We start from the raw sequence: 55,441 nt of genomic DNA on the forward strand, positions 1-55,441 counted from the left end.
TGAGGTAGAGAAGGGTGGCCCCGAAGGCCCACCCGAGGGCATAAGCGCCCATGAGGGTGCCGACGATCTGCGTGGCGCTCATCGTTGACCCCCCTTTATCGCGCCGAGCCCGAAACAGATAACGAGCGCGGCGCAATAACCGAGGAGCCACAGACTGTCGAACTGGCTAGTGTCCATGGCTCGGTATCCTGGTTACGCGGTTTTGGCATCGGCCTTGGCGGGAGACCCGCTGTGGCCGGTGGCTGACGGTTTGCGAACGGCGAGGGCGTGCATGGTCATCTTGCCGCCGGTGGTGCGCATCTCGGCGTCGATCTCGAGGTTGCAGGGCATGTGCGGGGCGTGGGCCCGCAGCTGGTCGAGAATCTCGTAGGGGGCCGAGATGGTCATGACCTCGAAGCCGACGCGGTTCTCGTTGTTGGGGTCGGCCTCGTTCATGAGCGTGAGCTTGGCGCCCTTGGTGCCGTTGTCGATTTCGTAGCGCATGGCGCCGAGAACGCGGGCCTGAATGGTGTTGATCATGGTGTGGTCCTTCCTTTCATGGCGTGGGCTTTGGTGAGCTGTTCGCAGTGCTCAGCGAGAGCCGCTAGCTCGGTGGTATCCGGGGACGGACCTTCCGTCTCCAGGGTGAGGTATTCGGCCAGGCGGTAGAGCAGCGCGGCCCGACCGTAGTCGCGCCCGTGGTGGCAGCGGGAAGCCCGCTCCCTCAAGGCTCTAGGCTCCGGGCAGGGGATCCCCTGCACCGCCCCCGTGCCCGCCGGTCGATCTGCACGGCAGTCGCCTCCGACCACCCCGTCAACCGTCGCTGCGCGAGGTGTGACGGGGTGGCCGTCGCCGACTCGGGGAGCCGTGCGACCGACGGGCGACGGGTGACGGGCAGGGGAAAACATGATCAGGAGCCAGAACCTTGAGACGCGGGCTCTTCGGTGCAGAGGCCCAGGGCCGCGTAGTCGCCGCGCTGCAGTCGTTTCAGGCCGTCCTGCATGAGCATTTCGCCCATGACGGAAGGGGTGACCTGGTGCGTGCCGGCCTGGATGAGCAGGGTCGAGTAGTCCTGACCGTCCAGGAACACGCGAACGGGGCGCTTCTTGCCGTTGGCGGTGGTCATTGGGTGTTCCTCTTGAACAGGTGGGGCGTGACAGCGGTGCCGTAAAAAGCAGCCCGGTAGGCCGTCCCGATGGGAGCGGGGACAGGAGAAGGAACGACGTTCCGGGCTGAAGGGGCAGGGACGCTACGGGGTGAAACGGTGATGGCGTCGACGGGCTCGGGCTGAGGGGCGTCGATGCCGTAAAGGCTGCGCAGGAAGGCGAGGGCTTCCACGCGGGTGGCGAAGGTGTAGAAGCGCAGGCCTTCGCGGGTGGTCAGGTGGTTGTGGTCGGCGAAGCGAGCCAGGGGAGCACGGTCGACCAGATCGCAGGGCGGCACCTTGACGGTGCAGCAGTGCGGGCGGCCGTCATGGCCTTCCGGGGCGAGGGAGGCAGAGGCGAGGCCGCGCCGGAGGTGACCATCGACCAGGACGTTGACGAGGTCGTGCTCGCCTTCAGAGGCACCAGAACCGCGACCGATACGGGCGATGTTGAGGCTGTAGCGGCTCATGACCAGTCCTCCCCTTGGAGGCACTGCGCCTGGAGCATGGCGATGTTGATGAGCCGGTACTTGCCCAGCTTGACGGAAGGCAGGTAGCCGCGACGGATGTGGCCGTAGATCACGCCTTCCTCGAGGCCGGAGAGCTCCGAGAAACGCTCGAGGGTCATCAGTGGCACATGGGCCGGGACCTGGGGCGCTTTGTTCTCTTCCATGTCGTCACCTGCCTTTCTTCGCCTGTGCTAGGCTTTGCTAATGGAATCGCTGTTGTCTGATCGCATGTATGCTGATCTAACAACAGTTGTTAGATCTGACTATAGGCTAATCAGGCAACATGTCAAGTGACTTAGGCAAAAAAGTGCGTGAGATTCGTGAGGCTGAGAGCTTGGGGCGTCAGGCTTTCAGCGATTTGACGGGCATACCAAAGCAAACGCTAATAAACATTGAGAATGGTCGAAGCGGACCATCTGGAAAGCTATTGGCTCAAGTCAGTACGGCATTCAGCAAATACACACTGTGGCTAATGACCGGCGAGGTGAATGAAGCTGGTGGGCAGGTAAGCCCCGAGATAGAGAAGGCGCGGAAGACGCTCAAGCAGACAGGGACGGATACCGACTAGCCAGGAAGGCAGGGGCAAGGTGGTTCCAGGGCGGCAGGCTCCAGGGATAGGAGGTCGGCCTTGAGCAGCAATATACATAAGGAAGAAGGAGTACAGGGATGCGTAGTTTTGAATATTACATGAATCAATGGTTGTTTTTCGAAGCTATAGGGGCGGTGATCGGACTGGTCATCGTCATTTTTTTTATGTGGTGTTTTTATATTTATGTGACATCGCGGAGGGAATGGTTCGAAGAAGATGTAAAAATTCGAAGAGCTGAAGTTTCCTATAACTTAGCCAGAGCAGAACAGATTAGGCTTGAGTCTTTGGCTTTGAAAGATAGGCTAGAGAAAAGCGGGATAAATACTAAGCAAAGCTTCATGTAGAAAAGTAGAAGTAGGAATGGAAATATTTTGATTAGCTGGAAGAACACTGGCAACATGGTTCCAAGTAGGCAAGGCTCAAGGGATATGAGGTCGGCCTTGAGTGATTTAAACTAATAGTGGTGATGTTTTTATGGGAAGTGATATGCATGATATCCATGAGCGGGCTTCGCTTATTGGGTATGTCTGTTTTCAATACTCGTATCTAGATTATCTGGTATCCAATATAATCTGGGGTGTTCTTAATATTGATAAGGAAGCAGGTAAAATTGTCACGGGGAGCTTGGATATTAGGCCTAGGCTCGACATGGCAGTTGAGCTTCTAAAACATTATGATACACACCATGAGCTAAAAGAATTCGTCAATACGATGAAAAATCGTATTGAGGGGAAGAATGGAATAATAAACAAGAGGAATATTGTAGTTCATGGAGTTTTTTCAAGCCGAGAGGGTGATCCTAAGGTTCTGGTAGAATCTCACAGAAGTAAGCGGCATAGAGAAAGGGCTGAAATGACTGTCGATGAAATACGAGAACTACATGATAGACTTTGCGAAGAATCAAAGTCTCTGGTTAATATTATGGAAGCACATGGGTTTAATGTTCACTGATAAATATTTTTTGTGGTCAAGAAGTTATGAGAGGGTAGTTTTTTTTGGAATTTTATAAAATGGGGTTGCTCCAATGGAGTTGGTTAAGTTCTGTTGTGTCGATGAGTGGTTAATACAAAATATTTTCAGGAGCCAAGTTTTTTTGAACCACCCTTTAAACCTTAATGATGCTATGGAGTTTTCTTTTTGTATAAAGTCAAAAGAGTTTTCTGAAAAGGCGTCGGAAGTTGAAAAAGGATTGGAGAAGTACCACAAAGAGGTTTTAGAGACCCCAGAGAAGAGAGATTATTTTTCTTCCGTCTTAAATAATATTTATAGCACAGATAGTGGGTTTAATGCAGATAGAAAACAAGGGTTTGTGAGTGCAATATTTAATTTGATTAAGTATGAGCAAAGTGAGTACAAGGTGTGTTCGTTCTCAGAAGAAAAAGTATTGATCAATCCTCTCATGTGGGGGCATTATGCAGATAAAATGCAGGGAGTATGCTTAAAATATGATATAGATGAAAATTCTTTTCCAATCTACAAGGTCAGATACAATAGTAATGATATGACTCCTATGGTATATCCATGTAGAGTTCTTGATAAGAAAGTTAGGGGAGGGGCAATTAGGAAAACCCTAAGGACAAAGAAGAAGGATTGGTCTTACGAAAGAGAGTGGAGAATGATAGCAAAAGAAAATTTTATAAAGCTTCCGAAAGAGGCACTTAAAGAAGTTTGCTTTGGCTATAATTGCAACCCAGACAAGGCTGAGTTTTTGTATGATATGATAATAAAAGAATATGGAGATAGTGTAAGATTTTCTGTTATAGTGCCTGATGTTGTAAAGTACCAAATGCTAAAAATGAGTTCAGAAAAGCTGTCAATACGAGAGCTTCTAGGAAGTGCAAAGTCGCGTGTAGATTCATATGAGCATTTTATTCAAATCAATGGAATATATAGCACTCATTGGAAAGATAAGGTTTAGATATATTTTTTAAGATTTAAATAAGTATAATAAATAGGTTTGTTTGGATTTCGCCAAGAATAAAATTATAGCAATTTACAGTGCTAATATTAATAATAATCTTTGAGATTAGGATTTTTGTAAGTGAGTTGGCAGAATGACCAGGTTGTGTCCACTGGGTAGGTATAGGTTAGCCACTATTGGCGATTTGGTTGCCATGTAAGACATTGAAAATTAAGGGAGAGGCGTGTATTGGCATGTATTAGGTATGTCTCATAATCCCTTGGTCGCTGACTCGAGCCCCGCTGGCTTGTTATCCTGCCAGACCTCCCCGCTATCATGCTGAGCCGGTGACAAGCCGGCGGCGTCAGGAAATCTTCCCCCAACGCCACAGTGACCCGACGGGCAGGGGCAGGGCGTCTCGGGGTTCGTAAAAAGAAAACCTTCAGCCCTGCTCGAGCGGGCCGCCATTGATGTCCGACAGCGCCTCGTTGGTCTCGAGGATCTGCGCCTCGACGCCGCTGATGCCCATGCCTTCCAGCCGGTCGGTGTGCATCCGACGGTAGGCCTCGGCGTCCTCCCGGGTGGCGAACAGGTAGATGCCGCCGGCGAGCTCACGCTCCGCGTCCTCCGTCCAGATCTTCCACAGCAGGCCCGGTTCTTCGTTGATGGACCTGGCCAGCGGGGTGAGGGCCTTGGCCATCTTGTCGCCGAAGGGGCCGGGGAAGGGGAAGTGCACCTGCAGTATCACGGCCATGGGGCCTCCTTGTCGGTCTGTCGGTCATCCCTTGCGCCTCCGGAGCCTGGGGCGGGGAGGCTGCAATTTCTGGGCAACGGCGGCGGCGTGCGGGCTCGAACCGGGGCGTGAGTTGGTCAGCCGCGGCGTCCCTGCGTCAGTCCTCCTGCATCGTCCGCTCCGTGTCGAGCATCCCGATGCGGTCTTTCCCATTGTGCGGTCGTCTCTGTTCTCAGTCGAGCAGGTCGTTGTTTGGCCTCTTGTTTCACGACGCCGGCGCCCGGGGAAAGGGCGGCATCGGCACGGCATGCGACGTTCGCCGCATAATATGAGGCTATACCTGCATAGCCGTTATGCGCTTCTCAGCTATGGGTCGACCCGCCAGAATGCCCAGGCACCAATACACAACAAATGGGTATCGTATGAGCAATATCGACTGGGTGATGATAGCCCTGTACTTCCTGCTGATGATCGGCATCGGGGTGTACAGCGCTGTCAGGGTAAAGGACAGCGAGGATTTCGCCGTCGCGGGCAACAAGATCATCTGGCCCGTCCTCTTCGCGACGCTTTCTGCCTCCTTCCTGGGCGGCGGCTCCAGCCTGGGCCGTGCCGGGCAGACCTTCAGCGACGGCTACGTCTTCCTCTTCGCCGCCTCCGGCTTCGCCATCCAGACCTTCCTGTCGGGCTGGCTGATCGCGCCGCGGCTGAAGCGCTATCCCGGCGCCCAGACCCTGGGCGACATCATGCAGGCCCACTATGGCAGCGGCGCCCGCCTGATCAGCGCGGTGCTGTCGCTGGTGTTCTGCGTGGGCATCCTGGGGGCCCAGGCGCTGGCCATCGGCACCATCTTCCAGGCGATCCTCGGCACCAGCATCACCACCGGCATCCTGCTCGGCATGGTCATCGTCATGGTCTACTCGGTGGCCGGCGGCATGTGGGCGGTCATCCAGACGGACGTCGTGCAGTTCCTGCTGCTCGGCGTCTTCCTGCCCGTCACGCTGATCATCGGCCTGCAGCAGGTCGGCGGCCCGGCCGAGCTCGTCGCGGGCCTGCCGGACGGCCATTTCAGCGTCATGGGCAGCTACGAGATCACCACCTTCGTGACCATCTTCATCGCCTTCATGCTCGGCGAGGCGCTGGTGCAGCCCTATGCCCAGCGGGCCTTCTGCGCGCCGAACCCCAAGCATGCCCAGAAGGGCTACATGCTCGCCGGGGTGTTCGGCCTGATGTTCTTCACCGTCACGGCGACGCTGGGGGTCCTGGCCGTGGTCATGTTCCCGGACATCTCCCCGGACCAGGCCCTGCCCACGCTGGTCAAGAACATCCTGCCGGTGGGCATCACGGGGCTCGTGCTGGCGGCGCTGCTGGCCGTGGTCATGTCGACCGCCGACTCCTACCTGAACTCGACGGCCGTGGTCTTCGTCCGCGACATCTACTCCAGGCACATCAACCGTGAGGCGAGCTCGAAGCAGCACCTGAAGATCGAGCGCTGGGTCAGCCTGCTGGTGGGCGTGGCGGCCACGCTGTTCGCCCTGACGGCCACCTCCATCGTCGATGCGCTGCTGATGAGCTACGCCCTGTGGGCGCCCACCATGATCATCCCGCTGGTCGGTGCCGTGCTGTTCGACGTGATGAGCAAGCGTGCCGCGCTGTCTGCCATCGTGCTGGGCGGGGCCACCACCGCACTGTGGAACTGGGGGCCGTTCCCGCTCCAGGAGCTGACCGGTCTCACTCCGTTGCTCGCCGGCGTGTTCACCAACCTCGCGGTCTTCGTCCTGGTGGCGATCACCGACAAGCAGACCCAGAGCATCCACACCGTCCTGGAGGGCCAGTCATGATTCTCTTTTCCGCCGTCATCTATGGCGTGAGTGCCCTGTGCATCGCCACGTCACTCTACGTCGGTATCGTCAGCCTGAAGTTCTACGCAGACGACGCCAGGAACATGAAATGATCAGGAGCGACGGGGGAGCCATGCTCCCCCGTCGCTCTTTCAGGATGCACGAGTCATGGATCACTCAATCATTGTGGTAGGGGCGGGCGTCGTGGGGCTCAACACCGCGATCGCCCTCGCCAGGAAGGGCCACGACACCTGCCTGGTGGACACCGGCGTGCCCGGCGCCGGCACGTCCTACGGCAATGCCGGCATCATCGCCAACTATGCCGTCATGCCCCTGATCACCCCTAGCCTCAGGAAGAGCCTGGTGCCGATGGTGCTCGACCGGGACAGCCCGATGTCCATCCAGTCGAGCTATGCGCTCCGGCTCTCGAAGTTCGGCCGCTACTTCCTGCGCGCCACGCGGCAGCGGGAGTGGGAGGCCAGCGGCTATTCGATGGGCTCGCTGATGAAGGATGCCTGGCGCTGCTGGGAAGCGGTGCTCGAGGCCTCGGGCAGCACGTCGCTGGTGAAGTCCTCGGGGGTCGTCGTGGCCTTCGAGAAGCCGGCGTCGTTCCAGGAGTTCCTGGACATCGAGGCGCAGTACAAGAAGGCCTTCGACATTCCCTATGAGCCCCTCGACGGCGACGAGGTAAGGGAGAAAGTCGGGGTGCTCAGGAACACGCACAGCGGGGGGGTCTTCTATCCCGACGCCCGCTTTGCCGTCGATCCCTATGCCCTCAGCCGGCACCTGTTCGAGCACTACCTGGCCATCGGCGGCCAGTTCGAGGAGGCCAGCGTCGAGGCGATTCGCTCCATCAACGGGGGACACACCCTCACGCTGAAGGACGGCGAGCTCTCGGCGAGGCAGGTGGTGCTGGCGACCGGCAACGCCACCAAGTCCCTGCTGAAGCGGATTGGCGTTGACCTGCCCATCGCGTCCGAGCGCGGCTATCACGCCATTGTCGATTCACCGCTGGAGATGGCGCGGCCTGTGGGGCTCGCCAACCATGGGGTCTTCGCCACGCCCATGAAGAACGGCATCCGTATCGCCGGGCTCTCGGAGTTCGCGCGGCACGATGCCCCGGCGAGCCGGCGGCGCATCGACCAGCTCGAGCGTATCGCGCGGCATCACTTCGCGGCAGGAATCCGCACGCCGTGGGTGGGGTCGCGCTCTACCACCCCGGACGGCGTGCCCTATGTCGGCGGGTTCCGCCACCACCCCGGGCTCTGGGTCAACACGGGGCATGGCCACCTGGGCCTTACGCTCGCCGCGGTCACTGCCCGGGCGCTTGCCGAGGAGATCGACTCTGGCCTTGCTGCCCAGAATCCCTTCTCGCCCCATCGGCACCTCTAGCCCCTCGAACAACAACGGAAGGAAGCTGCATGAGCCACGCGACCCCCATCCTGGGCGTCTACTTGAGTGATTCGCTCGACCTCGAGGCCCTCTATGGCGACGCGCTGCGCGAGGGTGCCGGCGACGTTGTCCTGCGCCATCCGCACGAGATCGACCATCCCGAGGACGTGCGATTCGCGATCTGCTGGCTGCCCAACGAACGGGCTTTCGAGCCCTATCCCAACCTGGCGCTGGCCATGTCGACCGGCGCCGGCGTCGACGCCCTGCTGGCGCATCCCGGCCTCGATGAATCGGTCCAGATCGCCCGGGTGCGCGACCCGCACCAGGCCGACCTGATGGCCGGCTTTGCCGCGCACGAGGTGCTCCATCGGGAGCGGGATTTCGCCACCCTGGAGCGCAACGCCGCCACGGCGCGCTGGGCGCCGCTGCCCATGCGGGCGCCGGCCTCTGCCACGGTGGCGGTGCTGGGGCATGGCACCATGGGCCGTGCCGTGGTGCAGGCCGTGGCCGCGCTCGGCTTTTCCGTGCGCGTGGCCTGCCGCAACGCGCCGGAGGCGCCGGTCGAGGGCGTGACCTACCTGACGGGCGAGGGCGCCGTGCCGGCCGCGGCGACGGGCGCCGACTACCTGATCAACGTGCTGCCGCTGACGGCCGCGACCGAAGACGTGCTCGGCAGGGCCCTCTTCGCGACGCTCGCCCCGGGGGCCTGGCTGGTGCAGATCGGCCGCGGCGAACACCTGGTCGAGGAGGACCTGGTCGAGGCCCTCGAGCGTGGCCACCTGGCCGGGGCGAGCCTGGACGTGTTCCGCGGCGAGCCGCTGCCCTACGACCATCCCTTCTGGCAGGATGACCGGCTGCGCATCACCCCGCACATCGCCAGCGACACCCTGACGGAGGTGGTGGCGGGGCAGGTGATCGATACCGCCCGTGCCCTGCGCGACGGCCAGCCGCTCGCTACGGGCGTCGACCGGGCCCGTGGCTACTGAAGCGACCCCGGTTCACACGCCACGACGACCCCCTGCCGCTATTTACCTATTTAAAGGAGCGTCCCATGAGCCTGCACCACCCCCGTCGCGCCCCGATGAGCGCCGCCGAGAGAGAGACCCGCATTGCCCTGGCGGCCTGCTACCGCCTGGCGGCGTACTACCGCATGACGGACCTGATCTACACCCACATCACCGCGCGGGTCCCCGGGGAGGAGGGGCGTTTCCTGATCAACCCCTATGGCTGGCGCTGGGAGGAGATCACCGCGTCCTCGCTGGTGAAGATCGACGTCGAGGGCAACAAGGTGGATGACAGCCCGGAAAGGGTGAACCCGGCCGGCTTCACCATCCACTCGGCGATCCATCGGGCGAGCCACGGCGCCGCCTGGGTGATGCACACCCACACCCGCGCCGGGATCACGGTGTGCTCGATGGAGGCGGGGCTCGAGACCCGGCTCAACCAGATCTCGCTGCAGTTCCACGACCGGGTGTCCTACCACGACTACGAAGGCATCGCCCTGAACCTGGAGGAGCGCGAGCGCATCGTGGCGAGCCTCGGCGACAACTCGGTGCTGCTGCTGCGCAACCACGGCCTGTTGACCACCGGGGCCTCGGCCGCCGAGATGTTCAACAACATGTTCTATCTCGAGCGCGCCTGCGAGCTGCAGGTGGCGGCGCAGTCGACCGGCCAGCCGCTGCGGCGGGTGTCGGAGGAGGTCGCCCGTCACGTGGCCCGCCAGTACGCCGCCGCCAACCACGAGGATGGCGATCTCGGGCTCGAGTGGGCGGCGCACCTGCGTACCCTCAAGGCGCTGGATCCGGGCTACAAGGCGTGAGGGCGCTCGGCGGCGAAACCGGATGACCGCCCGGGCGGTTGTCGCCGAGGGGGGAATCTGGCTTTATTGCTGCTGCCCCCTTCACGCCCCATCCACACCCCCGGTTCCCCTGACATGCTGAACCCGCGGCAGCTCTCCCTCTTCCAGTCGATCGCCCTCACGGGCAGCATCAGTGCCGCGGCCAGGCAGCTGGGCATCTCGCAGCCCGCCGCGAGCAACATGCTGGGGCGGCTGGAGGAGGCCGTCGGCTTCGTGCTGTTCAAGCGCATGCAGGGGCAGCTGGAGATCACGCCCGAGGGGTCCGCCCTGCTGATCGAGGCGACGCATGCGCTGGATGTGCTGAAGAACCTGGAGACCCGGGCCGAGCAGCTCGTCAGGCTGGAGCACGGCACGCTCACGGTCGGGGCGCTGGGCTGGGTGTCGACGGGCATCCTGCCCTACGTCGTCGCGGACTTCATGCGCGCCCATCCCGGCCTCAAGGTCTCGCTGCAGACCCATCCCTCGACCAAGGTGATCGATGCCGTCATCGCCGGCCATTTCGACATCGGGGTGGTGGAGACCCCCTCGCCGACGCCGTCGCTGAGGATCTCGCCCTTCCAGGTCGAACTGATCGCCGTGCTGCCGGAGGCGAGCGACCTGATGGAGGCGGACACCCTGACGCCCGAGCAGCTGAACGGGGTGCCGCTGGTCACGCTGGACAGGGCGCACCCGACCACCCAGCGCCTGGTGCAGAACTTCAACCTGGTGGGGGCGGAGTGCCGCATCGTGGCGGAGTCGCACCTCTTCTCGCCGGCCCTGATCATGTGCCAGGAGGGCGTGGGCATCGCCATCGTCGACGAGCACACCGCGAAGCAGCATCATGTCGAGCCCCGGCGGATCAAGCGGCTCTCGCCCTCGATCCCCTTCCCGGTCTCGGTGATCACCGCCCAGTACCGTCCGCGCTCGCGGCTTTCCCACGCCTTCGAGGACCTGCTCATGCAGCATGTGGCGGCCCTCTCGACGCCCGGCGAGACCGGCTGAGCGTCCAGGTTCGCGCCTGCGGCAGGGCGACAAGGCGACGCCCGGCATGCCGCCGTCACGCGCCTGACGCGGTGCTCGGCATCTTCCCCGGGCCGCCATCGATCGGATACGTCTTGGCGTCACCGCTTTCCACCCGGTCGCGTCCTGCGGCCTTGGCGCGGTAGAGGCGCTGGTCCGCGCGACTGTAGAGGTGCTCGAAGCTGTCGTCCTCCCGCGCCTCGGTCACGCCGATGCTGACGGTGAGCCGGTGCGCGTGGGCGCGCCCCGGCAGGCGCATGGCGCGGGTGGCCTCCCGGACCCGCTCGGCCAGCCGATGCGCGGCCTCGCCGTCGGTGTTCGGCAGCAGTACCGCGAACTCCTCGCCGCCCATGCGGGCGACGGTATCGAGGCGGCGCACCTGGTGCAGCAGGATATCGGAAAAGGCGGAGAGCACCTCGTCGCCGACGGGGTGCCCGTAGGTGTCGTTGATCCGCTTGAAGTGGTCCAGGTCGAGGAGCATCAGGCTGAGCGGGGAGGCGTGGCGACGGCGGCGGGCGAACTCCTGTTCGGCCACCTCCTGCAGGCGGCGCCGGTTGAAGAGTCCGGTCAGCTCGTCGGTATGGCTCAGGTGGCGCATCGTGTCCTGCTGGCGCTGCAGGCGCACCAGCATCAGCATCACCGTGCCGACGGCGAGCACGACCATCATCAGCAGCCACACCACGGCCAGGGTCAGCCATCCCATCAGCCGACGCTGGTCGGCCGAGGCCTGGTGGAGCAACTGGCTCAGCTCGCTGTAGTTCCAGGCCAGCCCCTCCTCGATCTCGAGCCCGCGCGTGCGCACCTCCTCGAGCGCCCGGGAGTCGAACTCGTCGCCCTCTGCCGTGGTGACTTGGGTCCGCAGGGCCTCGATGCGCTCCTCGATGTCGGCAAGCTCCTCGAGCAGCGGCGTATAGCCCGCGAGGGGGAGGTCGCTGCGCATCAGCTGCAGCCGTATGCCCTCGATGCGCCTGGGGAGGCGTTGCAGCAGCTTGGCCAGTTCTCCGCCATGGTGCGGGTCCTCGAGGTCGACGTGGCGGTCCAGGGCGGTGCGCAGCTTGTCGGGGTCCTGCTGGGCCCGCACCACGTCCGCGACCATGGCGGTGTAGTCGGCGCCGACGTGCTGTCGTGCCTGGAAGACGTAGAAGGTGATCGCCAGCAGACAGACCGAGGCGATCAGGCCGAAGGCCAGCAGCAGGCGACGGCGCAAGCCCCTGGCCGATATGGCCTTCATCTCGCGCTGACCTCCCGGAGTGCCCAGATCCAGCGGGTCAGCGGTGCCGTGCCTGCCAGCACGGCCTCGGCCTCCTCGGGCACCACCAGCATCAGCGGGCCGAACTGGTCGGGCCCGATGGGCTCGCCGTCCAGCCGCGTCACCATCAGGTAGCGCTTCTCGCGACGCTCCGCCGGCGTGAGGAAGGTGGTGTAGCCGTCATCGGCGATGAACCGCACGCGCCGGGCCTCGTCCAGGCCGTTCGCGGCCAGGAAGTCGTCCAGGTTGACCCCCGAGAAGCGGCCCTCGAGCCCCTCGGGATGGCGCATCTCCACATGGCGAAGGCCGGTCTCCTCGATCTCGCGCAGCGACAGCGTCCGGCTCTCGCCCCCCCGGGTGATCGCCAGTATCGGGGCGTCGGGCGCCCCCTGGCTCTCGGCCCTAGCGGGCGCGGCCAGCGGCCAAAGCAGCGAGGAGAACATCATCGAGAGCATCAACGACAGCATCAGTCGCCGCCATGACGGTCGCCATGAAAGGGGTCGCCAGGCAAGAGGGCGCCAGGACAGGAGCCGCATCGGGGAGCGGCAGGTGCGGGGCAGGGGAGACATCGCGTCGGTGCTTCCGGATCGCTGGTGGGCCGCGTAACGGCCTCCCATCAGGGGCCGGTTACAGAATGTATCTTCATTATGCTTACTATCCCTGAAAACCGGGCGGGCTGTCCATCCCGAGTCATCATTCTGTCTTAATTCTCCCCTTCGGGATCATGCAGCGTGGAACCATATAAAAGCATGAGTCCGCTCATCATCCGACAGGCTCGGGTGGCCGGTCGTCGAGCGGTGGGGGCGACGCAGGAAGGGAGGGGGGCATGAGCGTGGGAGGCCCCGCGTGACGCGAGGCAGCCTCGCCCGGGTGGGCGAGGCCGCGGGCCCGGCGTCAGGCCGACAGGCGCTCGGCCACGGCATCCAGGAAGCCCTGCATGTCGACGATGGTTTCCGAGGCAGGATCGGTGGTCTTGCCCTTCAGGTCGCCGGTGATGATGCCGTCGCCGACGGTATCGATCAGCGCGGCCTTGAGGCGGGTGGCGTAGTCCACCAGGGCCTCGTTGCCCTCGCGCTCGCCCAGGGTCTCCAGGGCGTTGGCCACGGCGAAGATCAGCGCGGAGGAGTTGAAGTGCGCTTCCTTCCCGCCGGTCTCAAGGTACTTCAGGTAGAGGTCGTGGGCGGTGCCGTGGGGCGCCTCGAAGAGCATGGTGCCGTTCTTGCTCTCGATGATGGAGCTGGCGGTGGCCAGGCTGCCGCCCAGCGCCGCGGAGATGTCCGAGAAGATGTCGCCGTCCAGGTTCTGCGCCGGGTAGAGGGCGTTGCGGGGCGGGTCGGTGATCATCTTGATGAGCTGGCTGGAGGGCCGCATGATCATGAACGAGGGCGGCGGCGTGTCGGCCTTCGCCAGCTCGCGGCGGACGTCGGTGATGGCGGTACTGAAGACATCGTCGTACTCCATGTACTCGCGCTTGAGGCCGAAGTAGACCTCCTTGTCCTTGCGCGAGGCGTCGCGGAACACCTGGGTGACCCAGTCCTTGATCGCCTCGTGGTCGTTGGACATCAGCAGGATGGGGTCGCCCTGCTTGACGTGGCGGGCGTGCTTCTCCTCGCCGTCGACGACCACCTTGAGGATGCCGTTCTCAAGGGCCGGGGCGTTGTAGCTGCCGTACTGGTCGCCACCGCCGGCGCTCATCCGCGACAGCGAGACGTGGGCCTTGCGGGTGGGAATGCCGTGCACCTTGAGCTGCTCGACCAGCTTGTAGAGCTTGCGGCCGGTGGTGTTGTCCGGCACGCCCCACAGCGCCCGCTCCGGAGGGTTGGCGACGATGCGGGCGGCCTGGGCGTCGATCAGCTCGTAGTGGTAGGAGAGCCCCAGCGCCTCGACCTGCGCGCGGTAGTCGCTCTCGTAGATGCCCTCGATGGCGGCCCGCATCACGCCGTCGTAGCCGGCGATCACGGTGTCCTTCAGGCCCAGGTAGATGTCACGCTTCTCGTTGATGGCGCGCTGGAAGAAGCGGTGCGCCCAGGCCTTGATCTGGTCGATGTCGTTGGTGGCGAGCAGCCAGGGGTCGCCCTTCTTGACCTCGCGGCGGTGCAGCTCGACCGGGTCGCCGCTGGCGCCGACGAACAGCAGCTTGACGATGCCGGTGGCGCTGGAGAGCTCGTTGAAGCTGTCCTTGCTGCCGCCGGTGGCCATGGTGTCGACCTCGATGTCGCGGCCGATCCACTCGGGCTTCTTGAACTGCAGGTTGCGGAACTGGATGTCCTCGCGGGTGATGTTGCCGCCGATACCCTTGCGGATGGCACCGTTGGGCGACTTGGTGGCCAGCGGATGCAGCGAGGTGCCGTCGAGCTCCGGATGCTTGGCCAGCATCTCGCCCAGCTGGGCGCGGTTCACCGTCATGCCGGCGTTCTTCACCCCCACGCCGTGCTGCTTGAGGGCCTCGATGGCATCGATGACCGCCTGGCCGTTGGTGACCAGGCGGTTCTCAGCGGTCAGGTCGATCTCGACCAGGTCCACGTCCAGGCGGGACGTCACGAAGGTCTCGAGGATGCGCTCGAAGGCCACCTGGGCCATCTCGTCGCCATGCAGGATGACCAGGGGGGCTGACACGTCGATCTTGCTGCTCATCACGCTTCCTTTGGTTGAGGTGATGGAAGGGGTCGGATAAGGGAGTGGTCATAGGGTACGCCTGCCGCCTTTTCTCTGCCAGAGATCAGCCCGCGGGCCGAGGCCCGAGCAGGATGATGCCGGCCCCGAGCAGGCAGAGGCCCGTGCCGAGCAGGTCCCAGCGGTCGGGCAGGCGCTGCTCGACCAGCCAGAGCCAGGCCACCGAGGTGGCGATGTAGACCCCGCCATAGGCGGCGTAGGCCCGCCCGGCGTAGTCCGCCCCGGACAGGCTCAGCAGCCAGGCGAAGAGCGCCAGGCTGGCCAGCCCCGGGATCAGCCAGAGGGCCGGCCTGTCCAGCCGCCACCAGGCCCAGACGCTGAAGCAGCCGGCGATCTCGGCCAGGGCGGCGGCGACATAGATCGCCAGGGTGGCCATCTCAGTGATGGCCCTCGGGGTCGGTGGCCCAGCGCTCGTCCGGATGCACCTCGTTGGCGGGCAGCACCGGGTCGTAGCCCTCGACGCGCAGCGCGGCGATCACCTCGCGGGTGTGGTCGCTGCCCAGGGTCTCCAGGGTGGCCTCCACCTCGGTGGCGCGCAGCGAGAGGTCGGTGAAGGTGCGCTGGTGGGCGATCTGGATGACGTTGGCGCGCTGTGCGGCGAGCAGTTGGGTCAGCTCGGCCAGCGAGCCGGGCACGTCCGGGATGCCCACCCGCACGCGCACGATGCGATTGGAGCGCACCAGGCCGCGCTGGATCACCGAGGAGAGCGCCAGCATGTCGATGTTGCCGCCGCACAGCACCAGCCCCACCTTGCGGCCGCGATAGCGTTCCGGGTCGCTGAGCAGGGCGGCGAGGCCCGCGGCGCCGGCGCCCTCGGCCACGCTCTTCTCGATCTCCAGCAGCATCAGGATGGCGCGCTCGATCTCCGGCTCGTCCACCAGCACGATGTCGCTGACCAGCTCGCGCACGATCTCCCGGGTCAGGGTGCCGGGCTGCTTCACGGCGATGCCCTCGGCCAGGGTGGCCAGGCCGCAGTGGATCTCCTCGCCGGCCAGTGCCTGCTTCATGGCCGGGAAGCGCCGCGTCTGCACGCCGATCACCTCGATGTCGGGCTTCAGGGCCTTGGCCGCCACGGCATTGCCGCTGATCAGTCCGCCGCCGCCGATGGGGATCACCAGGCAGTCCAGGTCGGGCACCGCCTCGAGCATCTCCGGGGCGATGGTGCCCTGGCCGGCGATGACCCGCTCGTCGTCGTAGGGGTGCACGAAGACCAGGTTGCGCTCCTTGGCCAGGCGGTGGGCGTAGGCGCCGGCCTCGTCGACCCCGTTGCCCTCGAGGTGCACCTCGGCCCCGAAGTCGCGGGTGTTGCGCACCTTGAGGTTGGGGGTGTGGCGGGGCATGACGATGGTGGCGTGGATCCCCAGCCGCGCGGCGTGGTAGGCCACCGCCTGGGCGTGGTTGCCGGCGGACATGGCGATCACGCCCCGGGCGCGCTCCTCTGGCGTGAGCGAGAGCAGGTGGTTCAGGGCGCCACGCTCCTTGAAGGAGGCGGTGAACTGGTGGTTCTCGAACTTGATGTAGACCTCGCAGCCGGTGAGCCGGGACAGCGTCGAGGAGTGCAGACAGGCGGTATGCTCCACGCTGCCCTCCAGGCGGGCGGCGGCCTGGCGGATGTCGTCGAGGGTCACGCTCATGGGAGGTTCTTCTCCTTGTTGTCGGGGGCGTGGGGGCGGTCGTCGCCTGCCGGGTGGGGCAGGCGCGCCGCCAGCGCGAACACGTGGGGATCGTCCACGCCGAGTTCGCGCAGGGCCTGGGCCAGGTAGACCAGGTAGTCGCGGTTGGGGCCGCTGGGGCCGTGGGAAGCGGCGATCTGCTCGGCGATGGCGTCGAGCGGGGCGTCGCCCAGGAAGGCGGCGTTGTCCCGGGTGGCGAGATACACCAGGCCGTCGGCGCTGTCCGGCGAGGCACCATCGTCGAAGTGCAGCCGGGTCACCTCGCGGAGGTAGCCGTTCTTCTCGCGCACGTCCAGGGGGCCCAGCACCTCGGGGCTGATGCGATAGGCCATGCCATGGCAGACGGCCCCCGGCTCCCGCACCAGGGTCGCCACCCGGCCCGGGGCCTCGGGGGTGCCGCGGTGATCGTGGGAGCCCTGCCAGAAGCGGCGCACCCAGCCGTGGATGTGGGCCGCGCGGCGCTCCAGCCAGGGGAAGTCGGCCTTCCAGATCAGCGAGCCGTAACCGAACAGCCAGATCTCGTCGTGGCCGTCGAAGTGGGTCATGCGTCGGTTGCGTTCCCGGGTGTCGTTGCTCATGGGCGGTCTGGCCGGTTCATGGAAGAGGGTGGCCCTCCATGATGCGTCGCCGCGAGGCGCTTGTCGAAGCCCCGAGGCCGGCGTCGACGCCGCAACCCGCCGCGGGTATGGTAGCGAGCGTTCGACGGTCAGGGGAGCAGCGGTGGACACGGTATGGATGGCCCTCTCGACGGGCTTCGGCCTCGGGCTCTCGCCCTGGGCCTCGGGAACGGTCGGTTCGCTGCTGGGCCTGCCGCTCGCCTGGTGGCTGCTGGGGCGTACGCGGCGCGTGCAGCTGGGCCTCGTGGCGGTGCTGCTGGTGGCGGCCATGCCGGTCTGCCATCACGCCGCGACCGCACTGGGCTTCAAGGACGACGGGCGCATCGTGCTCGACGAGATCATCGCCTTCCCGGTGTCGGTGGTCGGCCTGGCCGCGGCGCGCCATCCCGCGGCCCTGGCCGCGGCCTTCGTGGTCTACCGGGGGTTCGACATCGCCAAGCCGCCGCCGGTGAGCCAGGCGGAAGGGGTGCCCGGGGGCGTCGGCATCGTGCTCGATGACACCGTGGCCGCGGCCATGACCTGGCTGGTCATGGTCGGCGGCCTGGCCCTGTGGCGCCGGCGATCAGGTTGAGCCGCCGGCGTCCTGGCGGTGCCGGCCGGGCGTCGGCGCAGCGGCGTGATCCCGTGTGCTCTCGGGCAAACAGGTCGGCAGTGCCTTCAGCCGCTCGAGGGGCACGGGGCGAGAGAACAGGAAGCCCTGGAGCAGGTCGCATTCACGCTGCCTGAGGTTGGCATGCTGTTCCACGGTCTCGATGCCCTCGGCCACCACCTTCAGGCCCAGGTGGTGCGCCATGGTGATCACCCCCTGGGTGATGGCGGCATTGTCGCCATTGCGGGTGATGTCGTGGATGAAGCTGCGATCGACCTTCACCTTGCTGATCGGTAGCTGGCGCAGGTAGCGAAGGCTCGAGAAACCGCTGCCGAAGTCGTCGATGGCCACCTGCACCCCGAGGCGGCGCAGGGCGTGCAGCACCTCGATGGCCCGGTCGGTGCCGGACATCAGCACCCCCTCCGTCACCTCGAGCTCCAGCCGGTGGGCCGGCCATCCCGTTGCGTCGAGGACCTGCTCCACCTCCTCGAGAAAGCCCGCCCGCCGGAACTGCAGCGGCGAGATGTTCACGGCCACCTGCAGGTCGGTCGCGTCTTCGGCGAGGAGGGTGGCCATGTCCTGGCAGGCCTGGTGCAGCACCCAGCGACCGATGGCGACGATCTGGCCCGTCTGCTCGGCCAGCGGGATGAAGAGCCCCGGCGAGATCATGCCCTTGTCGGGATGCTGCCAGCGCACGAGGGCCTCGACGCTGCGCACCCGGCCGGTCCGGGTGTCGACGATGGGCTGGTAGTGCAGAAGGAACTGCCCCTCGCGGATCGCCTCCTGCAGTTCGAGACGCATCTCGACGTGCTCGCTCATCGGGCTCGAGACGTCCTCGCCATGCCAGTGCCAGGTGTTGCGCCCCTGCTGCTTGGCCTCCTGCATGGCCTGGTCGGCGTGCTGGATCAGCTCCGCGGCATGGCGTACCGGCTCGAGGCTCGAGGCGATGCCGATGCTGGCGCTGATGTGCACCCGGTGTTCATCGAGCTCGAAGGGCAGTGACAGGGTGGTGAGGATCGTCTCGGCCCGGGCCGGCACGTCACGCTCGTCATGGAGCCCGGTCAGCAGCATGGCGAACTCGTCGCTGCCCAGCCGCGAGAGGATGTCCCCCTTGTCCAGCAGGGCCCCGAGGCGATGAGCCACCTCCACCAGCAGCCGGTCGCCGACATGATGTCCGAGGCCATCATTGACCGGCTTGAAGTCGTCCATGTCGATGTAGAGCAGGGCCAGGAAGCCATCCTGCCGGCGATTTCGCCGGGAGAGCTGGGCCAGGCGCGAGGTGAGCTGCTCACGGTTGGGCAGCCCGGTGAGCGCGTCGTGGCTGGCCTGGTGGGCGAGGCGATCCTCGTACTCCCGGAACCGTGAGACATCCTGCTGGATGCCGACGATGTGGGTGCACCGACCCTCCTCATCGAGGACGGGGCCGAGATACAGGTGGTTCCAGAACGGCGAGCCATCCTTGCGGTAGTTGCGCAGCGTCACCTGGACCTCGCGCTGCTCGGCCAGGGCGAGGCGCAGCCGGGCCACCGCCGCGGGATCGGTCCCCGGCCCCTGGAGGAAGCGGCAGTTGTGGCCCAGCACCTCCTCACGGTCATAGCCGGTGAGGGCCAGGAACGGCTCGTTCACGTAGACCATCGGCAGGTCGGGCAGGGTGGCATCGGCCATCACCACGCCGTTGCGGCTGGCATCGATGCCGCGGGCCAGCAGGCGCAGCTGCTGTTCCTGCTCGCGGCGCCGGGTGATGTCGCGCCCCACGCCGTAGACGCCGACGACCCGTTCGTCGACGACGATGGGCAGGTTGGTGACCTCCAGGGTGTAGGCCCGCCCTTCGGCATTGATGCTGTTGTAGATGTGCTGCTGCGTTTCCCCCGCGCAGACGCGCTGGAAGGCGGCCTCGATGGTGGGCAGCTCCTCCTCGGAGACGTAGCCATGGAAGGGCTGACCCTTCAGCGCCGCCTCGCTGAAGCCGGTGATCTGCGTGGCCGAGGCATTGCAGCTGATGAAGCGTCCGTCGAGGTCGAACTCGAACACCGCATCGGGGTGCTGGGTGAACAGCGAGCGGAAGCGCTGCTCCGCCTCGTCGCGGACCTGGCGGTCGCGTTGGCGTCCGATGGCCAGGGCGACCAGGTTTGCGGCCCGGTGCAGCAGCGCCTTCTCGACCTCGTCGGGGGTCCGGGGCATGCGGTAGTAGATCGCGAAGGTGCCGAGCAGCTCGTCCTCGTCCGAGATGACCGGCATGGACCAGCAGGCGGCCAGCCCCTCCTGGCGCGCCAGCTCATGCCCGCCCTCCCAGTTGGGATCCTGCTGGATGTCCTCGCTGATCACCATCTCCCGCCGGAAGGCGGCCGCCGCGCAGGTGCCGACATCCTGGGCGACCTGCACGTTCTGGGCGAGGTCATGGAAGGTCGGCGAGAAGCTGTCCCCGGCGATCAGGCTGAGCGTCCCCTCGCCGGGGTCGTACCGCATGATCGAGATCAGGGCGTCGGGGAGCTGTCGATCGATCATGCGCGAGATGGCCGAAAGCGTGACTTCCAGCGGCATGTGCCGGGCGATCAGCTCCTGAACGGCCTGCTGATCCTCCAGTAGCGCATTCTCGTCCTGCACCGTTGCCACTCCTTGCTCACGTCGATTCTGCGTCGACGACAGCATCTCAGGGTATGCGTTGATAAGCACCCTGAATTTTCTACTGTCGCGCACGGCCCGCCGGACGAACGCGCGTCACCTCACCCGTGGCTAAGGAGTCGTTCGGATCGGGAAAGGTCACGTCGAAGCCGCGGGCATCGAGCTGGCGGATGTCGCTCGGGCGGCCCTGGTCGTCCAGCTCCACCAGGCCGATGCCGGCGCCGTTCCAGAGCCGCTCGCCGGCGCGGGCGCGGTCCGGGTCGCGGGGGGTGATCACCATGCCCCGGCGCTGGGTGAACCAGTTGAGCGGCGAGCGCGGGGCGTAGAGCCAGCGGTTCAGGCGGTCGAACCAGTCGAGCAGGGTGTCGGGGAAGGCGTTCTTGAGCCCGCTGGAGGTGATCTGCCAGAGCCTCGGCCCCTCGCGGCGATGGCGGATGCGGATGTCATAGGCGAAGGAGTAGTGCACGTCGCCGGAGAGGATCACGTAGTGGCCCGGGGTGCGAGAGTGGCGAAAGATGTTGAGCATCACGCTGGCCGCGCCGCGGTGGGCCATCCAGTTCTCGGCATCCACCAGCAGCGGCCTGCCGGCCAGGGTGAAGAGCCGCTGGATGGCCTCGATCAGCTTGACGCCGAACATCGGGGCCGGCGAGACGATCACCACCGAGGAGGCCCCGAGGATCTGCTGCTGCAGCTCCGTGAGCGCCTCCCAGTCCATCAGGCCCGAGGGACGCCTGGGGCTGCGCTCGCTGCGCCAGCGCCGGGTGCGGGTGTCCAGCACGATCAGCCGCGGCTCCCCGTCGACCTGGACCTCCCAGCCCTGGAAGCGCAGCAGGTGGCCGATGACGGTGTCCTGTTCCCCGGCGGGCAGCCAGCCCTCCCGCTCGGCGGCGCGCTCCAGCAGGCCGGCGGCCTCCTCCAGCGGCGCGGCCAGGCGGTCGGGGTCGTTGCCCCAGCCCTGGCAGAGCAGGTAGGCCAGCAGGGCGTTGCCGATGATCCGCCGCGAGAAGGGATGGCCGTAGGCGGTCCGCTCCCAGTCCGCCGTGAGGTTCCAGTCGTCGGTGATGTCGTGGTCGTCGAAGATCATCAGCGAGGGCAGGTGGGCCATCACCCGGGCGGCGCCCGGAAGCCCCTCGGCAAAGCGCTCGATGACCGCCTTCTCCCGGCGGAACAGCGCGGCGTTCTCGGCGTCCAGCGTGGGCTCTTCCATGCCCACCAGGCGCCAGGGCACCGGCGACCAGGCCAGCAGGTACATGGCGATGACCTCGGCGAAGCTCATCAGGTGGTTGTGGGCGTTGGCCGAGGTGAAGACCGGCTTGCGCACCCCGCCGAAGAAGCCCTTGCGCAGCGCGTCGCTGCTCCTGGCCTCTGGCAGCAGCGCCTCGCGGCGGTAGTAGGTGGCGGGGTCGGCGTAGAGGGCCTGGCTGTCGGCCACGGTGGCCCCCTCCAGGGTCTCGTCGAAGAGCCCCAGGCGGTGGATCAGCCCGTGGATGGCCACGAGCATCGGCCCCGCCACGTCGTCCGCGTAGATCTGGTCGCCGGTCATCAGCAGCCAGGCCGGCCAGGTCTCGGGGGCGTCGCGGCGCTCGGCCAGCCAGGCATCGGCGCGCGCCAGGCCGTCCGGGCCGTCGTGGTGGGGGCGGCGACAGGAGCCGTGAAGCAGCCGTCGATGGCTATCGGCGAGCACGAAGCCGGGGTGCGACGCGCCCTCGTGCAGCAGGTGGGGCGCCCAGTCGGCGATGCCGGTCGTGCCCCCCTCGCCGGGGAGCTTCAGGTCGTAGTCGATGCGCACGCCGCGGGGCAGGGGGGTGTCGAGGGTCACGTCGACCAGGTGCAGCCAGGCGTGGTGTCCCAGCGGCAGGCGCCTGAGGCGCGCCTCGTTGAGGGCCAGGTGGCGCGGTGGGTGGCCCGCCGGGTGCAGCATCAGGCTCGGCGAGAGGGGGCGTGAACCCACCAGCCAGATCACCAGGCGTTCCGTGCTCAGGCGACGCAGCAGGGGGCCCGCGATGACCTCGGGCAGGGCGTCGTGTTCGGTATCGGGAGACGTCATTGTCATCCTGTCGTGTCGCTCCTGGGGCCGGGCGGGCAGGTGGCGGCATCTCGCACCGGCGATGGCCCTCACCCTAAGGGGGGCGCCGGGGCCAGGCAAGCACGCCGCCGGTCCCATCGCTCGCGGCGAGGCCCGCGACCCGATAGGCTACGGGAGACTCGGCACCCCCCCACCCTGATACCACTTCGCTGCGAGGCTTACCCATGACCGTGATGATACTCGGCCTGTTGATCTTTCTCGGTGTGCACTCGGTGCGCATCGTCGCCGACGACTGGCGAACCGCCCAGGTCCAGCGAATGGGCCTGATGCCCTGGAAGGCGGCCTATTCGGTGGCCTCGCTCATCGGCCTGGTCCTGGTGATCTGGGGCTATGGCCAGACGCGCCTGGACCCGGTGTGGGTCTGGCAGCCGCCGGTGGGCCTGCGCCATGCCGTCGCGCTGCTGATGCTGCCCGCCTTCCTGCTGCTGGTGGCGGCCTACGTGCCCCGCAACCATCTCAAGGCGAAGCTCGGCCACCCGATGATCCTGGCGGTGAAGCTCTGGGCCCTCGCCCACCTGCTGGCCAACGGGCGGCTGGGCGACATCGTCCTCTTCGGCGCCTTCCTGGCCTGGGCGGTGTTCGACTTCCGCTCCGCCCGCCGCCGCCCTCGTTCCGCGGTGGCCACCCCCGGCGCGGCCGGCACCGTCGCCACCGTGGTGATCGGCCTGGCGGCCTACGTCGTCTTCGCCTTCTACCTGCACCCCGTGCTCATCGGCGTGCCGGTGATGTGAGCCTGGCAGAGGCGCGGCGCAAACGGGGCGCCGGGCGCCCCGGAGCGGCGACTGGGCCTTTTCGTATATGGTGCTACGCTGATTGAGTCGCCTCTGAACCGTCATCCGAGCGTCATGCCGTCGTCATCCCATTGCGCGATAACGGAGTGCGCCCGAGCCATCATGGAGAGCTAGTCATGTCGATCACACGTCGCCGTTTCCTCAAGGGCAGCCTGGCCGCCGGCGCCGCTGCCAGCGTGCCGTCCTTCTACGTCAACACGGTGCTGGCGCAGGAACAGACCCTGCGCATCTACGCCTGGGCGGGCTACTTCAACGACAGGATGCTTGCGGACTTCACCGAGAAGACTGGCATCCAGGCCACCTTCACGCCCTACGGCACCAACGACGAGCTGATGAACTCCCTGCGGGCCAGCGACGGCAGCGGCTTCGACGTGATCATGCCCACCGTGGACCGCGTCCCCGGCTACCTCGACTACAATCTGGTGCAGCCGCTGGACGAGTCGCGCATCAACTGGAGCGGCGCCCTGGACAGCGCCATCGAGGGCTCCAGGACTGGCGGAGTGGTGGACGGCAAGCGCTATTTCGCGCCCAGCGACTGGGGGACCGAGGCGATCACCTGGAACCGCCGCTTTGCCGACGTCGACCGCGCCAACCTGAGCTATGCCGACCTCTGGAACCCCGAGCATGGGCAGGGCGTCACGGTGCGCGGCCACTCGGCGCTGGTCGGCATCGGCCTGTGGCTCGAGCGCGAGGGTCGCCTGCCATACCCGCTGCTCGACTCCTACAAGAACGAGGAGGCGATGCGCGCCAACTTCGATGTCATCCTCGAGGAGGCGGTCAAGCACAAGCAGATGCTGGTGCAGTTCTGGAACACCGAGAACGAGGCCCAGGCCGCCTTCCGCACCAACGGCGCGATCATCGGCCAGACCTGGGATTCCACCGCCTTCCGCCTGCAGCAGGAGGGCGAGGACATCGCCTACGGCGCACCGAAGGAGGGGGCGCTGGCCTGGATGGAGGGGTTCGTGATCCCCCGCAACGCCCAGAACCCGGACGCCGTCTACGAACTGATCAACTGGTACTACACCCCCGAGGCCGGCGCCATGTTCGTCGAGGCCACCGGCTACAACTCCACCTCCAAGGGCGCCACCGAGCTGCTGCCGGAGGCGACCCGCAACTTCTTCAACGAGTCCTATACCGAGGAGGACCTGGCCAATCTCTGGTGGTGGCCGATCCAGGAGCCCTGGTACGTGGCGCTGCGCAACGAGTACCAGGACCGCTACCTCTCGGCATGATGGGCAACGACTCCACCCCCAACGTGACCGTGGACGGCAGCGTCCGCCTGGACGAGGTGGTGATGCGCTTCGGCGACTTCACCGCCATCGAGAAGACGACGCTCGAGATCGGGTCGGGGGAGTTCTTCAGCTTCCTCGGCCCCTCGGGCTGCGGCAAGACCACCCTGCTCAACATGATCAGTGGCTTTCTGACCCCGACCGAAGGGCGGGTGCTGATCGGCGGCGAGCCCATGGGGGGTGTCCAGGTGAACCGCCGGCCCACGGCGATGATCTTCCAGAACCTGGCGCTCTTCCCGCTGATGACGGTCTTCGAGAACATCGAGTTCGGCCTCGAGGTGCGGGGCGTCGACAAGAAGACGCGCCGCGAGACCTCCGAGCGGCTGCTGGCGCTGGTGGCGCTCGAGGGCAGCGGGCCGAAGATGGTCACCGAGCTCTCCGGTGGCCAGAAGCAGCGGGTGGCCATCGCCCGGGCCCTGGCCGTGGAGCCCCGGGTACTGCTGCTGGATGAGCCGCTCTCGGCGCTGGACCTGAAACTTCGTCAGCACATGCGCGCCGAGCTTAAGGCGATCCAGCGCAAGACCGGCATCACCTTCATCTACATCACCCACGACCAGGGCGAGGCGTTGACCATGTCCGACCGGGTGGCGGTGATGTCGGCGGGGCGCATCCAGCAGGTGGCCGACCCCATGACCCTCTACCGCTCGCCGGCCACCGGCTTCGTGGCGGCCTTTGTCGGCGAGAACAACCGGCTGGAGACGACGGTGATCGATCGCGAGGGGGAGCGGGTGCGCCTGGACGGCGGGCGACTGGGCGAGTTGGCCGGCCGTGTGGCGGCCTCGACGCGGCTGGACAACGGCGACCGGACCGCGCTCTACATCCGCCCCGAGCACCTGCGACCGGTGGACGACCATACGGGCGGCCCGACCTTCGCGGCCACGCTCGAGGCGGTGCACTTCGAGGGCGCCTGGGTGATGCTCGAGGCCAGGCTCGATGCCTCCGGCGAGATGCTCCGAGCGCAGCTCGGCCACGAGCTCTCCCGGCAGTACGTGGACGCCCTGGTGGCCGGACACCGCATGACCTTCGGCTACGATCCCGAGGATGCGGTGGTGCTGCCCGACGACGGTACCCCGAGGGTCGACGAGGCGACCGGCGAGGTGGTGGAGGCCCGGGATGTTTAGCCAGCTGAAGTCGCGGTTCGGCAGCCCCCTGGCCGTGTCGATCCTCGTTCTGCTGGGGATCTGGCTGATCGTCATGGTGACCCTGCCGCAGCTGCAGATGATCGACTACTCGCTGCGCCCCAACCTGTTGCCGGCCCAGCAGGGCGGGCCGGAGGATGGCTGGACGCTGGCCAACTATGCCACCCTGGCCGACAACGACATCCATCGGGCGATCTTCTTCAAGACGCTGTGGTCAAGCGTGCTGGTGACCCTGCTGACCCTGGGGGTGAGCTATCCGCTGGCCTGGTACCTGGCCAAGGTGGCCACCCCGCGCCAGGCGGCACTGTGTATCCTGCTGCTGATCATCCCCTTCTGGATCAACGAGATCCTGCGCACCTATTCCTGGTTCATCATCCTCGCCTTCCGCGGTCCGCTGAACGAGGTGCTGATGATGCTGGGGCTGATCGACCGGCCGATCCGCTTCCTCAGCGGCGACGGAGGGGTCATGGTGGGCATGGTCTATGCCTATATCCTGTTCATGGTCTTTCCCGTCTACAACGCCATCGAGAGCCTCGACGATAACCAGGTGCGGGCGGCCCGGGACCTCGGCGCGGGCACCATCCGCACCCATCGGCGCATCGTCATTCCCCATGCCAAGCCGGGGATCGCCACCGGCTGCATCATGACCTTCATGCTGGCGGCGGGCAGCTACGCGGTGCCGGCCCTGCTCGGCTCGCCCGGCAGCCGCTGGTTCACCCAGATCATCTACAACTGGTTCTTCGAGGGCGGCAACTGGAACCAGGGGGCGGCCTACGCCTTCCTGCTGCTGGTGCTGTGCATTGGCTTCATGTCGCTGGTCATGAAGATCTTCAAGGTGGGCCTGGGGGACATCGCGAAATGAGGGGGGAAAGGGCGTGAGCTCGCAGCGACTGATGGCCCTGGGCCTGCGCTTCTACGTGGTGGTGTTCTTCGCCTACCTCTTCCTGCCGCTGCTGGTGATGGCCGCGGCCACCTTCAACGACAGCCGTTTTCCCACCGTGACCCCCTGGGATGGCACCACCCTCAAGTGGTTCGGCGAGCTCGCCGCCGACGGCGGCATGTGGCAGGCACTGACCAACAGCGCCATCGTGGCGGTCGGCGTGTTGTGCCTGGCGGTGCCCATCGGCATCGCCACGGCGCTGTTCCTCAACACCGTCTCGAGCCGTGCCAAGCCCTTCCTCTACGCGCTGATCCTCTCGCCCTTGTTGACGCCGGGGGTGATCATCGGCATCTCGACGCTGATCTTCTGGCGCCAGCTCGGAGTCGGCGGGGGGATCTTCCTCACCGTGCTCGGCCAGTCCACCTTCATCGCCGCCTACGTGATGCTGATGGTCACGGCGCGGCTGCAGCGCTTCGACCGCACCATGGAACGGGCCGCCCTGGACCTGGGCGCCAGCCAGTGGCAGATGTTCCGGCGCATCCTGTTGCCCTACCTCAAGCCGGCAATCCTCTCGGCGGCGGTGATCGCCTTCCTGCAGTCCTTCGAGAACTACAACACTTCGCTGTTCGTGGTGGGCTACGACACTACCCTGACGGTCTATATCGCCTCCAAGGTACGCACGGGCCTCACGCCGGCGGTCAACGCCCTGGGCCTGATCCTGATCCTCGTTACCGTGGTGCTGGCCGTGGCCTACGAGGTCAAGCGGCGTCGCGAGGCGGCGCGTACGGTGAGGGGAGTCTAGCGCCCGCCTCCTGCGTTATGCTGGTCCCGACCGACAGGGAGGGCCCATGTCTCACGACCATCATCACCACTCACATCACCACGCTCCTCACACGGGGCAGGACAGCCAGCGCCGGCTCCTCTGGGCGATCCTGCTCACCGGCGGCTTCATGGTCGCCGAGGTGGTGGGAGGCATCCTCTCCGGGTCGCTGGCCCTGCTGGCCGACGCCGGCCACATGCTCACCGACACCGCGGCGCTGACGCTGGCCTGGTTCGCCGCCCGCATCAGCCGCCGCCCGGCCGACGACAAGCGCAGCTTCGGCTACCACCGGGTACAGATCCTGGCCGCCTTCGTCAACGGCCTGACGCTGATCGCCATCGTGGCGTGGATCCTCATCGAGGCGATCCGCCGGCTGCTCTCGCCGATGGAGGTCATGGGTAGCACCATGCTGGCGATCGCCGGCCTGGGGCTTCTGGTCAACGTGGCGGTGTTTGCCATCCTGCACTTCGGCGATCGCGACAACCTCAACATCCGCGGGGCGGCGCTGCACGTGCTGGGGGACCTGCTGGGCTCGGTGGCGGCCATCGTCGCCGCCCTGGTGATCCTGGCGACCGGCTGGATGCCCATCGACCCGCTGCTCTCGGTGCTGGTGGCGATGCTGATCCTGCGCAGCGCCTGGAGGCTGACCCGGGAATCCGGCCATATCCTGCTGGAGGGCGCCCCGGACGACCTGGACGCCGCGACGCTGCGCCGCGAGATTCCCGAGCAGCTCGAGGCGGTCTGCAACGTGCATCATGTGCATGTCTGGTCGCTGACGCCGGGACGCCACCTTGTCTCGCTGCATGCGGCCATCGACGAGGGCGAGGATCGACAGGCCACGCTGGTGGCGATCCGCTCGCTGCTGGTGGAACGCTACGGCCTGCATCACGCCACCATCCAGCTGGAGAGCCGGCACCACTGTGCCGACGAACCCGTCAGCGGGGAGACGCACGACGACGCGCCTCCCCGACCCTGACGCGCGGGCCGCTAGACCAGCTTGCTGTGACGCCGCCTGGCCACCGCGTCGGGCGGATCGAAACGGTCGGGGTCGGCGAGGTCCCAGTAGTCGCGGAACACGGCGTGGCGGGAGGCGCCGCCCTGCAGCAGTTCGTCCGGGGAGAGGATGTCGTAGAGCTCGTCGAAGCTCTTCACCTCATGGGCGGAGAGCCGATGACTCACGTGCTCGGGGCCGAGCTCCCGCGGGTGGGAGAGGCCCGCGGCGGCCAGCATCTCGGCCAGCGCCGCGAGGGTGTTGGCGTGGAAGCGCTGAACCCGGCGTGACTTGTGGTCGACATCCAGGCGGCTGCCGCGCCACGGGTCCTGGGTCGCCACGCCGCTCGGGCAGCGGTCGGTGTGGCAGGTCTGGGCCTGGATGCAGCCCAGGGCGAACATGTAGCCCCGGGCGGCATTGCACCAGTCGGCGCCCAGGGCCAGGGCGCGGGCGAGATCGAAGGCGCTGATCACCTTGCCGGCGGCCCCGACGGAGACCCGCTCGCGCAGCCCGGCGCCCACCAGGGTGTTGTGCACCAGCAGCAGGGCCTCGGTCAGCGGCATGCCCAGGCGGTTGATGAGCTCCAGCGGGGCGGCGCCGGTGCCTCCTTCGCCGCCGTCGACCACCACGAAGTCCGGGTACTCGTCCTCCTCCAGCATCGCCTTGACCAGGGCGAACCACTCCCAGGGATGCCCGATGGCCAGCTTGATGCCCACCGGCCTGTCGTCGGCGAGCTCGCGCAGCCGGCGGATGAAGTGGATCAGTTCGCGGGGCGTGGAGAAGGCCGAGTGGGCGGCGGGGGAGACCACGTCCTGGCCCATGGGCACGCCGCGGGTCGAGGCGATCTCGGCCGTGACCTTGGCCGAGGGCAGGATGCCGCCGTGGCCCGGCTTGGCGCCCTGGCTGAGCTTGATCTCGATCATCTTCACCGCGTCCTGGGTGGCCTGCTCGCGGAAGCGCTCGGGGTCGAACCGGCCCTGATCGTCACGACAGCCGAAGTAGCCGGAGCCGATCTCCCAGACCAGGTCGCCGCCATGGCGGTGGTAGGGGGAGATCGCGCCCTCGCCGGTGTCATGGTAGAAGCCGCCCAGCCGCGCGCCCTGGTTGAGGGCGGTGATGGCATGGGCGGAGAGTGCCCCGAAGCTCATCGCCGAGATGTTGAACACGCTGGCCCGATAGGGCCGGCCACGTCCGGCCCCGATGGTGGTGCGGAAGTCCGGGTCGTCGATGCGGGCCGGTGCCAGTGACGGGCTCATCCACTCGTAGCCGGGGGCTCGCATGTCGCAGAGCGAGCCGAAGGGGCGCTTGTCGCTGAGGTCCTTGGCGCGCTGGTAGACCAGCCGGCGCTGCTCCCGCGAGAAGGGGATCGCCTCGTGGTCGGACTGGATGATGTACTGGCGCAGCTCCGGGCCGAACGACTCCAGGTTGTAGCGCAGGTGGGCGAGGATCGGGTAGTTGCGGCTCACCGTGCGCTTGCGCTGGAGGATGTCATGGCTGCCCAGGGCGACGAGAAGGCCGAAGCCCAGCACGCCCCACCACCAGCCGGGGCCATCCATGACGCCGAGGAGGCTGACGGCGAGGCCCAGCAGGCTGATCACGTAGGCGCCGTAGCGCAGCGGAAGCGGGGGCATGAGGCACTCCTGATGGAAGGGACGGCCTTGTCATTGCACGGTCGCGCGGGGTGGCTGTCAATGCGCCCGGCAAGGGGCCGCGCATCGGTGTCCCCCGGGGCTCAGCCCGCCGAGCCGACAAGTCCCACCACGCTGACCAGGATCAGGACCCCGCCGAGCACCCGGAAGTAGAGGTTGGTGCGGCTTTCGAGCAGATGCTGGTGGGCGCGTTCGCCCAGCAGGTGGCCGAGCAGGGCGCAGGGCAGCAGCCACAGGTGGTGGATGAGCTGCAGGTCGACCCCCGCGATCAGGAACGACACCATCTTGATCAGCACCAGGATGAACCACAGGGCGAAGAGGGTATCGCGCAGCTGGTGGGCGGCGACATGGGAGGCGAACACCGCCACGATCAGCGGGGCCCCGATCAGCGAGGTGCCGCTGACGTAGCCGCCCAGGACCAGCAGGAACCCGTCCAGGAGACGGCTGTTGCTGCGAAAGGGCCTGTCGAGCACGTAGCCGACCGCGTAGACCAGCACGATCATGAAGATGATCTTGGTCAGCACCTGGCCGGGGAGGGTGATCAGGCCGATGACCCCGATCAGCTTGGGGATGATCATGACCTTCATCGCCCGGAGCAGGTAGCCCCAGTCGATGTTGCCCTCGCTCGGCGCCTGGCCGCCGTTCTTGGCCACCAGCAGCCGGTGGCCGCGCCAGGCGATCCAGCTGGAGAAGATCAGCAGGTGGACGGCGATGATCGGCAGGAACACCAGCGGCTCGTCGAGCACCAGCAGCAGGAAGGGCAGCGACAGGACGGCCCCGCCGAAGCCGAGGCTGGTCCTGACGAAGCCGCTCCACACGAAGATGAGCCCGATCAGGGCATACTCCCAGGCCTCAAGCCCCGTCATCGTTCCTCCTCTCTACTGTCAGGGCGTCTGCTGTCAGGGCGTGGCGTCGTCAATCCGGCGTCCCCCAGACCCGGGCGAGCACCTCCAGGGCCTCGGCGATCACCACCTCCTCCCCCCGGTCGCGCTGCCAGATGAAGCTCAGGGCGCAGGGCAGGCGCATGCCCTCGGCGACCGTCAGGCCGCGCTCCTGGCGCTCCGCCATGGCCAGGGCGTCTCGGGCCAGGCTGAGCCCGACCCCGGCGCGCACCAGGTCCAGCATGCAGGCCTCCTGGTCCACCTGGGCCACGCTCCTGGGCACGATGCCCAGCGGGTCGAGCACGCCGTGCAGCAGGCGGTGGTGGGCGGAGTTCTCGGGCGTGGTGATCCACGGCAGCATGGCGAGCTGTGGCCAGTCGGCGCCGGCCAGGCGGCTGCCCCAGCCGGCCGGGGCGATCACGTGGTAGTGGAAGTGGGTGAGCTCGCGGTGGGCGATCTCGGGGATGCCCGGGCCCTCGCCGGGCGGCGCCAGGAAGAAGCCGACGTCCAGCTCGCCGCGACGCACCCACTCCAGCACGGTGCCGCTCATGCCGTGATGCAGCTCCGTCTCGAGCTGCGGCGCCCGCTCCACCAGGCGGTGCAGGAAGGCGCCCAGGCGAATGAACTCTGGGTCGACGATGGTGCCGATCTTCAGCCGGCCATGCAGGGTGGTGTGCAGGGCGCGGGCGTTCTCCTCGAAGGCGGCCATGGCCGCCAGCGCCTTCTCGGCGGCGGGGACCAGCGCCTGGCCATCGTCGGTGAGCGACAGCCCCTTTGGATGTCGCTGGAACAGCGTGAGGCCCAGGCTCTCCTGGAACAGCTTGAGTCGCAGGCTGACCGCCGGCTGGGTCAGGTGCAGGCGTTCGGCGGCGCGGGAGACGCTGCCCTCCCGGGCCACGGTGACGAAGGCCCGCAGGGTCTGCAGGTCCTGCATGGCGGTGTCCTCGGCGTCGAGTGATATCAGCTTAACTTATACCCAGGTTTTGCATTACTCAATTGATCCGGATGTCGGCAGGCCTCATCTTGGTCTCCATGGCATCTCTCCCCTCTGGGAGCAGGGGTGCCCCTCGACCCCGCTTCCACATAACGACGACAACGAGGCTTCCATGAGCACCCATAGCATCTCGCATTATATCAACGGTCAACTGTCCGCCGGCGAATCCGGCCAGGTCCAGGACGTCTACAACCCGGCCACCGGAGAGGTGACGGGCCGGGTGTCGCTGGCTTCCCCCGCCGATGTGGACACCGCCGTGGCAGTTGCCAAGGCCGCCTTTCCGGCCTGGGCCGACACTCCGCCGATCCGTCGCGCGCGGGTGATGTTCAAGTTCCTGGAACTGCTCAACGCCCACAAGGACGAGCTGGCCGAGGCGATCACTCGCGAGCATGGCAAGGTGTTCACCGACGCCCAGGGCGAGGTGGCGCGCGGCATCGACATCGTCGAGTTCGCCTGTGGCATCCCGCAGCTGCTGAAGGGGGACTACACCGAGCAGGTCAGCACCGGCATCGACAACTGGACGATGCGCCAGCCGCTGGGCGTGGTCGCCGGCATCACCCCGTTCAACTTCCCGGCCATGGTCCCGATGTGGATGTTCCCCATCGCCATCGCCGCCGGCAACACCTTCATCCTCAAGCCGAGCCCGCTGGATCCCAGCGCTTCCCTGCTGGTCGCCGACCTGCTCAAGCGGGCCGGGCTGCCCGATGGCGTGTTCAACGTGGTGCAGGGCGACAAGGACTCGGTGGAGGCGCTGATCGACCACCCCGACGTCAGGGCCCTCTCCTTCGTCGGCTCCACGCCGATCGCCAACCTGATCTACGAGCGTGGCGCCCGCCACGGCAAGCGCGTCCAGGCCCTGGGCGGCGCCAAGAACCACATGGTGGTGATGCCCGACGCCGACCTCGACAAGGCCGTCGACGCCCTGATCGGCGCGGCCTACGGCAGTGCCGGCGAGCGCTGCATGGCGATCAGCGTGGCGGTGCTGGTGGGTGACGTGGCCGATCAGGTCGTGCCCCGCCTGGCCGAGCGTGCGAGGTCGCTGAAGATCAAGAACGGCATGGAGCTCGATGCCGAGATGGGGCCCATCGTCACGGCCCAGGCCCACCAGCGCATCACCGGGTACATCGAGAAGGGCGTGGCCGAGGGCGCCGAGCTGGTGGTCGACGGCCGCGAGTTCGATCCTTCCGAGACCGGCGAGGGCTTTACCGAGGGCTTCTGGATGGGCGGCAGCCTGTTCGACCACGTCACGCCCGAGATGACCATCTACAAGGAAGAGATCTTTGGTCCGGTGCTGGTCTGCGTGCGGGTTCCCGACATCGCCACCGCCATCCAGCTGATCAACGACCACGAGTTCGGCAACGGCGTGAGCTGCTTCACCGAGAGCGGCAGCGTGGCGCGCGAGTTCGGTCGACGCATCCAGGTGGGCATGGTGGGGATCAATGTGCCGATCCCGGTCCCCATGGCCTGGCACGGCTTCGGCGGCTGGAAGCGCTCGATGTTCGGTGACACCCACGCCTATGGCGAGGAAGGGGTGCGCTTCTACACCAAGCAGAAGTCGATCATGCAGCGCTGGTCCGACTCCATCGCGGCCGGTGCCGAGTTCGTGATGCCGACGGCCAAGTAACGTCTCCTTCCCACGACCGACAGGCATGCCCGCCGGTCAGCTGGCCGCGGCCAGCTGACCGCCTGCCGCCACGCGAGTGGCGGTAGTGCCGGCATGCCGAGCGAGAGCATGCCATGGCTGACCCTACCCCCAATCCCCAGGTCTTCGACTACATCGTGGTGGGCGCCGGCACCGCCGGCTGCCTGCTCGCCAACCGGCTCAGCGCCGACCCGTCCAACCGGGTGCTGCTGATCGAGGCCGGTGGCCGAGACACTTACCACTGGATCCACATCCCGGTGGGCTACCTCTACTGCATCGACAATCCGCGCACCGACTGGCGGTTTCGCACCGAGCCCGACAAGGGCCTGAATGGCCGCTCCCTGATCTATCCCCGCGGCAAGACCCTCGGGGGGTGCTCCAGCATCAACGGCATGCTTTACCTGCGCGGCCAGGCCCGCGACTACGACGGCTGGGCCGAGCTCACCGGCGATGACGACTGGCGCTGGGATCGCTGCCTTCCCGACTTCATGAAGCACGAGGATCACCATCGCCTGGATGACGGGGGCGATGCCGATCCCGCCCACCGTGACTTCCACGGCCATGGCGGCGAGTGGCGTATCGAGAAGCAGCGCCTGAAGTGGCAGGTGCTGGACGACTTCGCCACCGCCGCCGTGGAAGCCGGCATCCCGCGTACCCGAGACTTCAATCGCGGCGACAACGAGGGGGTCGACTACTTCGAGGTCAACCAGCGCTCGGGCTGGCGCTGGAATACATCCAAGGCCTTCCTGCGCGGCGTCGAGAAGCGAGACAACCTGACCCTGTGGCATTCCACCCAGGTGCTGGGGCTGGCGTTCGAGACGGGAGAGGGTGGCGAGCCGCGCTGCTGCGGCGTGACCGCCGAGCGGGGGGGCGAGACCGTCGTGGCGAAGGCCGACGGCGAGGTGATTCTCTCCGCCGGGGCCATCGGCTCGCCCCAGCTGCTGCAGCTCTCGGGTATCGGCCCGGCCGACCTGCTGGCCGACCATGACATCCCCGTGGTCGCGGAGCTCCCCGGGGTGGGCGAGAACCTGCAGGACCACCTGCAGATTCGCTCGGTCTACAAGCTGAAGGGCGCCAGGACCCTCAACACCATGGCGAACTCGCTGGTGGGCAAGGCGAAGATCGGCCTGGAGTATCTCCTCAAGCGTACCGGGCCGATGAGCATGGCGCCGTCCCAGCTGTGTGCCTTCACGCGCAGCTCCGAGGCCTATGCGCATCCCAACATCGAGTATCACGTCCAGCCGCTGAGCCTGGAGGCCTTCGGGCAGCCGCTGCACGACTTCCCGGCGATCACCGCCAGCGTGTGCAACCTCAATCCGACCAGCCGGGGCACGGTGCGCATCAAGAGTCGCGACCCGCGCCAGGCACCGGCCATCACGCCCAACTACTTGAGCACGCCGGAGGATCGCCAGGTCGCGGCCGACTCGCTGCGGGTCACCCGATGCATCGCCGGCCAGCCGGCGTTCGCCAAGTATCAGCCCGAGGAGTTCAAGCCAGGTGTGCAGTACCAGAGCGACGATGACCTGGCACGGCTGGCCGGCGACATCGGCACCACCATCTTCCACCCGGTGGGCACCGCGAAGATGGGGCGCGACGACGATCCCATGGCGGTCGTCGATTCCCACCTCCGCGTGAGAGGGGTCAAGGGGCTGAGGGTCGTCGATGCCAGCATCATGCCGACCATCACGAGCGGCAACACCAACTCGCCGACCCTGATGATCGCCGAGAAGGCCGCGGCCTGGATCCTGGGGGAGGGGTGACTCACCGCATCGTGACCCGGCGGGGGAGGTCGGCGGCGTGGGGGAAGGCCCCGCGCCGGCCGTCGACCCGACCTTTTGGCTCGTCAGGTAAAAATAAGGTTTGACGTACCCCGGCCCAGGGCGCAAGATGCCCGCAGTTGGTTAGCAAGTGGAACATCGCAAGTGGTCATCGAAAGCTCATAGCGTCGATCTCCCGGTGAAAGTTTCTTGTTTTACCCACTGCAATTCGGGTATTTCCCGGCACAATCTAACGCTATTCGAGGAATTCGATAATGGCTACCGGCACTGTCAAGTGGTTCAACGACACCAAAGGCTTCGGCTTCATTTCTCCGGACGACAACGGTGACGACCTGTTCGCTCACTTCTCCGAGATCCAGGCTGACGGCTTCAAGTCCCTGCAAGACGGTCAGAAGGTCTCCTTCGACGTCACCCAGGGCAAGAAAGGCCTCCAGGCTTCCAACATCCAGGTCATCGGCTGAACGTCGACCGATCTTGATGTGACTGCCTCACGGCAGTCGAGAAAGGCCCGCGAAAGCGGGCCTTTTTCGTTGTGGCCTGCCATCTCTTTTTCTATTCCAATAAAGTATTAATAGATTTCTAAAAATAACTTTTTAGAATAAACGGCGGCGGTCACAATGGGTCCTGTCTCTTCGTGATCGGATCTGCCCATGCCGCTGGATGCCTGGCTCTCGCTTGTCGTCGTCATCGCCGTCTTCCCGCTGATGGCCTTCTCGCGGGTGGGCCCCGACATCGTGCTGCTCGGCGCGGTGATCCTGCTGCTCACCCTCGGCGTGATCGAGCCGGCCCAGGCGCTGGCGGGCTTCTCGAGCACGGGTCTGTTCACCGTGGCCTTCATGTACGTGCTGGTGACCAGCATCCGCGAGACCGGCGGCATCGACCTGATCATCCGCCATGTGCTGGGGCGTCCCCGCAGCGAGAGGTCGGCGCTGGTACGCCTGCTGCTGCCGGTGGCCTCGCTGAGCGGCTTTCTCAACAATACCCCCGTGGTGGCAACCTTCATTCCTGCCGTGCTGAGCTGGAGCCGTCGCGTGTCCGTGCCGGCGCATCGCTTGCTGATGCCGCTCAGCTTCGCCTCGATCCTCGGTGGCACCATCACCCTGCTGGGCACCAGCACCAACCTGGTGGTCCATGGCCTGCTGGTGGATCGTGCCCCCGAGCTTGCCATGGGGCTGTTCGATATCGCCTGGGTGGGCGTGCCGGTGGCGGTGGTGGGCCTGGTCTACCTGGTCCTGCTGGGGCCGCGGCTGCTCCCGGAACGTCGGGGGGCGGAGGCGGCCTTCGAGAACCCGCGCGAGTTCACCATCGAGATGGAGGTGGATCCCGCTGGCCCGCTGGTCGATCGCACGGTGGAGGAGGCCGGCCTGCGCCACCTGCAGGCGCTGTTCCTGGTGGAGATCGAGCGCGAGGGCAACATTGTCAGCGTGGTGGGGCCGGGCGAGCACCTGAAGGGCGGCGACCGGCTGGTCTTCGCCGGCACCAGCGAGGGGGCCGTGGAGCTGCAGCAGATCCGCGGCCTCGTCCCGACCCGGCAGGGCGCCTCGAGCCTCGAGAAGGACTTCAAGGAGCGTCGTCTGGTGGAGGCCGTGGTTTCCGACCAGTGCCAGTTCATCGGCCGACGCATTCGCGACGGCCACTTCCGCACCCTCTACGGGGCCGCTGTGCTGGCGGTGTGTCGCGGCGGCGAGCGGGTCGCCGGGAACCTCGGCCAGATTCGTCTGCAGCCCGCCGACGTGCTGCTGCTGGAAGCCCGCCCGCCCTTCATCGAGCGGCATCGCCAGTCGCGCGACTTCCTGCTGATCAGCAAGGTCAACGGCTCCGCCCGCCCGGTCCACGAGAAGGCCTGGCTGGCCTGGGCCATCCTGGCGGGGGTGGTGCTGCTGGCCACCCTGGGCGTGATGAGCATGATGAAGGCCGCCATGCTCGGCGCGCTGTTGGCGCTGGCCACCGGCTGCTGCTCGGTCGGGGCGGCCCGGCGTGGCCTCGATACCCAGGTGCTGCTGACCATCGCCGCCTCCTTCGGCCTGGGCGCGGCACTGGAGAGCTCGGGGGCGGCGGCCACCCTGGCCGAGGTGGCCCTGGGGCTGGCCGACGGCAACCCCTGGCTGCTGCTGGCCGCGGTCTATCTGCTGGTGACCCTGCTGACCTCCCTGGTCACCAACAACGCGGCCGCGGTGATCACCTTTCCGGTGGTCATGGCGAGTGCCGAGAGCCTCGGCGTGAGCCCGATGCCCTTCGTGGTGGTGGTAATGTTCGCCGCCTCGGCGAGCTTCCTGACGCCCATCGGCTACCAGACCAACCTGATGGTCTTCGGCCCCGGCGGCTACCGCTTCGGTGACTTCCTGCGCCTCGGCGGGCTCCTGAACCTGCTGACCGCCGGGGTGGCCCTGGCCCTGATCCCGCTGATCTGGCCCTTCTGAGCGCGCTCGCCGCCGGAGCCGGTTTGCGGTAGGGTGTCGGCTTTTGACCGACCCTTCGAGTGGCCCTGGAGACGATCCCATGAACCATCCCGGCGAACTGATCATCGAGCCGAGAAACGGCAAGCCCGCGGACGCCTGCGTCTTCATCCTCCACGGACTGGGCGCCGACGGCCACGACTTCGAGCCGCTGGTGCCGGCGCTGCCCTTGCCGGACGATGCCGCGGTGCGCTTCATCCTGCCCCATGCCCCCCGCCTGCCGGTGACCATCAACGGCGGCATGACCATGCCGGCCTGGTACGACATCAAGGAGATGAGCCTCGATCGGCAGATCGACGCGCCCCAGCTGCTGGCCTCCGCCGAGCGCATCCAGGACATGGTCCGGGAGCAGATCGGGCACGGCATCGACAGCCGCCGGATCATCCTGGCGGGCTTCTCCCAGGGGGGCGCGGTGGCCTACCAGGCGGCGCTCTCCTTCGAGGCCCCGCTGGGCGGCCTGCTGGCACTGTCCACCTACTTCGCCACGGCCGACAGCGCCACCCTGTCCGAGGCCAACCGCGGGCTGCCCATCGAGGTCCACCACGGCAGCTTCGATCCGGTGGTCCCCGAGTCGCTGGGCAAGGCCGGCTACGAGAAGGTGAGGTCGCTGGGCTATCCGGCGCACTATCGTCGCTATCCCATGGCCCACGCGCTCTGTCCCCAGCAGATCGGCGACATCGGGCGCTGGCTCGCCGAACGACTCGCCCGCTGAGCGGCGGCCCGCGATGCCCGGCCGGGATGCCGACATGACGGCCAGCGCCTCCTCGGCGGCCAGCACCCTGGGGACCTGCTGGCGCTGTGCGCGCCCCCCTTTCCTCGTCCTGGCGCCGCTCTGCGCGGGCCTGGCGATCACCAGCGCCTGGCACGATGGCCAGGCCCCCGGGGGCGTGTCGGCGCTGCTGGTGCTCCTCGCCGCCCTGCTGGCCCACGCCGCCGTGAACCTGTTCAACGAGCATCACGATTTCGCGAGCGGCCTGGATGCCACCACCCACCGCACCCCCTTCTCCGGCGGCAGTGGTGCGCTGCCCGAGCATCCCGAGGCAGCCGGGGCGGTGCGTCGCGCGGCGGTCGCCTGCCTCGCCGGGGTGGCGATCATCGGTGCCTGGTGCCTGTGGCGCGCCGGCCCCGTGATGCTGCCCTATGGGCTGGTCGGCATGGCACTGGTGTTGGCCTACACCGGCAGGCTGACCCGTCGTCCCTGGCTCTGCCTGATGGCGCCGGGGGTGGGCTTCGGCACCCTGATGGTGGTGGGGGCGAACCAGGCCCTCACCGGGGGCTTCTCCTCCACGGCGCTGGCCGTCTCGATGGTGCCGACCCTGATGGCCAGCGCCCTGCTGCTGGCCAACCAGCTGCCGGATATCGAGCCCGATCGTCGTGCCGGGCGTTACCATCTGGCCATCCTGCTGGGCGCTCGCCGTGCCGCGCGCCTGGTGGCGCTCCTGGTGCTCGCCGCTTTTCTGGTGGTCCCGCTGACCCGGTGGGCGGGCTGGCTGCCCGCCGAGGCCTGGCTGATGTGGCTGGCCGCGCCCGCGGCGCTCACGCTGGCGATCGGCCTCTGGCGCCTGCCCGCCCGGCTCGGACCCGATGAGTTCGGGCGGCTGGTGCCGCTGCTCGGGCTCAACGTCGCGCAGCTGCTGGCCAGCCTGGCCCTGCTCAATCTCGGGCTCTGGCTCGCCGCCTGACGCTTCGGCGAAGGTCGTCTCGACAGCTCCGGTCCCTCGGGCCAGGATGGCATGACGTTATTCCGCATGCCTTCAGGACAGTGACCATGAGCATTTCCCCCTTTGCCCACCTTCCCGATGCCCGGGGTTATTTCGGTCGTTTCGGTGGCCAGCTGATTCCCCCGGAACTCAAGGCCGTGATGGACGAGATCGATGCCGCCTACGAGGAGATCCGCGTCCGTGAGGACTTCCAGCGCGAGCTTGCCGATCTCCTTGCCGACTACGTGGGCCGGCCCAGTCCCATCTTCCATGCCCGTCGCCTCTCCGAGAAGCTGGGTGGCGCCCAGATCCACCTCAAGCGGGAGGACCTGAACCACACCGGCGCCCACAAGATCAACCACTGCCTCGGCGAGGCGCTGCTGGCGAAGTTCATGGGCAAGACCAAGGTGATCGCTGAGACCGGGGCCGGCCAGCATGGCGTGGCGCTCGCCACCGCCTGCGCCCTGGTGGGCATCCCCTGCGAGATCCACATGGGCCAGGTGGACATCGAGAAGGAGCACCCCAACGTCACCAAGATGAAGATTCTGGGGGCCACCCTGATCCCGGTGACCCGCGGCACGGCGACCCTCAAGGATGCCGTTGACAGCGCCTTCGAGGAGTACCTCAAGGACCCGCAGCACTTCATCTACGCCATCGGCTCGGTGGTGGGGCCGCATCCCTTTCCGAAGATGGTCCGTGACTTCCAGGCGATCATCGGCCACGAGGCAAGGGAACAGTTCCTCGAGCGCCACGGCCGCCTTCCGGACCATGTCACTGCCTGCGTGGGCGGCGGCTCGAACGCCATCGGCATGTTCACCGCCTTCCTGGAGGATGACGGCGTGCACCTGGTGGGCGTGGAGCCGGCGGGCGAGGGGCTGGATACCCCGCGCCACTCGGCGACCCTGACCCTCGGCAAGCCCGGGGAGATACACGGCATGGCCTGCTACGTGCTGGAGGACGCGGCAGGACAGCCCATGCCGGTGCACTCCATCGCCTCGGGGCTCGACTATCCGGGCGTCGGGCCGCAGCACAGCTACCTCAAGGATCAGGGGCGGGTGGAGTACCAGAGTGCCACCGACGACGCCTGCCTCGAGGCCTTCCTGACGCTGTCGCGGGTCGAGGGCATCATTCCGGCACTGGAGAGCGCCCATGCCGTGGCCTGGGCCATGCGGACGGCGCCGACCCTGCCGGCCGATCGTCACATCCTGGTCAACCTGTCGGGCCGGGGCGACAAGGACGCCGACTACGTGGCGGACCGGCTGGGGCTCTAGTCCTGCCAGGGGCCTGATGCATTCCGGCATGTGCAACATGCCACATTGGACTAGGGTGTGATAGATACAAGGGGGCAGGAGCGCCTCGGAACCGACGTGGAAAACCCCAGGGGATGGGCATGGCACGAATCCGGAACCAGTGGCGGAAATGGGCATCAGCCTGGCGGGAGCAGCCCCCGCTGGCCAGGTTACTGCTGGATCACTTCCCCGGCGTGGCCGTGATCGTCGATGCCCATGGCGTCATCCTGAATGCCAATCCCGGCTTCGAGCGCTACAGCGGCCATCCTCGTCGGGCGATGGTCGGTCGCCGCCTGACCTGCCTGGACGTGGACCCGCTGCATGGCGACATCAGCCGCGCCCTGGCGCATTGCGTGGCGCGGCGCACCTCCTGGCAAGGTGCGCTGCTGTGTCGCCGGGCCGACGGCCAGCCGGTCCACCAGCAGGGGGTCTTCCAGCCGCTGGAAACCTGGCCGGGCGAGCCGCTGCGGCTGCTGGTGACCCTGCAGGACATCACCGACCTGCACCAGAGCGCCCAGCATGACCACGCCGAGCTGGAGCGGCTCGAGGGTATGCTCTCTGGGCTGCCTGGAGTGGTCTTCCAGCTGTGCGAGACGGCCAGGGGCGATCTCGCCTTCCACTATCTCAGCGACGGCCTTCAGGCGCTCGCCGCGCTCTCGTCGCGCACCGTGATGGAGAGTGCCGAGTCGCTGCTGGCAAGGGTCCATGCCGAGGACCGGGGCGCGCTGACCACCTCGCTGGCCCAGTCGGCCGTCAGCCTGGATCCCTGGACGCTGGAGTTCCGCCTCGATACTTCCGATGGCATCCGCTGGGTCGAGGTCCGGGCGACGCCTCGCCGCGGCCCCGATGGCGTCACCGAGTGGGACGGTGTGATGCTGGACATCACCACTCACAAGCGGGAAGAGCAGCGCACCCGTCGGCTGGTCAGCACCGACATGCTCACTGGCGTGCTCAACCGTCGGGCGTTCTTCGACTTCGGCGAGGCCGTGCGCGCCCACGCCGCCCGGCAGGGACGATCGGTCCCCCTGGCCATGCTCGATCTCGACCATTTCAAGACCCTCAATGATACCCATGGCCACGCTGCCGGCGATCTTGCCCTGCAGGTGTTTGCCACGACCTGTCGCGATTGCCTGCGCCCCTATGACCTCTTTGCCCGCATCGGCGGCGAGGAGTTTGCCATCCTGCTGGTCGACACCTCGCCCGAGGCGGCCTGGGCCGTGCTGGAGCGTCTGCGCGAGGCGGTGGAGGCGATCGAGCTGGATGTGAAAGGGGAACTCCTGAGTCTCACGGTCAGTCTGGGCCTGGCGGTGATCCCGCCGCAGGGGAGCCTCGAGTTCGCGCTCTCCCAGGCCGACCGGGCGCTCTATCGCGCCAAGCATGAAGGCCGCAACCGCCTGGCCTCGGCACCGGGCTATCCCGAGCCCCAGGAGCGCACTGGCACCTAGCGGCCCGGACGGCTGGAGAAACGGCGCCGAGATGGGCAGGATGGGCACCATCCACCCTGAAACTCGAGGAGCAACGCCATGTCCCTCTCGGAAGACTTTCGCCTGCCTGTGGCCTGTCCGGCCTGTGGCAGCCACCTGATGCGGGTCTCCAGCGTCAAGAACCCCGATGACCAGGTGCACTGTGCCTCCTGCCACCGTTTCGTCTGCCTGTGGCACGAGGCGCAGACCGTACTGAAGAAGGGATCCGGCAGCGAGAGCGAGTCCCTCATCGAGAAGGCGGTCAACCGCGGCGCCTGACGGGCCGCCGTGACGGGAGGTCACGAAGGGCCGGGGCCGCGAGGCGCCGGCCCTTTCTGCGTCCTAGAGGAGTTCCTCGCCGGCAAGGGCCAGGCGAGAGCGCTCGACGCTCTTGAGGGTGACGTGGCCGGCGTGGGGCCAGTCGCGGAAATGCTGGACCACCGCCGCCATGCCGCAGGTATTGGCGGTCAGGTACGGCGTGTCGATCTGGCCGACGTTGCCGAGGCAGACGATCTTGGTGTTGCGCCCGGCGCGGGTGATCAACGACTTGAGCTGCTTGGGGGTGAAGTTCTGGGCCTCGTCGATGATCAGGAAGGTGTCGTTCAGGGTGCGCCCACGCATGAAGCCGGGGGCGCGGATCTGCACCCGCGAGCCGAGCAGCTGTCGGGTGGCGTCCTGGTTCCAGGTGCTGCTGCCGTCGTGCTCGTCGCGCAGCAGGTTGTCCATGTTGTCGTGGAAGGCGCCCATCCAGGGCGACATCTTCTCCTCCTCGGTGCCGGGCAGGAAGCCGATGTCCTCGCTCATGGAGATCGGGGCCCGGGTGAAGACGATTCGCTCGAATCGCTTGCTGTCCAGGGTCTGCTGGAAGGCGGCGGCCAGCGTCATGAAGGTCTTGCCGGTGCCGGCACTGCCGGCAATGGTGACCAGGTCGATGTCCTCGTCCATCAGCAGGTTGAGGGTGAAGTTCTGCCGGCTGTCATGGGCGTGAACGCCCCAGACGCTGCCCCCGTGGCGGTAGTTGGTCAGCAGTTCCAGATGGGCGTGCTTCGGTCCCACCTCGCGCAGGATAGCCTCGAAGCTGGCGCCGTCGTCGCTGTCGGAGACCAGCATGCCCAGGTGCCATTCGCGGGGAATGTCGCCGGCGAGGCGATAGACGACCTTGTGATCCTGGCGCTCGACCTTGACGTCCACCGCGAGGCTGTCCCAGAGCCCGCTGCCGTCGTGGCCGGCATCGGGATAGATCCTGGCGCCCTCGATCATGGCATCGCTGTCGTCGAAGGCGCGGTCGGTGAGGTAGTCCTCAACCGGTACCTCCAGGGCCGCCGCCTTGACCCGCAGGTTGATGTCCTTGGTGACCAGGATCACCGAGGCGTCCGGTCGCTCGTCGCGCAGTCGGCAGGTTTCGGCCAGGATCCGGTTGTCGGGGCTCTCCTCCAGCGGGTCCAGCGGTTTCAGGTCGTTGTAGCAGAGCAGTCGCAGGCGACCCTCGGGGCCAGCGATGCGGGGAATGGGAATGCCGTCGCGAATCTGGTCGATGTCGACGCTGGCGGTGAGGTCCGAGAGGGTGCGGCTGACCTGGCGGGCGGTCTGGGCGATCTCGCGGATGCCGTTCTTGTGCTTGTCGAGCTCCTCGAGCACGGTCATGGGGATGACCACCTCGTGCTCGTCGAACTGGTAGAGGGCGGCGGGATCGTGGATCAGGACGTTGGTGTCCAGCACGTAGAGCCGGGTGGCCTTCTTGTCGATGCGTACCATCGGCGCAGTTCTCCTTGTGTCATTGTGTCGACACTGCCGGCGCTCGATGTCGGAGGTGACAGGGGCGCAAGCGATGTCGTCCCGCTCGATACGTCGTATCACCTCCTTGCGGCTTGTCCTTGCTGTTCGGATGCCCCTCGGCTGGCCAGTGGCCAGCCTGTTTCGAGCATGGACGCCTCCTGTGAATGCTGCAAAGCAATATCGCGACAGGTCGTCAACGCTGTCTCAGCGAGGAGCCTCGGTCTCCCGGAAGATGCGCTCCACGTCCAGCGTGGAGTGCTTGCCCAGTGCCTCGAAGTGCTGGGCCAGCCAGGCCTCGGTGGTCTCGCGTCCCAGGTCATGCAGGTGGCACAGGAACGCCCACTCGGCATTGAGCTTGCTGGAGACGGAGAGGTGGGACAGGGGCTCGTCGCCGCTGAGGTGGTGGAGCCTGGCATCCCGGTAGCAGCCGATGTCGATATCGTGCTCGCCGAGCAGCTTCTGCAGCATCACGATCATGCGCACCTCCTTGATCAGGGCGGTGTTGAAGGTGATCTCGTTGAGACGGTTGAGGATGTCGGCGGCACTGGTGGGCAGTTCCTGACGGTGCATGGGGGTGATCTGCACCAGCAGGATGTCGTCAGCACTGCACTCGTGAAGCAGCGGCGAGAGCGAGGGGTTGCCCATGTAGCCGCCGTCCCAGTAAGCCTCGCCGTCGATCTCCACGGCCTGGAAGACGGTGGGCAGGCAGGCCGAGGCCATCACCGCATCTAGACTCATCTCTTCCCGGGAGAAGATCCGCTGCTTGCCGCTTCGCACGTTGGTGGCGGTCACGAAGAGCTTGAGGTTCTCGCAGGCGCGTACCCTTGCGAAGTCGACCTGTTCGGCGACGATGTCGCGCAGCGGATTGAAGTTGAAGGGATTGAACTGGTAGGGCGAGACCACCCGGCTCATCAGGTCCAGGGCGATGTAGCCGGGGGAGTGCTCGAGGCTCCAGTTGCCGGTCATCACGTCCAGCGGGGTGCGACGCACGGGGCTTGCCATGCCCGCCCGGCTCACCGCCCGCCAGAACTCCCGCAGCGCCTGGCGCGCGGTCGACTCGTCACCGCGGGTCAGGGCATCGGCCATCACCACCCCGTTCATGGCGCCCGCGCTGGTGCCGCTGATCCCCTCGATCTCGATGCGTTCATCCTCGAGCAGGCGATCCATTACGCCCCAGGTGAAGGCCCCATGGGCGCCACCGCCCTGCAGGGCCAGGTCGATCGGTATTCTCTCGCTCACGTCCGCTCCATTGGCCGGTGGGCCGGCCTGCCGCTGCTGCATTGCACAAACTTCAGAATACCGGCGAGGGCTGGGAGCGGCCAGTCACTCAGGCCTGGATCACCCCTTTCATCGAGGAAACCTCAGCTGGGCAGGTTGTCGAGAATGGTCTCGGCGCTGCTCTTGTCCACCACGCCCTTTTCGGTATCGATCCCGAGGTACTCCACCACGCCATTCGTGGCGATCAGCGCATAGCGGTGGCTGCGGATGCCCATCCCGCCGGCGCTGGCGTCCTTGTCCATGCCGATGGCGCGGGTGAAATCGGCGTTGCCGTCGGCGAGCATGGTGATCGCGCCGGCATTCTGGTCCTTCTGCCAGGCGCCCAGCACGAAGGCATCGTTGACCGAGAGGCAGGCGATTTCATCCACGCCCCTGGCCAGGATGACATCGGCCCTCACCACGAAGCCGGGCACGTGGGTCTCCGAGCAGTTGGGCGTGAAGGCGCCCGGCACCGCAAACAGGACCACTCGCCGGTCAGCGAAGAACTCGCCGGTGGAGAGGTCCCGAGGGCCATCCGGCCCGTTGGTCTTGAGGGTGATGTCAGGAAGGGTGTCACCGATCTGGATCGTCATGGGGGGAGTCCCGAGGTTGTCATGGGCGGTAGGGGAGGGTGGATCATTCCACTGGAGGCGTCGGACGGATGAGGATCTCGTTGACATCCACGTGGGCCGGTTGCCCCAGCGCATAGGTCACCGCGTTGGCGATGTCGCGGTCCTCCAGGGCGTACTCCGGGGGCTCATCGAAGAAGGGGGTATTGACCATGCCGGGTTCGATCAGCGTCACCCGGATGCCGCTGCCGCGCAGTTCCTCGCGCAGGTTGTACCCGATTCCGGTCACCGCCCACTTGGTGGCGCCGTACATGGAGCCGGGAATGGTGGCCCGACCCGCGGCCGACCCCGTGAGCACCACCTGGCCGCGACTATGACGCAGCGCCGGCAGCGTCGCCTGCAGGGTCAGGCCTACCCCGTAGATGTTTGTCAGGATCATGTCGCGCCAGGCCTCGTGGTCGGCGCCGCTGAAGCCACCCGGCGAGCCGCCGCGTCCCGCATTGGCGAACACCGCGTCGATGCGCCCGAAGCGTTCCAGTGCCTGTTCGACCATGGCCTGCTGGTCGTCCATGGAGGTGACGTCACAGCCGATGGCTAGGACGCGCTCCGGCCCCAGTTCCTCGGCCAGGCCGGCGAGCTTCTCCCGGGAACGGGCGGCGAGGACGAGCTTGTAGTTTTCCCGCGCGGCGGCACGGGCCGTGGCCGCCCCGATGCCGCTCGATGCGCCGGTGATCAGTAATACGCGATGTTGCATCGTCCTCTCCTGTGCCAGTGAGTCGCCAGACTCCAGCATGGCCCAGTCCCGATCTCGGCGGCAATCTCTGTGCTCAACGCAGGAAAGCCATGGCAGCCTGGCCGGGAGGGTGGGAAAGGCTGGCCACCAGCCCGCTCGCAGGGCGACGGTCAGTTCATGGCCAACTGGGACTCGTCACGGTTGCAGTGGAAGAAGTCCGAGCTTGCCAGCCACTCCGGGTCGGGATAGTAGGTGAAGAGGTACTGATCCTCCTTGATGCTGTCGATCAGCGGAGCCGCCACCGACTGGCGAACCGCGGGGCAACCATGGCTGCGGCCGAGGCGACCTGTCCGCTCGATGAAGTCCTCGCTGACGTAGTCGGCACCATGGATGACGATGGCCCGTTCGTAGGCCAGGTCATTGACGCCGGGCTCCAGCCCCTCGAGGCGCAGGGAATAGCCGTTGCTGCCCTGATAGCTGTTCATCGTGCGAAAAAGGCCAATGCTGGACTGGTGGCTCTCCGGGATATTGGAGAAGGTCTTGGCCATGGCATTGCCCGAACCCTGTCCGTGGGAGACGAGTTCCTCGAACAGCAGCTTCTGGCGCCGCAGGTCGAAGACCCACAGGCGGGGCTCGGTGGAGGGCAGCGAGAAGTCGATCACCGCCAGCCGCTCGGCGTCGGGGTCGGCGCAGGAGAGGGCACGGGCCGCCAGGCGCATCACACGGGGATCGGCATCGGGGGCCAGGCGGGTCAGGGTCTGGTCCAGGAGTCGCTGGTGCAGCGTATCGGGCGTGTAGGCCTGGGCCAGGAAGTCGTCGCTGGCCATGGCGGGCAGGGCGCTCAGCAGCAGGCTGCTGCAGAGGGCCACGCCGGGCAGCCATCGGCTTGGGGCATTGGTCGGCATTAAGGCACCTGTCGGGTGGCATGCTGTACCCTCGACGACCAGTCCCGGACGAAGGGGCACTCACGCGAACGAAGGGGCGGCTTCCCTGCGGCGCCTTATCAGGCACTATTATGACCAGCAGCGCCGTAATGGCCAGGCCCAATCATCAACGCAGTAAGGAAGGACCCATGCCCTCAGCAATAGGATTGAAGCCTCTGATTCTCGCGGGGGTGATGGCGTTATCGTTGGCCACCGCGGCCCTGGCCGAGGACGCGCCGCCCCCTCAGGCTGATTCCCTCCTCGAGCGCCTGGACGAGCAGGAGGGCGCCCTGCGCGACTTCTACGCGGTGCGCGAGGGGCGACCCGCCTGGCAGGACGTCGCGACCGTGGCCGACTTCGCCGCCGCCCTGCGCACCCTGGACACGGACGGCCTGAACCCGCTGGACTACCGACCGGATGCGCTGGTGACCGCCCACCGTCAGGTGTACGCCGAGGGGAGCACCCCGGCCGATCGCGCACGCTTCGACCTGCAGGCCAGCCGGGTTTTGCTGACGGCCCTCCGTCATCTTCAGCGAGGCAAGGTGGACCCCTATCGCATCGATCCTGACTGGGAGGTGCCCATCGAGGCGCCCCCGCTGGATCTTCCGGCGATATCCCGGGCTGTGGATGCCCATCGCTTCGAGCAGGCCTTCGCGGCGGCGCGTCCCTCCGCGCCTCCCTACGAGCGTCTCCGGGCGGGACTCGCACGCTATCGTCATATCGAGCGGCAGGGAGGCTGGCCGATGCTGCCGCTGCGGCCCGAGCCCCTCCGTCCCGGTGACCTCCATGAGGACGTGCCGCTGCTGCGCGAGCGCCTGGCGATCATGGGCGAGCTGGAGGTGATGGTGGCGGACCTCTTTGCCGGGGTCGAGTCCCGCGACACGGACCCGCGCCGCTACGACGAGCGCCTGGTGGAGGCCGTGAAGGAATTCCAGCAACGCCACCTGCTGGAGGTGGACGGCATCATCGGGCCCCAGACGCGAGAGGCCCTGAACGTGCCCGTGAGCCGGCGCATCGACCAGATCCGCGTCAACCTGGAGCGTGCCCGCTGGCTGCTCCACGGCCTGCCGGACTCCTTCGTCCTGGTGGACATTGCCGGCTACCGGATCAGCTACTTCCGTCCTGACGGGGACGTCTGGCGCTCGCGCATCGTGGTGGGTCGGCCCTATCGCCGCACCCCCTCTCTGCGCTCGAGGATCACCTACCTGACGCTCAACCCGACCTGGACGGTGCCGCCCACCATCCTGCGCGAGGACGTGCTGCCCGGGGTGCGTCGCGACCTCGGCTACCTCTGGGAGCATGACCTCATGGTGCTCAGTCCCTCTGGCCAGCGTCTTGACCCGAGAGAGGTGAACTGGTGGCACCCCGGCAACGTCATTCTTCGCCAGCGGTCCGGTCCCCAAAACGCCCTGGGGCGGGTGGTGCTGCGCTTTCCCAACGATCACCTGGTCTACCTGCACGACACCCCGGCCCAGGGCCTCTTCGCCCGGGAGCAGCGGGCGTTCAGCTCGGGCTGCATCCGCGTGCAGGGGGTGCTCCAGTTGGCCCAGTACCTCTTCGATGACACCGGCACCCCGGCCCACGTGGCCACCCTGGTCTCGGAGGGGGTGACCCGCAACATTTCGCTCGAGCGGCCCGTGCCGGTCATCCTGCACTACTGGACGGTGGACCCGAGCGAGGATGGCCGACTGGTCTTTCGTCCCGACATCTATGAGCGGGATGCGGCGCTGCGCGAGGCCCTGGACAGGCCCCTGCCACGCTAGGCGTGATCGCTCGGCAGCTTGATCAGGCGTAGCCTTTGGCCTGCAGGCGGAACAGCCGGGCATAGCGGCCATTGGCGGCCATCAGGTCGTCATGGTCGCCCTGCTCGAGGATCTCGCCGTTGTCGATCACCAGGATCCAGTCGGCGGCCCGCACCGTCGAGAAACGGTGCGAGATCAGGATGGTCATCCGGTCGCGGCTGTGTTCGCGGAAGTCGGCATAGACGGCCGCCTCGGCGGCGGCATCCATGGCCGCCGTGGGCTCGTCGAGTACCAGGATGTCGGCGCCCTCGCGCATGTAGGCCCGGGAGAGGGCGATCTTCTGCCACTGCCCGCCGGAGAGCTCCTGGCCGCCCTTGAACCAGCGCCCCAGCTGGGTGTGATAGCCTCCCGGCATCTCGGCGATGAAGGCGTCGGCCAGGCCGCGGCGTGCCGCCTCCTGCCAGCGGCTCTCGTCGGTGAAGGCCTCGACGTCCCCGGCGCCGAGGTTCTCGCCCACCTTCATCTGGTAGCGCACGAAGTCCTGGAAGATCACCCCGATGCGTCGGCGCAGGGTCTGGACCTTCCAGTCGCGAAGGTCGCTGCCGTCGAGCAGGATCCGCCCCTCGGTCGGCTCGTAAAGGCGAGTCAGCAGCTTGATCAGGGTGGTCTTGCCGGAGCCGTTGGCCCCCACCAGGGCAAGGCTCTCCCCGGGCCTCAGATGCACGGAGATCCCCTCGAGGGCCGGCGTCGTGGCCCCCGGGTAGGTGAAACTCACCGCCTCGAAGCGGATGCCGTCTCCCGGCATCGCGCCCTCGGTCAGGGTGCCGCCCTCGGTGGGCACCGGCTGCTCGAGGTACTCGTAGAGGTTCGAGAGGTAGAGGTTGTCCTCGTACATGCCGCCGATCGCCGTGAGGCTCGCCGAGAGTGCCGCCTGGCCCTGCTTGAAGACCATCAGGTACATGGTCATCTCGCCCAGGGTCAGCGTCCCGGTGACGGTCTCCGCGACCACCCAGGCGTAGGCCCCGTAGAAGGCGACGGTGCCGAGCAGGCCGAGCAGGAAGCCCCAGGTCTCGCGGCGGATGGTCAGGCGCCGGTCCTCGCCGTAGAGGGTGTCGAAGATCGTGCGGTAGCGGTCCAGCAGCAGCGGTTCCAGGCCGAACAGCTTGACCTCCTTGATGCTGTCCTCCCGGGCCAGCACCGTCTCCAGGTACATCTGCATGCGGGTCTGCGGCGACCGCCAGCGGAACAGTCGGAAGGCATCCCCCGAGAACTTGGCTTCCGAGACGAACACCGGCAGGGCTCCGATCACCAGCACCAGCAGGGCCCAGGGCGAGAACTGCACCAGCAGCACGCCGAAGCTGGCCAGCGAGATGGCGTTCTGGGCCAGGCCGAAGGTCTTGTTGACCAGGCCCAGTGGGCGAGTGGAGGCCTCGCGGCGGGCTCGGGTCAGCTTGTCGTAGAACTCGGAGTCCTCGAACTGCTCAAGCGACAGGGTGCCGGCCTTCTCGAGGATCATCACGTTGACCTTCTGGCCGAGCAGGGCGCGCAGCAGCGACTGCTGGGCCGAGAGACCGCGCTGGGCCAGGGCCATGGCGGCGACCACCCCTGCCTCCGCCAGCACATAGCGCAGCACCCCCCACCACTCGACCCTGCCGGTGTCGCGATGGAGCGCCATCGCCGCGACCACGGCATCGACGATCAGCTGGCCGATCCAGGCCGCGACCGCCGGCAGGACCCCGGCCACCAGGGTGCACACCGCCAGCCCCAGGGTCAGCGGCCGGGAGGTCTGCCAGACAAGCGCCAGGGCGCGATGGCTATAGCGGAAGACGCCGAGGAAGCTGGCGATCATGCCGCCCGGACGCGGCGGAGACGTGTCATGAGCGTGAGGTGAGGACACACCGGGTTCTCCGTTCCTTGGGCAGACCAGTGTACCCGTCGGGTCCGCCCCGCAGTAGCCGCGCCACGCCGAGCAGGCCCAGAACGACTGCGCCCCGCTCGTGGCGGGGCGCAGTCAGGGGAGTGGTAGCGGGATCAGCCTTCGTCGTTGCCCGGTGCCTGCTGGTCCGAACTGGCCACCACGGTGCCGGTCTGGCCGCTCTCCAGGATGGCGAGCTTCGGCTCTGCCTGGCGCTGGAAGGCCACCAGACGCTCACCCTTGAGGCTCTGGTTCTCCGGGAGGGAGACCTTCATGGCATTCACCTGGCTGTTGTTGACCAGGACCTCGTAATGCAGGTGAGGCCCGGTGCTGCGCCCGGTGTTGCCGGAGAGGGCGATGCGATCGCCCATGCTGACGCGCTGCCCGTTGCTGACCAGCGGCTTGGAGAGGTGCAGGTAGCGGGTCTTGTAGCCGTTGTCGTGGCGAATCACGATGTAGCGCCCTGCCGCGGGATGGTTGCCGACCTTCTCGACGCGGCCGTTGGCGGGCGCCTGGACGGGAGTGCCGATCGGCATGGCGAAGTCGGTGCCCTTGTGGGGGCTGATGCGGCCGGTGACCGGGTGGTGCCGGTTAGGGTTGAAGTTCGAGCTCAACCGGTAGCGACCCTCGAAGGGATAGCGGTTGAAGGCCGGGTCGAGGCTCTTGCCGTCCGTGGTGTAGAAGCGGTTGTCGTCCGGGTTGCGCACGATGGTGAGGTTCATGCGCTCGCCCTCGTACTGGACCGCCAGGACGCGCGGGTCGAGGCTCTTGCCGTCGATGACGTCGGATTCCACCAGCACCTGAAAGCGATCGCCGCGACGGGTGTCGCGGCGAAAGTCGAGTTTCTTCTCCAGGGTCCGGGAGAGTTGCGAGACCTCGGCGCTGGTCAGGCCGGTGGCCTTGGCCGAGCGAGCGAAGCTGCCGCTGATGGTGCCGGCGAAGAGGCGCTGGGTCGCCTCGCCGGCGCGTTCGATGGTGGCAACCTCGAAGTCATCTCCCTGGCGCTCGACCAGGTAGCCATCGCGGGCGTTCTTCATCATCCGCAGGGCGAGCAGGTCACCCTGTTCGTCCAGCTGGTACTCGAAGCGATCCCCGACGCGCCACTGCGTCAGGATGCGTGGCTCGGGCAGGGTGTCGACCAGGGCCATGACCTCGCTGTAGCCCATCGCGAGGTGCTTCTGGGCCATGACGGCGAAGGTGTCGCCGCTCCGGACGGTGTAGATCTCCCACTGAGGGACGTACGGCTCGTTGGTGACGATCTGTTCCTCGAGGACGATGGGGCCCTCATCGAACTTCGCCAGTTCGTCCTCGGAGACGTCCTCGTAGGAGGTGGCATCCGCCACCACGCTGCCGTCGACCTCGAGCATGCCGCTGGCGATGGTCCCGATGACCACGGCCATGTGTCGGGCCCCCTCGTCGAGGGTGGCAACATCGACTGCCGACTCGTCCCCGTTCCGGGAGGCGTCATCCACGGCGGGAAGGGCCAGCGTCTCGGGGAGGCCCGGCTCCGTCTTGGCGGCCCTGACCGAGGCGATGAGGTCGATATCGACGATTTCCGACGCTGTCAGCGCGGAGATGGGAACGTGGTCCCGGGTCGCGTCCAGGGCCCGGTTGGCCATCTCGAAGGCATCGGCCATGGCGGTCCGCTTCGTGTCGAGCGAGGGCAGGCCGGGGCTGGCATCGGGATCGAGGGGGACGTGGACGGTGTCGAGCGTCTGGCTGTCACGCTGGACGTCCTCGACGGTGGTGACGATCTTGTGGGCTCCCAGCACGGTGACCATCGTGGCGACAGGTAACAGTAGCAACTTGTGAGTGCGGGGCAGCGAACGAAGGATTCGCATCATGGGAAATGGGCCGTGACAGTTGAAAAGGAAATAAAAAAATGGCCTTAGAACAATACTCCATGAAGCATGAGATGCCTAGACTGTACGGATATACAGAAAAGTCCCAGCCGATGGTCTTTCCCGGGGACATCGGAGGAACGGGAGTAGCGCGAACGCTGTTTGGTAATGTCATTGGACCTGCCGGGGCGGGGGATTTCAACCCCCTGCCCCGGGGGATTTTTCTCAGTCTGTCAGGGTGCCGTCGCGGTAGTCCCTGAGCGCCTGTTCCAGTTCGGTCTGCTGGTTCATCACGAAGGGGCCGTAGTGGGCAATCGGCTCCCCGTGCGGCTCCCCGGCCAGCAGCAGGGCCTGGGCGCCGCCGTCGCTGGACAGCTGGAGCGCTTCCCCGACGCCCAGGCGGGCGAGTTGCCCCTTCCCGACGCGGCGGCCCGCCACGTCCAGACTTCCGTCGAAGACGTAGACCAGCAGGGTGGTGGCGTGATTCGCCAGGGCGAGCTCGCCGCCGGCGTCCAGACGGGCGTGGGCGATCGCCCCTTGGCCGGCCAGGCTCGCCAGGGGCCCGTCGACACTGTCACCGGCCAGGGTCTCCCAGTGTCCGCCCAGGGCAGTCAGGAAGGCATCGCGGCCGCGCAGCTCGGGCATTTCCTCGGCGCGCACATCCCGATAGGTCGCCTGGCTGAGCTTGTCCCTGGCCGCCAGGTTCAGCCACAGCTGGAAGGCGTGGAGGCCCCGATGATCGGTCAGCGGCATCTCGGAGTGGATGATGCCTCGCCCGGTGTGCATCCACTGTGCATCGCCCGCGTGGATGGTGCTCGAGTGGCCGAGGTGGTCCTCGTGGGTCAGCCCGCCATGGATCACGTAGGTCAGCGTCTGGATCCCGCGGTGGGGGTGGGGAGGGAAGCCGCCGATGTAGTCGTCGGGTTGATCCGAGGCCAGCTCGTCGAGCATCAGGAAGGGGTCCAGGCCGCCCCCGAAGTCATGCAGGCGCTGGATCTTGACGCCATCACCATCCTGGCTCGGTTGGGTGTTCACCAGGCGCGCGACCTGTCGAATCGTCGGGGTGGGGGCCATGAGGGTATCTCCACTTCTGAAGTAACTTTATTTGTATTCTAAGCCGATTTTTTCGAAGATTAAGCGCAATAAATCGCTACTTGTATTCGAGGAATTCGAAATGTCGCGTGTCACCCTGGCCCAATGGCAGATGCTGGCCGCCGTGGTCGACCATGGCGGCTTTGCCCGCGCCGCCGAGGCCATCCACAAGAGTCCCTCGACCCTCAACCATGCCGTGCACAAGCTAGAGGAGCAGCTCGGCGTGGACGTGCTGGAACCGGTGGGGCGCCAGGTGCGGTTGACCGAGGCCGGCGAGATGCTGCTGCGTCGCGCTCGCCAACTGATCGAGAACGCCGATGCCCTGGAGGACGTCGCGAATCGCCTGGCCGAGGGCCTCGAGGCGGAGATCGTGCTGGCCATCGACCAGATCTTTCCCCCGGATGCCCTGGCCCGGGCGCTGGAAGCTTTCTCGGCGTCGTATCCCCACGTGCGGGTGCAGCTCCACGAGACGGTGCTCAACGGCGGCGTCGAGATGCTCCAGGATGGCCACGCCGACCTGCTGGTCTCGGGCCTGGCCGCCCAGGGCTTTCTGGGCGAGCCGTTGGTGACGGTCGCCTTCATCGCCGTCGCCCACCCCGATCACGCGCTGCATCGCCTGGCGCGGGTGCTGGACCTGCGGGACCTGGAACAGCACCGCCAGCTGGTGGTGCGCGATTCCGCCCTGCGACAGTCCCTGGATGCCGGCTGGCTGAAGGCCGAACAGCGCTGGACGGTGAGCCATCTCGACACCTCCATCGACATGCTCGAGCGCAACCTCGGCTTCGCCTGGGTGCCCGAGACGCGCATCGCCGAGGCCCTGCGGGCGGGGCGCCTGAAGCCGCTGTCCCTGGCGGCGGGGGGGCGGCGCGAGGTGCCGATCCAGCTGATCCATCGGGACCAGGACCGTGCCGGGCCGGCCACCCGGGCGATGGCCCGGCATCTTCATGAGGCCGCCCGGGCCTGCCTGCCCGACGAGAAAGTCTGAAAAAATCGAATGATTGGCCGCAAAAAGTGCGCTTGAGATTCGATTTTATTGTCTTAAGCTGGGGCCAACCAATTCAACACCGAGGAGGCCGAGATGGGGCTCTTGATTGACGGACAGTGGCACGACCAGTGGTACGACACCAAGAAGAGCGGCGGGGAGTTCGTGCGCGAGTCCGCGAAGCTGCGCGACTGGATCACCCCCGATGGCTCCCCGGGGCCGGATGGCCAGCCGGGGCTGCCCGCCGAGGCGGGACGCTACCACCTCTATGTCTCCCTGGCCTGCCCCTGGGCGCACCGGGTGCTGATCATGCGCCGTCTCAAGGGCCTCGATGATCTGATCGGCGTCTCCCACACCAGCCCGCTGATGCTCGACCAAGGCTGGACCTATCATCGCGAC

At 66.6% G+C, this 55,441-nt stretch carries 53 protein-coding genes (1 of these 53 cut by a window edge); 28 read left to right on the plus strand and 25 right to left on the minus strand.

What is annotated here, in order from left to right:
* Positions 1–78: 78 nt before the first annotated feature.
* From BOX17_RS17280 to BOX17_RS11800, 5 genes are all read right to left on the minus strand, one after another.
* Complete coding sequence (locus tag BOX17_RS17280; RefSeq protein ID WP_425268693.1) at positions 79–177, minus strand: tail virion protein G7P-2; 99 nt, start codon at positions 175–177, stop codon at positions 79–81.
* A gap of 15 nt (positions 178–192) precedes the next feature.
* Entirely contained in the window at positions 193–519 is a 327-nt protein-coding gene (locus BOX17_RS11785) for a hypothetical protein (protein WP_071944771.1), read from the minus strand.
* Positions 520–889: 370 nt separating this feature from the next.
* Positions 890–1,105 carry a hypothetical protein gene (locus BOX17_RS11790; RefSeq protein WP_071944773.1) on the minus strand — a complete coding sequence of 72 codons (216 nt, stop codon included), beginning with the start codon at positions 1,103–1,105 and terminating at the stop codon, positions 890–892.
* Entirely contained in the window at positions 1,102–1,593 is a 492-nt protein-coding gene (locus BOX17_RS11795; protein ID WP_071944775.1) for a hypothetical protein, read from the minus strand. The genes BOX17_RS11790 and BOX17_RS11795 overlap by 4 nt, the downstream gene beginning before the upstream one ends.
* Positions 1,590–1,796: a DNA-binding protein gene (locus BOX17_RS11800; protein WP_071944776.1), complete on the minus strand. Its 207-nt coding sequence runs from the start codon at positions 1,794–1,796 to the stop codon at positions 1,590–1,592. The genes BOX17_RS11795 and BOX17_RS11800 overlap by 4 nt, the downstream gene beginning before the upstream one ends.
* A 119-nt stretch (positions 1,797–1,915) precedes the next feature.
* Here BOX17_RS11800 and BOX17_RS17285 point away from each other — a divergent pair, with 119 nt between their 5' ends.
* The 4 genes from BOX17_RS17285 (at position 1,916) to BOX17_RS16575 (ending at position 4,139) form a co-directional block, all read left to right on the plus strand.
* Complete coding sequence (locus tag BOX17_RS17285) at positions 1,916–2,200, plus strand: helix-turn-helix transcriptional regulator (RefSeq protein WP_071944778.1); 285 nt, start codon at positions 1,916–1,918, stop codon at positions 2,198–2,200.
* A 98-nt stretch (positions 2,201–2,298) separates the two neighbouring features.
* Positions 2,299–2,565, plus strand: a complete 267-nt coding sequence (locus tag BOX17_RS16825) for a hypothetical protein (RefSeq protein WP_125925560.1) — start codon at positions 2,299–2,301, stop codon at positions 2,563–2,565.
* A gap of 142 nt (positions 2,566–2,707) precedes the next feature.
* Positions 2,708–3,172, plus strand: a complete 465-nt coding sequence (locus tag BOX17_RS16830; protein WP_125925562.1) for a hypothetical protein — start codon at positions 2,708–2,710, stop codon at positions 3,170–3,172.
* Between the two features lie 142 nt (positions 3,173–3,314).
* Entirely contained in the window at positions 3,315–4,139 is an 825-nt protein-coding gene (locus tag BOX17_RS16575) for a DUF2971 domain-containing protein (protein WP_164508637.1), read from the plus strand.
* Positions 4,140–4,563: 424 nt separating this feature from the next.
* Here the strand turns inward: BOX17_RS16575 and BOX17_RS11815 are convergent, their stop codons facing one another.
* Complete coding sequence (locus tag BOX17_RS11815) at positions 4,564–4,875, minus strand: monooxygenase (RefSeq protein ID WP_071944782.1); 312 nt, start codon at positions 4,873–4,875, stop codon at positions 4,564–4,566.
* A 401-nt stretch (positions 4,876–5,276) separates the two neighbouring features.
* Between BOX17_RS11815 and BOX17_RS11820 the strand changes: the two genes are divergently transcribed.
* The 5 genes from BOX17_RS11820 to BOX17_RS11840 all read left to right on the plus strand — a co-directional run bounded on the left by BOX17_RS11820 (position 5,277) and on the right by BOX17_RS11840 (position 10,923).
* On the plus strand, positions 5,277–6,692 hold the full coding sequence (locus BOX17_RS11820; RefSeq protein ID WP_071944784.1) for a sodium:solute symporter family protein: 1,416 nt from the start codon (positions 5,277–5,279) through the stop codon (positions 6,690–6,692).
* A 168-nt stretch (positions 6,693–6,860) separates the two neighbouring features.
* Positions 6,861–8,084, plus strand: coding sequence for an NAD(P)/FAD-dependent oxidoreductase (locus BOX17_RS11825; protein ID WP_071944786.1), 1,224 nt, complete (start codon positions 6,861–6,863; stop codon positions 8,082–8,084).
* Positions 8,085–8,113: 29 nt separating this feature from the next.
* Positions 8,114–9,070, plus strand: a complete 957-nt coding sequence (locus BOX17_RS11830; RefSeq protein ID WP_071944787.1) for an NAD(P)-dependent oxidoreductase — start codon at positions 8,114–8,116, stop codon at positions 9,068–9,070.
* Positions 9,071–9,135: 65 nt separating this feature from the next.
* On the plus strand, positions 9,136–9,903 hold the full coding sequence (locus BOX17_RS11835) for a class II aldolase/adducin family protein (RefSeq protein WP_208858064.1): 768 nt from the start codon (positions 9,136–9,138) through the stop codon (positions 9,901–9,903).
* A gap of 114 nt (positions 9,904–10,017) precedes the next feature.
* The gene (locus BOX17_RS11840; RefSeq protein ID WP_071944789.1) at positions 10,018–10,923 is read left to right on the plus strand and encodes a LysR family transcriptional regulator; all 906 of its coding nucleotides are present in this window, start codon (positions 10,018–10,020) and stop codon (positions 10,921–10,923) included.
* A 55-nt stretch (positions 10,924–10,978) separates the two neighbouring features.
* On the opposite strand, the gene BOX17_RS11845 is transcribed toward BOX17_RS11840, so the two are convergent.
* From BOX17_RS11845 to BOX17_RS11870, 6 genes are all read right to left on the minus strand, one after another.
* Entirely contained in the window at positions 10,979–12,172 is a 1,194-nt protein-coding gene (locus tag BOX17_RS11845) for a GGDEF domain-containing protein (protein WP_071944791.1), read from the minus strand.
* The gene (locus BOX17_RS11850; RefSeq protein ID WP_164508638.1) at positions 12,169–12,657 is read right to left on the minus strand and encodes a molybdopterin-dependent oxidoreductase; all 489 of its coding nucleotides are present in this window, start codon (positions 12,655–12,657) and stop codon (positions 12,169–12,171) included. Before BOX17_RS11850 ends, BOX17_RS11845 begins: the two co-directional genes overlap by 4 nt.
* A 427-nt stretch (positions 12,658–13,084) precedes the next feature.
* Positions 13,085–14,824 carry an isocitrate/isopropylmalate family dehydrogenase gene (locus BOX17_RS11855; protein WP_071944795.1) on the minus strand — a complete coding sequence of 580 codons (1,740 nt, stop codon included), beginning with the start codon at positions 14,822–14,824 and terminating at the stop codon, positions 13,085–13,087.
* An 85-nt stretch (positions 14,825–14,909) separates the two neighbouring features.
* Positions 14,910–15,239 (minus strand): YnfA family protein, encoded by a 330-nt coding sequence (locus tag BOX17_RS11860; RefSeq protein ID WP_071944798.1) that lies wholly within the window; start codon positions 15,237–15,239, stop codon positions 14,910–14,912.
* Between the two features lies 1 nt (position 15,240).
* Positions 15,241–16,497 (minus strand): threonine ammonia-lyase, encoded by a 1,257-nt coding sequence (locus tag BOX17_RS11865; protein WP_071944800.1) that lies wholly within the window; start codon positions 16,495–16,497, stop codon positions 15,241–15,243.
* Positions 16,494–17,114, minus strand: a complete 621-nt coding sequence (locus BOX17_RS11870) for a gamma-glutamylcyclotransferase (RefSeq protein ID WP_071944802.1) — start codon at positions 17,112–17,114, stop codon at positions 16,494–16,496. The genes BOX17_RS11865 and BOX17_RS11870 overlap by 4 nt, the downstream gene beginning before the upstream one ends.
* 157 nt (positions 17,115–17,271) lie before the next feature.
* On the opposite strand from BOX17_RS11870, the gene BOX17_RS11875 reads away from it, so the two are divergent.
* Entirely contained in the window at positions 17,272–17,724 is a 453-nt protein-coding gene (locus BOX17_RS11875; RefSeq protein WP_071944804.1) for a phosphatidylglycerophosphatase A family protein, read from the plus strand.
* On the opposite strand, the gene BOX17_RS11880 is transcribed toward BOX17_RS11875, so the two are convergent.
* Both BOX17_RS11880 and BOX17_RS11885 read right to left on the minus strand, forming a co-directional pair.
* Positions 17,716–20,346, minus strand: coding sequence for a bifunctional diguanylate cyclase/phosphodiesterase (locus tag BOX17_RS11880; RefSeq protein ID WP_071944806.1), 2,631 nt, complete (start codon positions 20,344–20,346; stop codon positions 17,716–17,718). The two genes, BOX17_RS11875 and BOX17_RS11880, sit on opposite strands and share 9 nt — an antisense overlap.
* 79 nt (positions 20,347–20,425) lie before the next feature.
* Complete coding sequence (locus BOX17_RS11885) at positions 20,426–22,411, minus strand: metallophosphoesterase family protein (protein WP_071944808.1); 1,986 nt, start codon at positions 22,409–22,411, stop codon at positions 20,426–20,428.
* Positions 22,412–22,614: 203 nt separating this feature from the next.
* On the opposite strand from BOX17_RS11885, the gene BOX17_RS11890 reads away from it, so the two are divergent.
* The 6 genes from BOX17_RS11890 (at position 22,615) to BOX17_RS11915 (ending at position 28,345) form a co-directional block, all read left to right on the plus strand.
* A complete protein-coding gene (locus BOX17_RS11890) occupies positions 22,615–23,181 on the plus strand; it encodes an NnrU family protein (protein ID WP_071944810.1) in 567 nt (188 codons plus the stop codon).
* Positions 23,182–23,357: 176 nt separating this feature from the next.
* On the plus strand, positions 23,358–24,473 hold the full coding sequence (locus BOX17_RS11895) for an extracellular solute-binding protein (RefSeq protein ID WP_071944812.1): 1,116 nt from the start codon (positions 23,358–23,360) through the stop codon (positions 24,471–24,473).
* Positions 24,470–25,651 carry an ABC transporter ATP-binding protein gene (locus BOX17_RS11900; protein WP_341853282.1) on the plus strand — a complete coding sequence of 394 codons (1,182 nt, stop codon included), beginning with the start codon at positions 24,470–24,472 and terminating at the stop codon, positions 25,649–25,651. The genes BOX17_RS11895 and BOX17_RS11900 overlap by 4 nt, the downstream gene beginning before the upstream one ends.
* Positions 25,644–26,531, plus strand: a complete 888-nt coding sequence (locus tag BOX17_RS11905) for an ABC transporter permease (protein ID WP_071944816.1) — start codon at positions 25,644–25,646, stop codon at positions 26,529–26,531. Before BOX17_RS11900 ends, BOX17_RS11905 begins: the two co-directional genes overlap by 8 nt.
* Positions 26,532–26,562: 31 nt before the next feature.
* Positions 26,563–27,351, plus strand: coding sequence for an ABC transporter permease (locus BOX17_RS11910; protein WP_425268711.1), 789 nt, complete (start codon positions 26,563–26,565; stop codon positions 27,349–27,351).
* Between the two features lie 46 nt (positions 27,352–27,397).
* Positions 27,398–28,345 (plus strand): cation diffusion facilitator family transporter, encoded by a 948-nt coding sequence (locus BOX17_RS11915; RefSeq protein ID WP_071944819.1) that lies wholly within the window; start codon positions 27,398–27,400, stop codon positions 28,343–28,345.
* Between the two features lie 11 nt (positions 28,346–28,356).
* Here BOX17_RS11915 and BOX17_RS11920 read toward each other — a convergent pair whose 3' ends face one another.
* The 3 genes from BOX17_RS11920 to BOX17_RS11930 form a co-directional block, all read right to left on the minus strand.
* Positions 28,357–29,991: an FMN-binding glutamate synthase family protein gene (locus BOX17_RS11920; protein ID WP_071944821.1), complete on the minus strand. Its 1,635-nt coding sequence runs from the start codon at positions 29,989–29,991 to the stop codon at positions 28,357–28,359.
* Positions 29,992–30,092: 101 nt separating this feature from the next.
* Entirely contained in the window at positions 30,093–30,875 is a 783-nt protein-coding gene (locus tag BOX17_RS11925; RefSeq protein WP_071944823.1) for a TSUP family transporter, read from the minus strand.
* Positions 30,876–30,924: 49 nt separating this feature from the next.
* Positions 30,925–31,824 (minus strand): LysR family transcriptional regulator, encoded by a 900-nt coding sequence (locus tag BOX17_RS11930; protein ID WP_071944825.1) that lies wholly within the window; start codon positions 31,822–31,824, stop codon positions 30,925–30,927.
* Positions 31,825–31,996: 172 nt separating this feature from the next.
* Between BOX17_RS11930 and BOX17_RS11935 the strand changes: the two genes are divergently transcribed.
* The 9 genes from BOX17_RS11935 (at position 31,997) to BOX17_RS11975 (ending at position 42,491) form a co-directional block, all read left to right on the plus strand.
* Positions 31,997–33,508: a CoA-acylating methylmalonate-semialdehyde dehydrogenase gene (locus BOX17_RS11935; RefSeq protein ID WP_071944827.1), complete on the plus strand. Its 1,512-nt coding sequence runs from the start codon at positions 31,997–31,999 to the stop codon at positions 33,506–33,508.
* Between the two features lie 113 nt (positions 33,509–33,621).
* Positions 33,622–35,286 carry a GMC family oxidoreductase gene (locus BOX17_RS11940; RefSeq protein ID WP_071944829.1) on the plus strand — a complete coding sequence of 555 codons (1,665 nt, stop codon included), beginning with the start codon at positions 33,622–33,624 and terminating at the stop codon, positions 35,284–35,286.
* Between the two features lie 272 nt (positions 35,287–35,558).
* Positions 35,559–35,765: a cold-shock protein gene (locus tag BOX17_RS11945; RefSeq protein WP_071944831.1), complete on the plus strand. Its 207-nt coding sequence runs from the start codon at positions 35,559–35,561 to the stop codon at positions 35,763–35,765.
* Positions 35,766–35,954: 189 nt separating this feature from the next.
* Entirely contained in the window at positions 35,955–37,724 is a 1,770-nt protein-coding gene (locus BOX17_RS11950) for an SLC13 family permease (protein ID WP_071944832.1), read from the plus strand.
* Between the two features lie 79 nt (positions 37,725–37,803).
* Positions 37,804–38,472, plus strand: a complete 669-nt coding sequence (locus BOX17_RS11955; protein WP_071944834.1) for an alpha/beta hydrolase — start codon at positions 37,804–37,806, stop codon at positions 38,470–38,472.
* A 34-nt stretch (positions 38,473–38,506) separates the two neighbouring features.
* On the plus strand, positions 38,507–39,442 hold the full coding sequence (locus BOX17_RS11960) for a prenyltransferase (RefSeq protein ID WP_071946848.1): 936 nt from the start codon (positions 38,507–38,509) through the stop codon (positions 39,440–39,442).
* A gap of 86 nt (positions 39,443–39,528) precedes the next feature.
* Positions 39,529–40,731 carry a tryptophan synthase subunit beta gene (gene trpB / locus BOX17_RS11965; protein ID WP_071944836.1) on the plus strand — a complete coding sequence of 401 codons (1,203 nt, stop codon included), beginning with the start codon at positions 39,529–39,531 and terminating at the stop codon, positions 40,729–40,731.
* A 119-nt stretch (positions 40,732–40,850) separates the two neighbouring features.
* Complete coding sequence (locus BOX17_RS11970) at positions 40,851–42,194, plus strand: sensor domain-containing diguanylate cyclase (RefSeq protein WP_164508639.1); 1,344 nt, start codon at positions 40,851–40,853, stop codon at positions 42,192–42,194.
* A gap of 78 nt (positions 42,195–42,272) precedes the next feature.
* Positions 42,273–42,491, plus strand: coding sequence for a hypothetical protein (locus tag BOX17_RS11975; protein WP_071944840.1), 219 nt, complete (start codon positions 42,273–42,275; stop codon positions 42,489–42,491).
* A 63-nt stretch (positions 42,492–42,554) separates the two neighbouring features.
* On the opposite strand, the gene BOX17_RS11980 is transcribed toward BOX17_RS11975, so the two are convergent.
* The 5 genes from BOX17_RS11980 to BOX17_RS12000 form a co-directional block, all read right to left on the minus strand.
* Positions 42,555–43,967, minus strand: a complete 1,413-nt coding sequence (locus tag BOX17_RS11980; protein WP_071944842.1) for a PhoH family protein — start codon at positions 43,965–43,967, stop codon at positions 42,555–42,557.
* A 225-nt stretch (positions 43,968–44,192) separates the two neighbouring features.
* A complete protein-coding gene (locus tag BOX17_RS11985) occupies positions 44,193–45,269 on the minus strand; it encodes a patatin-like phospholipase family protein (RefSeq protein ID WP_425268694.1) in 1,077 nt (358 codons plus the stop codon).
* Between the two features lie 80 nt (positions 45,270–45,349).
* Complete coding sequence (locus BOX17_RS11990) at positions 45,350–45,838, minus strand: peroxiredoxin (RefSeq protein WP_071944846.1); 489 nt, start codon at positions 45,836–45,838, stop codon at positions 45,350–45,352.
* Between the two features lie 43 nt (positions 45,839–45,881).
* On the minus strand, positions 45,882–46,568 hold the full coding sequence (locus BOX17_RS11995) for an SDR family oxidoreductase (RefSeq protein WP_071944848.1): 687 nt from the start codon (positions 46,566–46,568) through the stop codon (positions 45,882–45,884).
* Between the two features lie 149 nt (positions 46,569–46,717).
* Positions 46,718–47,452, minus strand: a complete 735-nt coding sequence (locus BOX17_RS12000; protein ID WP_071944850.1) for a murein L,D-transpeptidase catalytic domain family protein — start codon at positions 47,450–47,452, stop codon at positions 46,718–46,720.
* Between the two features lie 212 nt (positions 47,453–47,664).
* Between BOX17_RS12000 and BOX17_RS12005 the strand changes: the two genes are divergently transcribed.
* Positions 47,665–49,233: a L,D-transpeptidase family protein gene (locus tag BOX17_RS12005; protein WP_208858065.1), complete on the plus strand. Its 1,569-nt coding sequence runs from the start codon at positions 47,665–47,667 to the stop codon at positions 49,231–49,233.
* Positions 49,234–49,255: 22 nt separating this feature from the next.
* Here BOX17_RS12005 and BOX17_RS12010 read toward each other — a convergent pair whose 3' ends face one another.
* The 3 genes from BOX17_RS12010 to BOX17_RS12020 form a co-directional block, all read right to left on the minus strand.
* Positions 49,256–51,061 carry an ABC transporter ATP-binding protein gene (locus tag BOX17_RS12010; protein ID WP_071944854.1) on the minus strand — a complete coding sequence of 602 codons (1,806 nt, stop codon included), beginning with the start codon at positions 51,059–51,061 and terminating at the stop codon, positions 49,256–49,258.
* Positions 51,062–51,243: 182 nt separating this feature from the next.
* The gene (locus BOX17_RS12015; RefSeq protein WP_071944856.1) at positions 51,244–52,971 is read right to left on the minus strand and encodes a peptidoglycan DD-metalloendopeptidase family protein; all 1,728 of its coding nucleotides are present in this window, start codon (positions 52,969–52,971) and stop codon (positions 51,244–51,246) included.
* A 222-nt stretch (positions 52,972–53,193) separates the two neighbouring features.
* Positions 53,194–54,042, minus strand: coding sequence for a pirin family protein (locus tag BOX17_RS12020; protein ID WP_071944858.1), 849 nt, complete (start codon positions 54,040–54,042; stop codon positions 53,194–53,196).
* A 100-nt stretch (positions 54,043–54,142) separates the two neighbouring features.
* Between BOX17_RS12020 and BOX17_RS12025 the strand changes: the two genes are divergently transcribed.
* On the plus strand, positions 54,143–55,045 hold the full coding sequence (locus BOX17_RS12025) for a LysR family transcriptional regulator (RefSeq protein WP_071944860.1): 903 nt from the start codon (positions 54,143–54,145) through the stop codon (positions 55,043–55,045).
* Positions 55,046–55,138: 93 nt separating this feature from the next.
* A protein-coding gene (locus tag BOX17_RS12030) for a glutathione S-transferase family protein (protein ID WP_071944862.1) crosses the window boundary here: on the plus strand, positions 55,139–55,441 show its 5' end (the start). 702 nt of this gene lie beyond the right edge of the window; the window shows 303 of its 1,005 coding nt (coding positions 1–303); it begins with the start codon at positions 55,139–55,141; its stop codon lies off the right edge, out of view.

It is taken from the genome of Halomonas aestuarii (genome assembly GCF_001886615.1).
Taxonomy (GTDB): Bacteria; Pseudomonadota; Gammaproteobacteria; order Pseudomonadales; family Halomonadaceae; genus Halomonas; species Halomonas aestuarii.

Bases quoted from the DNA above. Each gene is read 5' to 3' on its own strand.
- BOX17_RS17280 (WP_425268693.1), bottom strand. From the start codon at position 177: ATGGACACTAGCCAGTTCGACAGTCTGTGGCTCCTCGGTTATTGCGCC.
- BOX17_RS11785 (WP_071944771.1), bottom strand. From the start codon at position 519: ATGATCAACACCATTCAGGCCCGCGTTCTCGGCGCCATGCGCTACGAA.
- BOX17_RS11790 (WP_071944773.1), bottom strand. From the start codon at position 1,105: ATGACCACCGCCAACGGCAAGAAGCGCCCCGTTCGCGTGTTCCTGGAC.
- BOX17_RS11795 (WP_071944775.1), bottom strand. From the start codon at position 1,593: ATGAGCCGCTACAGCCTCAACATCGCCCGTATCGGTCGCGGTTCTGGT.
- BOX17_RS11800 (WP_071944776.1), bottom strand. From the start codon at position 1,796: ATGGAAGAGAACAAAGCGCCCCAGGTCCCGGCCCATGTGCCACTGATG.
- BOX17_RS17285 (WP_071944778.1), top strand. From the start codon at position 1,916: ATGTCAAGTGACTTAGGCAAAAAAGTGCGTGAGATTCGTGAGGCTGAG.
- BOX17_RS16825 (WP_125925560.1), top strand. From the start codon at position 2,299: ATGCGTAGTTTTGAATATTACATGAATCAATGGTTGTTTTTCGAAGCT.
- BOX17_RS16830 (WP_125925562.1), top strand. From the start codon at position 2,708: ATGCATGATATCCATGAGCGGGCTTCGCTTATTGGGTATGTCTGTTTT.
- BOX17_RS11815 (WP_071944782.1), bottom strand. From the start codon at position 4,875: ATGGCCGTGATACTGCAGGTGCACTTCCCCTTCCCCGGCCCCTTCGGC.
- BOX17_RS11820 (WP_071944784.1), top strand. From the start codon at position 5,277: ATGAGCAATATCGACTGGGTGATGATAGCCCTGTACTTCCTGCTGATG.
- BOX17_RS11825 (WP_071944786.1), top strand. From the start codon at position 6,861: ATGGATCACTCAATCATTGTGGTAGGGGCGGGCGTCGTGGGGCTCAAC.
- BOX17_RS11830 (WP_071944787.1), top strand. From the start codon at position 8,114: ATGAGCCACGCGACCCCCATCCTGGGCGTCTACTTGAGTGATTCGCTC.
- BOX17_RS11835 (WP_208858064.1), top strand. From the start codon at position 9,136: ATGAGCCTGCACCACCCCCGTCGCGCCCCGATGAGCGCCGCCGAGAGA.
- BOX17_RS11840 (WP_071944789.1), top strand. From the start codon at position 10,018: ATGCTGAACCCGCGGCAGCTCTCCCTCTTCCAGTCGATCGCCCTCACG.
- BOX17_RS11845 (WP_071944791.1), bottom strand. From the start codon at position 12,172: ATGAAGGCCATATCGGCCAGGGGCTTGCGCCGTCGCCTGCTGCTGGCC.
- BOX17_RS11850 (WP_164508638.1), bottom strand. From the start codon at position 12,657: ATGCTGTCGTTGATGCTCTCGATGATGTTCTCCTCGCTGCTTTGGCCG.
- BOX17_RS11855 (WP_071944795.1), bottom strand. From the start codon at position 14,824: ATGAGCAGCAAGATCGACGTGTCAGCCCCCCTGGTCATCCTGCATGGC.
- BOX17_RS11860 (WP_071944798.1), bottom strand. From the start codon at position 15,239: ATGGCCACCCTGGCGATCTATGTCGCCGCCGCCCTGGCCGAGATCGCC.
- BOX17_RS11865 (WP_071944800.1), bottom strand. From the start codon at position 16,497: ATGAGCGTGACCCTCGACGACATCCGCCAGGCCGCCGCCCGCCTGGAG.
- BOX17_RS11870 (WP_071944802.1), bottom strand. From the start codon at position 17,114: ATGAGCAACGACACCCGGGAACGCAACCGACGCATGACCCACTTCGAC.
- BOX17_RS11875 (WP_071944804.1), top strand. From the start codon at position 17,272: ATGGCCCTCTCGACGGGCTTCGGCCTCGGGCTCTCGCCCTGGGCCTCG.
- BOX17_RS11885 (WP_071944808.1), bottom strand. From the start codon at position 22,411: ATGACGTCTCCCGATACCGAACACGACGCCCTGCCCGAGGTCATCGCG.
- BOX17_RS11890 (WP_071944810.1), top strand. From the start codon at position 22,615: ATGACCGTGATGATACTCGGCCTGTTGATCTTTCTCGGTGTGCACTCG.
- BOX17_RS11895 (WP_071944812.1), top strand. From the start codon at position 23,358: ATGTCGATCACACGTCGCCGTTTCCTCAAGGGCAGCCTGGCCGCCGGC.
- BOX17_RS11900 (WP_341853282.1), top strand. From the start codon at position 24,470: ATGATGGGCAACGACTCCACCCCCAACGTGACCGTGGACGGCAGCGTC.
- BOX17_RS11905 (WP_071944816.1), top strand. From the start codon at position 25,644: ATGTTTAGCCAGCTGAAGTCGCGGTTCGGCAGCCCCCTGGCCGTGTCG.
- BOX17_RS11910 (WP_425268711.1), top strand. From the start codon at position 26,563: ATGGCCCTGGGCCTGCGCTTCTACGTGGTGGTGTTCTTCGCCTACCTC.
- BOX17_RS11915 (WP_071944819.1), top strand. From the start codon at position 27,398: ATGTCTCACGACCATCATCACCACTCACATCACCACGCTCCTCACACG.
- BOX17_RS11920 (WP_071944821.1), bottom strand. From the start codon at position 29,991: ATGCCCCCGCTTCCGCTGCGCTACGGCGCCTACGTGATCAGCCTGCTG.
- BOX17_RS11925 (WP_071944823.1), bottom strand. From the start codon at position 30,875: ATGACGGGGCTTGAGGCCTGGGAGTATGCCCTGATCGGGCTCATCTTC.
- BOX17_RS11930 (WP_071944825.1), bottom strand. From the start codon at position 31,824: ATGCAGGACCTGCAGACCCTGCGGGCCTTCGTCACCGTGGCCCGGGAG.
- BOX17_RS11935 (WP_071944827.1), top strand. From the start codon at position 31,997: ATGAGCACCCATAGCATCTCGCATTATATCAACGGTCAACTGTCCGCC.
- BOX17_RS11940 (WP_071944829.1), top strand. From the start codon at position 33,622: ATGGCTGACCCTACCCCCAATCCCCAGGTCTTCGACTACATCGTGGTG.
- BOX17_RS11945 (WP_071944831.1), top strand. From the start codon at position 35,559: ATGGCTACCGGCACTGTCAAGTGGTTCAACGACACCAAAGGCTTCGGC.
- BOX17_RS11950 (WP_071944832.1), top strand. From the start codon at position 35,955: ATGCCGCTGGATGCCTGGCTCTCGCTTGTCGTCGTCATCGCCGTCTTC.
- BOX17_RS11955 (WP_071944834.1), top strand. From the start codon at position 37,804: ATGAACCATCCCGGCGAACTGATCATCGAGCCGAGAAACGGCAAGCCC.
- BOX17_RS11960 (WP_071946848.1), top strand. From the start codon at position 38,507: ATGACGGCCAGCGCCTCCTCGGCGGCCAGCACCCTGGGGACCTGCTGG.
- trpB (WP_071944836.1), top strand. From the start codon at position 39,529: ATGAGCATTTCCCCCTTTGCCCACCTTCCCGATGCCCGGGGTTATTTC.
- BOX17_RS11970 (WP_164508639.1), top strand. From the start codon at position 40,851: ATGGCACGAATCCGGAACCAGTGGCGGAAATGGGCATCAGCCTGGCGG.
- BOX17_RS11975 (WP_071944840.1), top strand. From the start codon at position 42,273: ATGTCCCTCTCGGAAGACTTTCGCCTGCCTGTGGCCTGTCCGGCCTGT.
- BOX17_RS11980 (WP_071944842.1), bottom strand. From the start codon at position 43,967: ATGGTACGCATCGACAAGAAGGCCACCCGGCTCTACGTGCTGGACACC.
- BOX17_RS11985 (WP_425268694.1), bottom strand. From the start codon at position 45,269: ATGCAGCAGCGGCAGGCCGGCCCACCGGCCAATGGAGCGGACGTGAGC.
- BOX17_RS11990 (WP_071944846.1), bottom strand. From the start codon at position 45,838: ATGACGATCCAGATCGGTGACACCCTTCCTGACATCACCCTCAAGACC.
- BOX17_RS11995 (WP_071944848.1), bottom strand. From the start codon at position 46,568: ATGCAACATCGCGTATTACTGATCACCGGCGCATCGAGCGGCATCGGG.
- BOX17_RS12000 (WP_071944850.1), bottom strand. From the start codon at position 47,452: ATGCCGACCAATGCCCCAAGCCGATGGCTGCCCGGCGTGGCCCTCTGC.
- BOX17_RS12005 (WP_208858065.1), top strand. From the start codon at position 47,665: ATGGCGTTATCGTTGGCCACCGCGGCCCTGGCCGAGGACGCGCCGCCC.
- BOX17_RS12010 (WP_071944854.1), bottom strand. From the start codon at position 51,061: ATGATCGCCAGCTTCCTCGGCGTCTTCCGCTATAGCCATCGCGCCCTG.
- BOX17_RS12015 (WP_071944856.1), bottom strand. From the start codon at position 52,971: ATGATGCGAATCCTTCGTTCGCTGCCCCGCACTCACAAGTTGCTACTG.
- BOX17_RS12020 (WP_071944858.1), bottom strand. From the start codon at position 54,042: ATGGCCCCCACCCCGACGATTCGACAGGTCGCGCGCCTGGTGAACACC.
- BOX17_RS12025 (WP_071944860.1), top strand. From the start codon at position 54,143: ATGTCGCGTGTCACCCTGGCCCAATGGCAGATGCTGGCCGCCGTGGTC.